Here is a 54,404-nt window from a genome sequence, read left to right as displayed (position 1 = left end):
CGCGCCAGCCGCGCCCCCGCCGCCGCCGCGCGCCGGACCAGCGCCGCCGCCCCGGCCAGCACGACGAAGGCCGCAAGGACGCCCCCCGCCATGCCAAGCGTCAGGCGCCACAGCCCCGAAAACAGTGCGGCAGCCCCCACCAGCGCGATCAGCGCCGCGACGATCATCACCAGATAGCGCCGTTCGGGCCAGCCGCCCCCGGATGCGTCCGCGTCGCGGAACAAGGTCGCCGCGCGGATGCGCCGCGTTCGCGCCAAGGGCCACAGCGCAAAGATGAACGCAGTCAGCACGCCATAGACCGCCGCCTGCGCCAGGGGGCCCGGATAGACGCCGAAGACCGCCGGCACCGGCAGGCGCGCCGTCAGCAGCGGCGCCAGCGCCAGCGGCACCAGCGCCCCCAGGATCAGCCCCGCCGTGACGCCGATCGCGGTCACCGCCCCGATCTGCAGCAGGTAGACCTGAAAGATCGTCCGCCCCGACGCACCGAAGGTCTTCAGCACGGCGATGGTCTCGGTCTTGCGGGCCAGATGCGCGCGCACCGCCGCCGACACGCCGACCCCGCCCACGGCCAGCCCGGTCAGCCCGACCAGCACCAGGAACGCGCCGATGCGGTCCACGAAACTGTCGATGCCCGGCGCGCCGCGGCGGCTGTCGCGCCAGCGCGCGCCGCTGTCGGGGAAGGCCGCGCGCCAGTCGGCCCGCAGCGCATCCAGATCGGTCCCCGGCGGCAGCGCCAGCCGATAGTTGCTGTCATACAGCGTGCCCGCGCCCAGCAGATCGCTGTCGGCCAGCGCCTCGCGCAGGACCAGGGTGCGGGGGCCAAAGCCGAAGCTGGCCGCCCCCGCATCGGGTTCGCTGACCAGCCGCGCGGTCAGCACGAAATCCTGCGTGCCAAGGCGGAACATGTCGCCAGGCGACAGCCCCAGCCTGTCGGCCAGCAGCGGCGCCATCACGCCCCCGGGCAGGCCCTGCGGGGTCGCCCCCAAGGCCTGCCCCAGCGGCATGGGCGGGTCCAGTACCGCCTGTCCCAGAAGGGGCCAAGCCGCGTCCACACCCTTGACCTGGGTCAGGGCGCGTTCTGACGCGTCCCCCTGCCCGACCACCGCCATGGACCGGAAATCGACGATTTCGGATACCGTGACGGCCCGATCCTCCAGCCAGTCACGCTCTGAGGGCGTGGCAAAGCGATAGGTCAGCTGCACCTCGGCATCGCCGCCCAGCAGGATCGCGCCCTGCGCGGTCAGCCCCGCCTGGATCGCCGCGCGCACCGAGCCCACGGCGGCGATGGCGGCCACGCCGAGCGCCAGGCAGGTCAGCAGCACCCAGAACCCGCGCAGGCCCCCGCGCAGGTCGCGCCGCGCCAGCCGGGCCGCCAGCGCCAGGCTCATGCCGCGGCCTCGGCGGCCAGACGGCCGTCGGCCAGGCGGATCACCCGGTCGCAGCGCCGCGCCAGGTCCGGGTCATGCGTGACCAGCACCAGCGTCGCGCCATGATCGGCGCGCAGCCCGAACAGCAGGTCCATGATCGCCTGCCCCGTCGCCCCGTCCAGATTGCCGGTGGGTTCGTCCGCCAGCAGGATCGCCGGGCGCGGCGCCGCGGCGCGGGCCAAGGCCACGCGCTGCTGCTCTCCGCCCGACAGTTGCGCGGGGTAATGGTCGCGGCGCGCGCCCAAGCCCACGCGGTCCAATTCCGCCGCCGCGCGGGCGAAGGCGTCGGGCGCACCGGCCAGCTCCAGCGGCGTCGCGACATTTTCAAGCGCCGTCATGGTGGGGATCAGGTGGAAGGACTGGAACACCACCCCCATATGGGACAGACGAAAGCGCGCCAGCGCATCCTCGTCCAGCGCGGTCAGGTCCTGACCCATCGCCTGGACAAGGCCGCCCGTGGCGCGTTCCAGACCGCCCATCAGCATGAGGAGCGACGACTTGCCCGATCCCGAAGGACCCACCAGCCCGACCGTCTCTCCGCGTTCGACCTGCAGCGACAGGCCACGCAGGATCGGGACCGGCCCGGCATTGCCCTGCAACGTCAGATGCGCATCGGACAGGCGGATCACGGGGTCGGCCATCGGGTCGCTCCTTCGTCGCGGTCTGGGTGTCGGGGCACGATATGGTCGGCCCGCCCGCGAAGGCAACCGCCTGACGGCCGCGCTGACCGCGCTGGCGGTCACCATCGCGGCATCATGGGCAGCCCCTGCTAACGCAGAGACGCTGCGCCTGACCGCGATGGGCGACAGTCTGACGCAGGGATACGGCCTGCCGCAGGATCAGGGGTTCGTGCCCGTGCTGGAGGCCTGGCTGCGGGGTCGCGGCCATGACGTCGCAGTGACCAATGCGGGCGTGTCGGGGGATACCACGGCGGGGGGTGCCGCGCGGATCGACTGGACGCTGGCGGACGGGCCCGACGCGATGATCGTGGCGCTTGGCGGCAACGATCTCTTGCGCGGGATCGACCCGGCCTCCAGCCGCGCGAACCTGGCGGCGATCCTGGACAAGACGCGGGCGGCGGGGGTGCCCGTCCTGCTGGCGGGCCTGCCCGCGCCGGGCAACTACGGCCCCGAGTTCAAGCGCGACTTCGAGGCGATGTATGCCGATCTGGCCACTGAATACGACGCGGTGCTGGTCCCCGACTTCCTGGGGCCGATCGGGGAAAAGGCCACGCAGGGCCTGTCCCTGTCGGACCTGATGCAGGACGACCGCATCCACCCCAACGCGCGCGGCGTCGAGCAGATCGTGGATGCGATCGGCCCCAAGGTCGAGGATCTGCTGGCCCGGGCGGATCAGTAGCGCGCGGCCATCTCCGGCAGGGACAGCGGGCGCAGCTTGTCGGCGTTCCCGGCGGTGCCGAAGGCTTCGAAGCGGTCGCGGCAGACCTGCGCCATCATCGCCATCGCGGGCTTCAGATAGGCCCGCGGGTCGAACTCGGCCGGGTGTTCGGCCATCACGCGGCGGATCGCGGCGGTCATGGCCAGGCGGTTGTCGGTGTCGATGTTCACCTTGCGCACGCCGTGGCGGATGCCGCGCTGGATCTCCTCGACCGGGACGCCCCAGGTCGGGCGGATGTCGCCGCCATGGGCGTTGATGATCGCCTGCAGATCCTCGGGGACGGAACTGGAGCCGTGCATCACCAGATGGGTGTTGGGCAGGCGGCGGTGGATCTCCTCGATCACGTGCATGGCCAGGATGTCGCCATCGGGCTTGCGCGTGAATTTATACGCGCCGTGGCTGGTGCCCATGGCGATGGCCAGGGCGTCCACGCCTGTCTCCTCAACGAAGCGCACGGCCTCGTCCGGGTCGGTCAGCAGCTGCTCCTCGGAGAGCTTGCCCTCGGCGCCGTGGCCGTCCTCGGCGTCGCCCATGCCCGACTCAAGGCTGCCCAGAACGCCCAGCTCTCCCTCGACCGACACGCCGCAGGCATGGGCCATCTCGGTCACGCGGCGGGTGATGTCGGCATTGTAGGCGTAATCGGCGGGCGTCTTGCCGTCCGATTTCAGCGACCCGTCCATCATCACCGACGTGAAGCCGTTCTGGATCGCGGTGGCGCAGGTCTCCAGCCCGTTGCCATGGTCCAGATGCATGCAGATCGGGATGTCGGGATAGGCCCGCGCCAGACCCGCGATCAGACCCGCCAGCACCGCGTCATTGGCATAGGCCCGCGCGCCGCGGCTGGCCTGCAGGATCACCGGGCTGCGGGTGGCCTGGGCCGCCTGCATGACCGACAGGCCCTGCTCCATGTTGTTGATGTTGAAGGCGGGCACGGCATAGTCATGCTCGGCCGCGTGGTCCAGAAGCTGGCGCAGGGTGATCATCGGCATGGGATGTTATCCTTGAAGGGCGGCCTGAAGCGCGTCGATTTCCTCGGACGCGCCGAAGAACAGGGGGGTGAAGTCATGCGGCCCGCGCGGCACGCGGTCCAGGATCGGGCCGTGCCCGTCGGTCGCGCGGCCCCCGGCCTGTTCGATCAGAAAGGCGATGGGCACGCATTCATAGATCAGCCGCAGCCGGCCGTCGCCGTATCCCGGCCGGGCATCGGCAGGATACAGGAACGCGCCGCCCTTCAGCAGGATGCGGTGCAACTCGCCCACGGCGGCGGCCAGCCAGCGCATGTTGAAGTCGCGCCCGCGCGGCCCGTCGCGGCCCGCGCGCAGATCGCGCGCCCAGGCCTGAAGGCCCGGCGCCCAGTGGCGTTCGTTCGACGCGTTATAGGCGATGGTCGAGGCCTGGGGCTTCAGGCGCAGGTTCTGGCGGCTGACGCGGAAGGCATGGGCCTCCGCATCCCAGGTGGCGACATGGACGCCCGCGCCGGTGGACCAGCCGAAATCGACCGAATGACCGAAGGAGGCATAGCCCGCCGCCACCACCGCCCGGCCCGTCCGCTGAAATCCCTGCGGATCGGCGGGCAGGATGCTGAACAGCATCCCCAAAGGCGCGCCGATGCCGATGCTGCCCGACCCGTCGATCGGGTCGATCGCCACGTCGAAGGCGCCGCCGTCGTTCAGCAGGATGATGTCCAGGGCCTCCTCGGACAGGACCTGCCGCACGCCCGCCGCGCGCAGGGCGGCGATCATGTGGTCGTGGGCCGCGACGTCCAGCGCCTTCTGCCGGTCGCCGCTGTCATTGGTGCCGACGATGGCCTCGGGGTCGCCGTGCAGGCGCCCCGCCGCCAGCCGCGCGGCCAGGGGCGGAAGCGCGCGCGCGATGGCCGCCACGATGGCCGCAGCGCCCTCGCGCGCCAGCACGTCGTCCAGCAGCGGCCCCGTCGCGGGCCCGTCCGTCGGCAGCCGCAGCATCACCGCCCTGCGTACTTGGCGCCGACCGCGTCGATGGCGTCGACATTGCCCGCCGACTTGCCGTTGCGGTCGAAGTTCCGGGTCTGCGCCAGCCATGCGTCGGCGATGGTCTTGGCGACCTCGGCCCCGATAACGCGGGCGCCCATGGTGATGATCTGCGCGTCGTTCGACAGCGCGGCGCGTTCGGCCGAATAGGTGTCATGCGTCAGGGCGGCGCGAATGCCCGGCACCTTGTTGGCTGCGATGCAGACGCCGATGCCTGTGCCGCAGACCAGGATGGCGCGGTCATAGGTGCCGTCCATGACCTGGCTGGCCACCCGGTCCGACAGGTTGGCATAGAAGGCGTCGGGGCCTTCGTCGGTGCGGCTGATCTCGGCCACGTCGAAGCGGTCCTTGAGGTGGTCGGCCAGAACCTTGGCCAGACCTTCGCCCGCGCTGTCCCCTGCGATTGCCAGTTTCATGCGTCATCTCCGATGGTTGCGGCGCAGCGCGCCAGGATGTCCTGATAGCCGTTCACGTCCCAGGCCGACCGCCCGATGAACAGCCCGTCGATATGCGGGCAGGCGATCAGTTCCGCGCAATTGCCCGGATTGACCGACCCGCCGTAAAGGCAGGGCACAGGGCGGCCCAGCACGTCCTGCGCGACCGCGATGATCTCGGCCTGCCGCGCGTCGGCATAATCCGAGGTCGCGGGGATGCCGTTCGCACCGATCGCCCAGACCGGCTCATAGGCCAGCAGGATCGTGGCGTCGGACCCGGCCACGGGTTCCAACGCGGCGCGGACCTGCGTCTCCAGCACCTGCGTGGCGCGGCCAGCCTCGCGCTCGGCCAAGGTCTCGCCGATGCAGATCAGCGGGATCAGGCCGTGGCGGACGGCGGCGGCGGTCTTCAGGCCCACGGTCCTGTCCGTCTCTCCGAAATGCTCGCGGCGTTCGCTGTGGCCCAGTTCCACGATGTCCAGCCCGCAATCGGTCAGCATCACGGGGCTGATCTCTCCGGTCCAGGCGCCTGCGTCGTCCCAGTGCATGTTCTGCGCGCCGACCTTGACGTCGGTCTCCGACAGCGCGTCGGCCACCTGGCGGCAGGCGGTGAAGGGCGGGATGACGAAACGCTGGATGCCCGCGGGCGCGGGCGTGCCGCGCAACCCTTGGGCAAAGGTCATCGCCTCGGCCAGAGTCTTGTTCATCTTCCAGCTGGTGCCGATCCAGAATGGGGTCATGCGGGGTCCTTTGCGATGGTCAGCGCGATGCCTGCCCGGTCGATCGCGGCGCGATCCTCGGGCGCGGGGGGCGCGTCGGTGATGATGGCGTCGAATTCGGTCAGGTCGGCCAACGCATGCAGCGCGCTGCGCCCGAAGCGCGCGTGATTGACCAGCAGCACGCTGCGCTCCGCCGCGTGCATCATCGCGCGTTTCGCGCGCACCGCGTTGTCGTCCATGTGAAAGGCCCGCAGCCCCGCCACAGCGGGGGTCGAGATGAAGGCCAGGTCCGCATGCAGCCCGGCCAGCGCGCTTTCCGTGACCATGCCGAAAAAGCCGTTGAACTTGGCGCTGTAGATGCCGCCAAGCGCGATCAGCGTGACGCGCGGCGCATCCTTCAGCCGCTCGATCACGGCGGCGTTGTTGGTGATCACCGACAGGGGCGCGCATTCCGTCAGGCTGGCGCCCAGCAGCGCCGCCATCGAGCCGTCATTGACCATCACGGTCATCCCCGGCTCAATCAGGGCGCGGGCGGCATGGGCCATGCGGATCTTGGCCTCGCCGTCCTGCAGGGCGCGGATGCGGAAATCGCTCTCGAACTGGGTGCCGGCCTCGATGGTGGCGCCGCCGCGAACCTTGCGCAGCAGGCCCGCCTGTTCCAGGTCGTCCAGGTCGCGATGGATGGTCATCTTGCTGACCGCGAAACGGGCCGCCAGATCGTCCAGGTCCACGGCGCGTGCCGCGACCAGCAGATCCATGATCGCCTGTCTGCGTTCTTCGCGTTTCACCCAAACCCTCCCTTGGTCGCCGGTTTCATAACATGATCCGCGCACATAACAACACCGACTTTGTGACTTTGTGATTTTTTGTTGTGATGATGACGGCGGCGGGTTATGGAGGGCGCGACAGGAGGACCGCCATGCCCTTAGACACCCCCAAAGACCCCGCCATCGCCGCCAAGGCCGATCTGGACCCGCAGAACTTCGCTTTGGCGAACTGCATCCGCGCGCTGACCATTGATGCCGTGAACGCCGCCAACAGCGGCCATCCCGGCGCCCCGATGGGCATGGCCGATGCCGCCACCGTGCTGTTCCGCAACCACCTGAAGTTCGATGCGGCCAATCCCGACTGGCCCGACCGTGACCGCTTCGTGCTGTCGAACGGGCACGCGTCCATGCTGCTCTACAGCCTGCTGCACCTGACCGGGTACCAGGACATGACGCTGGATCAGATTAGGAATTTCCGCCAATGGGGCGCGATCACCGCCGGCCATCCGGAATACGGCCATGCCAAGGGCGTCGAGACCACGACCGGCCCCCTGGGCCAGGGCCTGGCCACCGCCGTTGGCATGGCGCTGGCGGAACGCGCGCTGGCCGGAGAGTTCGGCGGTGATCTGGTCGATCACCGCACCTGGGTCATGCTGGGCGACGGCTGCCTGCAGGAGGGCATCGGCCAGGAGGCGATCAGCCTGGCGGGCCATCTGGGCCTGGGCAAGCTGATCGTTCTCTATGACGACAACAGCATCACCATCGACGGCCCGACCTCGGTCAGCTTCTCCGAGGACATCCCGGCACGGTTCAAGGCCTGCGGCTGGCATGTCCAGAGCTGCGACGGCCATGACGGGCGCGCCCTGGACGCCGCGATGGAGGCCGCCAAGGCGGAGACGGGCAAGCCCTCGCTGATCGCGATGAAGACGATCATCGGCTTCGGCTCTCCCAACCGCGCGGGCAGCTATTCCGTGCATGGATCGCCGTTGGGCAAGGATGAGGGCGCACTGACCCGCGAGGCCCTGGGCTGGAGCCACGAGGCCTTCGTGATCCCCGACGATCTTGCCGCCGAATGGCGCGAAATCGGCGCGCGTGGCGCCGCCGACCGCGAGGCCTGGGAGGCCCGTCTGGCGGCATCCCCCAAGGGTGCGGCCCTGACGCAGCGTCTGTCGGGCGATCTGCCCGAGGGCTATGACGCCGCCGTCTCCGCCGCCCGCGACGCCCTGTTCGCCGCGCCCAAGAAGGCCGCGACCCGCAAGGCCAGCCAGATGGCGCTGGAGGCGCTGACCCCGGCCGTGCCCGCGATGATCGGCGGATCGGCCGACCTGACCGGATCGAACCTGACCCGCGTCAAGGCCGTCGACACGCAGTACACGCGCGAGACGCCCGGCCGCTACATCGGCTATGGCGTGCGCGAGTTCGGCATGGCCGCCGCGATGAACGGGCTGAACCTGCATGGCGGCGTGATCGCCTATGGCGGCACGTTTTTGGTGTTTTCCGACTATGCCCGCAACGCGATCCGCCTGTCGGCGCTGATGGGGGTCGGCACGATCTATGTCATGACCCATGACAGCATCGGCCTGGGCGAAGACGGCCCGACCCACCAGCCGGTGGAACATCTGGCATCCCTGCGCGCCATCCCCGGCCTGACCGTCCTGCGCCCTGCCGACACGGTCGAGACGTTGGAGGCCTGGGACATCGCGATCCGCAACCGGACCGTGCCGTCGCTGCTGGCCCTGTCCCGCCAGGACGTCCCGCAGCTGCGCACGGAGGCCGGGTCCGAGAACCTGACTGCCAAGGGCGCCTATGTGATCCGCCAGTTCGGCGAGGGCCGCGACGTGACCCTGATCGCCACAGGAACCGAAGTCGCCATCGCCGTGGAGGCCGCCGAGGCGCTGGCCGCCGAAGGCATGGCCGTGGCCGTGGTGTCGATGCCCAGCTGGGAGCTGTTCGAGGCGCAGGACGCGGATTACCGCGCCCTGACCTTGGGCACCGCGCCCCGGATCGCCGTCGAGGCCGCAGGCAAGTTCGGCTGGACCCGCTATGTCGCGACCGAGGACGACGTGATCGGCATGACCGGCTTCGGCGCATCGGCCCCGATCGACCGGCTGTACCAGGAGTTCGGCATCACCCCCGAGGCCATCATCGCCCGCGCCCGCCTGGTGACAGGCCACTAATCCAAAGGCCAAGGCCGCACGCGGCCTTGCCACGATGCTCCCCACGCGCGCAAAGCGCGCGCGCGGGGCCCAGCGGCAGCGACCGGGTCGGGGTTTCCCCGACCCGTCCCCGTTTGGGTCACCCCGCCATCAGCGCGCGCGCCGTCGCCTCGTCGGTGATCAGCCCGGACAGGCGCCCGCTGTTCAGCACCGCGCGGATGGCCGCGACCTTTTCCGCGCCTCCGGCGATGACCACGATACGCTGATCCTGCCCCCGGTTCAGGTCCACCGACAGCGTCCGCGCGCTCAGCGTCGTGTCCAGCACACGGCCCGTGGCATCGAAGAAATAACCCATCATCTCTCCGACGCCCCCCGCGGCGTTGATCTCGGCGATCTCGCGCGCCTCGATCATGCCGGATGCGACCAGCTGCGCGCCCGCATCCGCCGTGCCCATGCCCACGAAGGTCAGCGTGGCGCTGTTCGACAGATCAAAGATGTCGCGCACGCCGGGCTGGGACAGCAGCACGGCCCGGTCGCCTTCGGAATTGGCAAAGAACGGCACCGGCATCACGAAGGCCTGCGCCCCGGTCTTCTCCGCCAGCGTATGCATCACGTCATGCGGGTTCGCCGCATAATTGCGCGTCAGCCCGCCCAGGACCGCGACGAACCTTACCGCGCGTGCGTCAAAGCGCGGCAGCTGCCGAACCGCCGCCGCTAGCGTCCGGCCATGGCCCAGCCCGATGACCCTGTGTTCGCCCCGCTCGATCTCGCGGCGAAGAAAGCCCGCGCCCGCCAGGCCCAGGGCGCGCAGGGGCATGCCGTCCTCGCCCAGGTCGGGGGCAACCTCGCACTGGTCCAGCCCATAGCGCGCGCACAGCTGATCCTCCAGCATGGCGCATTCGACGATCTCTCCGTCGATGGTGACCTTGACCACGCCCTCGGCCACGGCGCGGGCGATCAGGCGGTGCGCCTTGACGCCGGGCAGGCCCAGCCGCTTGGCGACGGCGGCCTGCGTCAGCCCGCCCGCATAATGCAGCCAGGCCGCCCGGATCGCCAGGCTCTGCTCCGGATCGACCGGTCCTCGCCGGGCCATCAGGCGGCGGCCCGCATCAGCGCGTCCAGATTGTCGGCCGACAGGGGCGCCGGGTTGGCCCTCATCGACGACGACGCGGCCGCCGCCTGCGCCGCGGCCTGACATGCCGCCGCGTCGATCCCCAGGGCGTCCAGCCCCGGCAGGCCCGCCGCACGGGACCAGTCGGCCAGCAGCGCTGCGGCCTCGGCGACCGAGGCATCGGGCCGCCCGAACGCCGCCCCGATCCAGGCGCCCACCTGGTCCAGCCGGGCCGCCAGCGCGCGGTCCGTGACCGCCCGGCGGTTCGCAACCAGCACATGCGGCAGCAGCGTGCCGCAGATTGCGCCATGCGCTGCCCCGGTCAGCCCGCCCAAGGGGCCGGCCAGCCCATGCACCGCGCCCAGCCCCGCATTGGCCAGCGCCATGCCGCCGCACAGGCTGACCCAGGCCATCTCGTCGCGCGCCTGCGGGTCTTCGGCCTGCATCAGGCGGATCAGCGCCGCCAGCCCACGCGGGATCGCATTGCGGCACAGCGCGTCGGTCAGCGGATTGGCGCGGGTGCAGACATAGGGCTCGATCACCTGCGTGACGGCATCCAGCCCCGAGGCCAGCGTCACCCCGCGCGAACAGCCGTCCGTCAGGGCCGGGTCCACGATGGCCAGCGCCGGCAGCATCCGCGCATCGCGCAGGCTGACCTTGCGGCGCGCCTCGGGGACGCCGATCACGGCGTTGCGCGTCACCTCGGCCCCGGTGCCGGCGGTGGTGGGGATGGCCACGAAGGGCAGCGGCGGATGGTCCAGCGGCAGGCCCTGCCCCACCACCTCCAGATGATCCAGCATCGGCCGCGTGGCGGGGATCAGCGCCGCGATGGCTTTGCCCGCATCGATCACCGCACCGCCGCCCATCGCGACAACCGCCTGCATGCCCGCCCCCGCCACAACGCCCGCCTCTATCAGCGCCATGTCCGGCTCATGCGGCACCGCGAAAGTCGCCACCGAACAGCCTGCCGCCGACAGATCGTGCGCCAAGGCGGCGCTGCGGCTCGGATCGCGGCCATGGACCAACAGGACCCGCCGCCCCAGGGCCGCGACCCGCCCGGCGGCCATCGCCGCCTGCCCCCGGCCGAACAGGATCTCGGTGGCGGTGGCAAAGGCAAAGGGCTGGGGCATGGGGCGTCCTGTCGATGATGGGTCAGATATTCAGCTTATCCGCCCCGGTGTCGATATGCGGTGCCCAGAATGCGACACTTTCGGCGATCTGGGCGATGACCTGCCGGTCGTTCGGGTCGCGTTCCTTGAAGGACAGCTCCAGGCAGATCTCGTTGTCGACCGCGCCGCCCTGGGCCAGCGCCTCCAGCAGGGGTTCCGGCTGGACGCGGCCCTTGGCGTTGAATTCGGCGGTGAAGGGGCGGTGGCCGCCCTTGTCCATCAGCGACTGCTTGATGTGGATGATCGGGCTGACGCGCGGCACGGCGCGGGCCCAGGCATAGGGGTCCAGATCGTCCGGATCGGGGCTGGTGACATCGCCGTGGTCGATATCGGCCATCATCCACATCGGCACCGCCATGTCGGCCGCGCTCAGCCGGTCCTGCAGCGCCAGGGCGGCCGGGATTGTTTCTCCGAATTCGCGGCCCACGCTCATGGGCTCCCAGAAAACATAGTCCAGCCCGGCGACCTTCGCGTGATCCGCGACCTCGGCCCAGCAGTCGATGGCGATGCGGATCAGCGCCTCGCGCCGGGCCGGACCGTCGTAATCGCGATAGGTGAAGATCGCGAACTGCGTGCCCACCGACCGCCCGCCCAGATCGGCGGTGATGTCCGCGAAGGTCTTGAACCAGTCGACATAGTATCGCCGCACATCCGCATCGGGATGGCCGAAATGGTTCAGCCGACCATAGGGGCCCGTCATGCCGCTGGTGACGCGCACCCCGGTCCGGTCCAGCGCCGCGCGCATCTGCCGGGTCAGGCGGCGGATCACCGGCGCGGGCCAGGAGGGATTGATGAACTCATGCGTCAGCTGCAGGTCGCGGATGCGCAGATCCCGCGCGACCGTGTCGATCAGGTCGTCCGGATCGGCAAAGCGGTTGACCAGCGGGTTGGTGTTCAGCGACAGGGTCAGCATCACGCGATCTCCGGCGCCAGGGTGTCGTCGAACCAGGCGGCAAAGGCCGCCTGCTGGTCCCGGGTCAGGTGCAGATAATGCTTGGTGCGCCGGGTCAGGATGTCCTCGGGGCGGCGCGCCCATTCCTTGGCGACCAGGTACCGCGCCTCGGCCTCGTAAAGCTGTCCACCGAAATGGCGTCCCAGGCCCGACAGGGTCATGGCGCCCGCCACGACATCCTTGGTCCGCGCGCCGTACAGGCGACCGTAATGCTGGACCAGCGCGCGCGGCATCCAGGGGTGCAGTTCGCGCTGCAGGTTGGCAAAGCTTTCGTAATCGGCATTGGCGATCTCGCCGCCCGGCAGGGTCGCGGTCTCGGTCCAGTCGGAGCCCATCTGCGGGAACACCTCGGTCAGGCGGTGCATGCCGCGTTCGGCCAGTTCGCGGAAGGTGGTGATCTTGCCGCCGAAGACGTTCAGCAGCGGCGCGCCTCCGGTCTGGTCCAGGTCGAACACATAGTCCCGCGTGACCGCCGACGGGTTGCCCTGCCCGTCGTCGAACAGCGGGCGCACGCCCGAAAAGCTGTGGATCACGTCGGACCGGCGCAGCTTCTCCTTGAAATAGCGGTTCACGGCGGCCAGCAGATAGTCGATCTCGGATTCGTCGGCGGTGACGTCCTCGGCCCGGCCGTCATAGGCGATGTCGGTCGTGCCGATCAGCGCCATGTCGCCCTCGTAGGGGTTGATGAAGATCACGCGCTTGTCGTGGTTCTGCACCAGATAGGCGTTGGTCCCCGCCCACCATTTCGGCACGATGATATGGCTGCCCTTGACCAGCCGCACGTTGCGGGCCGAATTCGACCCCGCAACGCGGGTGATGAAGTCGCTGACCCAGGGACCGGCGCAGTTGACCAGGCAGCGGGCCCGGAACTGCCGTTCCTCTCCGGTGACGGTGTCGCGGGTGGTCACGGACCAGGCGTCGCCCTCGCGGCGTGCCGACACACAGGCGGTGCGGGTCAGGACGGTCGCGCCGCGCTCCGCCGCATCGACCGCGTTCAGCACCACCAGCCGCGCGTCGTCGACCCAACAGTCGCTGTATTCGAACCCCTTGTGGTACTTGTCCAGCAGCGGCGCGCCCTCGGGATCGCGGCGCAGGTCCAGCGTGCGCGTGCCCGGCAGCTTCTTGCGCCCGCCCAGGTTGTCATAGAGGAACAGCCCCAGCCGGACCAACCAGGCGGGCCGGTCGTCGGGGCTGTGCGGCAGCACGAAGCGCATCGGCCAGATGATGTGCGGGGCCGCGGCCAGCAGCACCTCTCGTTCGATCAGCGCCTCGCGGACCAGGCGGAACTCGTAATATTCCAGATAGCGCAGCCCACCATGGACCAGCTTGCCCGACCGCGACGAGGTGCCCTGCGCCAGATCGTCCTTTTCGCACAGCACGACCGACAGGCCCCGCCCCGCGGCATCGCGCGCGACGCCCGCGCCGTTGATGCCGCCGCCGATCACGAACAGATCGATCATCTCGTGGCCTTGGGTCATCCTACTCTCCTGTCGTGGTGCGGGCCCGCGCCATGGCTGCCCAGACGGGCGGCAGGGCAGCGCGGGTCGCGGCAAAGGCGGGGAACAGCCGCGCATAGGTCGCGGCCAGATGGGGATCGGGGGCCTCGGGGGCGCGCAGCAGGGGCGTGACCCATTCGGCGATGCAGGCGTCCATGTCGCGATAGGCGCCGATGGCCACGGCGGCCATCATCGCGGCCCCCGCGGCCCCGGCCTCGTCGCGGTCGGACACGCGGACGGGCGCGTCCAGCGCGGCCGACAGGATGCGCCGCAGGGCGGGCGACCGCGCCGCCCCACCGGTCAGGCGCAGTTCGGACGGAAGCGGCCCCATCGCGGCGTAACAGTCGCGCATGGCCAGGCCCAGACCTTCGGCCACGGCGCGCACCAGATCGGGATAGCGATGGCCCGCCGACAGGCCGGTGAACCCGGCCCGCGCCGCCGCATCGACGAAGGGCCCGCGTTCCCCGGCATCCGAGATATAGGGGTGGTACAGGATCTGCCCCGGCGCGGCTTGGCCCAGCCAGCCGTCCAGCCGCGCGACAAGGTCGCGATGCGTCACTGGCTGGCCCATGTCCGACAGGATGCCCGCCGCCAGGCCCAGTACCCAATCCAGGTTCAGCGTCGCCGCCATGTTGGTCTGGACCTGCGTGACCACGCCCGGCACCGGCAGGCAGATGACATAGCCCGTGCCCTGATCGTTCAGATGCACCCGGTCGGCGGTCACGGCGCGCAGATGCACCCCGGTCGAGCCGACCGTCGAACAGGCCACGTCGCCCGCCCCACCCAGCACGCCCGCGCCCAGCGCGGTCATCACCATGTCGACATAGCCCAGGCTGACCGGCGTGCCTGCCAGCAGGCCCGTCGCCGCAGCGGCATCCGCGGTCAGCGGATGGGTCACCTGCGTACCGTCGATAATCGGCGGCAGCAGGCCGCGCCGATGCGTCAGGCCCAGTGCGTCGATGACCGTGTCATCATAGGCTCGGGTGCGGAAGTTGCCGAAGGTGAAGCTGGCCTCGGACGGGTCTGTCGCCCGCACGCCGGTCAGGTTCAGATACAGCCAGTCCTTGCAGTGCAGTGCGACCCGCGCCCGGTCCAGCAGGTCCGGGTGATGGGCGTCCATATGGGCCATCTGCGCGCCCTGCTGGCAGGTGTTCAGGCCGGTGCCCGTCGCCTCGAACCGGGCGCGGTCCTGGCCCAGGTGGCCGACGGTCGGTGCGGCACGCGCGTCCAGCCACAGCCAGGCATCGCCCACCGGGCCGTCGTCTCCGACCAGCCAGGTGCCGTCGCCCTGCCCCGTCACGGACAGCGCCGCGGTCCGCCCCGCCAGGCCCGGGATATGATCAGCCAGTCCGCGCAGCGCCGCGGCGCAATCATCCCAGGTCCGGGCCATGTCCTGCGTCGCGGCGCCCTGCGCTCCGGTCGCATAGCGATTCGGCACCGCCGCCGCGCCCAGCTGACGCCCGGAAAGATCGAACCCCACGGCCTTGATGACCGAGGTCCCGGCATCGATTCCGATCAGCACGTCGCGCTGCTTGTCCGTCATGATGCCTCCATCCCTTGGCCCCGGTTTATATCACGATGATCGCACAGGGAACGTATTTTTTTACGGACACGGCAATTTATTTCATCTAAGCTGGTCCTGTTCGCGTCCGACAGGATGCGCGGAATCGCCGCAATCACAGGCCCGCGCCACGCGAATCGACCGGAGGGGAGGCCGGACCGCATGACGACTTTCGCCAGCACAGGCTTGCGCCCCGCATGCCCTCGCGCCCTGGATGCGGCCCGTGCGGCGACCGCCGCAGAGCAGGCCCCGATGCGCATCCTCTCCGCGAGGTCGATCACGTGAAGTTATCATCAACCATGAGATGTGCGCCCGCCCGCCCCGTGTTCCAGCCAGAGGCAGACCGATGACCGACAGCACCACCGCCCCCCGGGCCCCCGCCGCCAGCCGTCGCGGCCTGATCCTGTCCGTGGCCCTGGGCCTGGCCGTCCTGGCCGCCATCGCGCTGGATACCACCGTGGTGAAGGTCGGCTCCGAGGCCGATGCCCGCCAGCAGGCGTTTTCGCCTGACACCTATGGCACGCAGGAATTCCCGCGCATCCGCGACGCGGTGATCGAACGCGCGGTGCCCGCGACGGACCTGGCCGCGGCCATCGCCGCCGATCAGGACGCGGCCATCGCCGAATACGGCACTCCCGCATCGACCGGCGCCATTATGATGGTCACCGTGACCGGCACCGCCGGAGAGCCGCGGGCCGGGGTCTATCCGCTGACCGTCGAGGGCCTGCCCGAGGATCTGCGCATCCGCGTGCAGACCGGCCCCGCGATCAACGGCACCGACCTGCGCGACGCGCCGGGCGACATCGCCTTCGGCGCCTTCAAGAACCAGATCGAATACCAGGACGCGGGATCGGGCATCAACCGCGCCATGGCGGCCGAGGTGCTGGCCCCCATCGACACCACCGCCCTGGCGGGCAAGCAGGTGACGGTGACCGGGGCGTTCCGGCTGATCAACCCGTCGAACTGGCTGATCACCCCCGTCGCGCTGGAGGTCCAATGAGCGCCCAGGTCGTCCTTGCCGCCCGCAACGTGGCCAAGTCCTATGGCCAGGTCCACGCGCTGAAGGGCGTGAACTTCGACATCCATCGCGGCCAGGTCACCACCCTGTTCGGAGAGAACGGCGCGGGCAAATCCACGCTGATGAAGATTCTGTCGGGCGTGATCCAGCCCACATCGGGCCAGATCGTGCTGGACGGCAGGCCTGTGGCCTTCGCCAATGCCAATGACGCGCGCGACCGGGGGATTTCCATCATCCACCAGGAGCTGTCGCTGGCCCCGAACCTGTCGGTGCGCGACAACATCTTCATGGGCCGCGAGATCATGGGCCCCTTGGGCGTCGACTACGCCGAGGAGGACCGCCAGACCCGCGCCCTCATGGAGGAGCTGGAGGAGCAGATCGACCCCGCGACCCTGGTCGAGGACCTGCGCCTGGGCCAGCAGCAGATCGTCGAGATCGCCCGCGCCCTGTCGGTGGACAGCCGCATCCTGATCATGGACGAACCGACCAGCGCGCTGTCGGCATCCGAGGTCGAGGTTCTGTTCAAGGTCATCCGCGACCTGACCGCGCGCGGCGTCAGCATCGTCTATATCTCGCACCACCTGGAGGAGGCGCTGACCATCACCGACCATGCGGTGGTGCTGCGCGACGGGGTGATGACCGCCTATGCGCCACGCGCCCAGATCGATCTGGAATGGATCGTGCGCAACATGGTCGGCGAGAATTACGACCTGGGATCGCCCCCGGACAGCACCATGGGCAAGGTCGCCCTGTCGATCCGCGACCTGTCGGTCCCGGACGCCACCGGCCAGGACCTGGTGCGCGGGCTGAACCTGGACGTGCGCGCCGGAGAGATCGTCTGCATCTATGGCCTGATGGGCGCGGGCCGCACCGAACTCTTGGAGACGGTCGCGGGGCGGCTGCGCGCCACCGGCGGCCAGATCGTGCTGGAGGGGCACGAGATCAGCCACCTGTCCATCGGCGACCGCATCGCCCGCGGCCTGGCCCTGGTCCCCGAGGACCGCCAGCGCGACGGCCTGGTCCAGACCATGAGCGTCGGCCAGAACCTGTCGCTGGCCTCGATCGCGCGGTTCACACGGGGGCTGTTCACCAGCACCCGCGCCGAACGCGACCTGATCGACGACAGCATCCGCCGCGTGACGGTCAAGACATCGGGCGGCGGCGCCCCCATCGGTTCGCTGTCGGGCGGCAACCAGCAGAAGGTCGTGATCGGCAAGATGCTGGCCACCCGGCCCCGCGCGATCCTGCTGGACGAGCCGTCGCGCGGCATCGACATCGGCGCCAAGGCCGAGGTGTTCCGCCTGCTGGCGGAAGGCGCGCGGGCCGGGCTGGCGGTGGTCTATTCGACCTCCGAGGTCAGCGAATGCCTGTCCATCGCCCACCGGATCATCGTCATGCACAAGGGCCGCATCACGGCCGAATTCGACAGCACCGTGTCCAAGGACCGGATCATGGCCGCCTCGGGCGAGTCCGTGGCCGCCTGACGCGCCCGAGGGAGGGAACACATGTCCGCAACCACCACGACCGCCCCCGCGAAAGGCCGCCAGTTCCATCTGGGCCGCCTGCTGCTGGAAGGGCGCGCCTTCTTCGCGCTGATCGCCATCATCGCGGTCTTCTCGTTTCTGTCGCCGAACTACTTCACGCTGTCGAACCTGCTGATCATGTCCAGCCAGGTGGCGATCTTTGGCATCCTGTCCATCGGCATGCTGCTGGTCATCCTGAACGGCGGGATCGACCTGTCCGTGGGCTCCATCCTGGCGCTGTCGGGCGTGGTCGCCGGCGCGATGATGCAGGGGGTCGAACTGGATGCGCTTGGCGTGATCCTGTATCCCCCGGTCTGGGCGGTCGTGGTGCTGACGCTGTGCGTGGGCGCGGCCGTGGGCGCGGTCAACGGCGTGCTGGTCGCGATCTTCAAGGTGCCGCCCTTCGTGGCGACGCTTGGGGTCATGTACGTGGCGCGCGGCATCGCGCTGCTGATGACCAACGGGCTAACCTACAACAACCTGCGCGGGTCCGAGGCCCTGGGCAACACCGGCTTCAACTGGCTGGGCTTCTACCGCATCGGCGGCGTGCCCATCAGCGTGATCGTGCTGGCGGTCGTGGCGATCGCCGCGGGGCTGATGCTGGGCCGGTCGGCCTTCGGGCGCTGGCTTTACGCATCGGGCGGCAACGAACGTGCGGCGGAGCTGTCCGGCGTGCCGGTCAAGCGGGTCAAGATCACCGTCTACATGGTGTCGGGCGCACTGGCCGCCGCCGCGGGGCTGGTCCTGGCCTCGCAGCTGACCTCGGCCGGACCCACAGCGGGCAACGCGTATGAACTGACCGCCATCGCCGCAGTCGTGATCGGCGGCGCGGCCCTGACCGGCGGGCGCGGCAACGTGCGCGGCACGATGCTGGGCGCCTTCGTCATCGGCTTCCTGTCTGCGGGCCTGGTGATCATCGGGGTCAGCTCCTACTGGCAGACGGTGTTCACGGGCGCGGTCATCGTGCTGGCCGTGCTGATGAACTCGCTTCAATACGGCAGCGGTACGCGCAAGACGTGAGGCCCTGCCCCCGACCTTCCCCGCGCGCCACAGGGATGGCGCGCGGAAAGACTGCCCCGCACCGGGCAGGACCACCACACCAAGGGAGAGAGACCAAATGATGAAGATGACGCGCCGGATGCTGATGGCCGCCGTGGCCACCGTGCCGCTGATGGCCGGATCGGCCTGGGCCGAGGGGCTGATCACCGTGATCGTGAACGATCCGGCCAACCCCTACTGGTTCACCGAGGGCGAGGTCGCCAAGGCCACCGCCGAGGAGCTGGGCTATACCGCCAACGTGGCCGCCCATCGCGGCGACACCAACACCGAAAGCACGCTGATCGACACCGCGATCACCAACCAGTCGGTCGCGATCATCCTGGACCCGGCCAACGCCGACGGTTCGGTCGGTGCCGTCCAGAAGGCCGTCGATGCGGGCATCCCGGTGTTCCTGGTCAACGCCGAGATCAACCAGGAGGGCCTGGCCAAGGCGCAGCTGGTGTCGAACAACGCGCAGGGCGCGGCCTTGGGCGCGCAGGCCTGGGTCGAGGCCATGGGCGAAGAAGGCGGTCAGTTCGTCGAGCTGTTCGGCAACCCCTCGGACAACAATGCCCAGACCCGCTCGAACGGCTACGAGACCGTGCTGAGCCAGTATCCCGAGTTCGAGAAGGTCGGCCAGGAAGTCGCCAACTGGGACCGCACCCAGGGCTATCAGCGCATGCAGTCGCTGCTGCAGGCGAACCCCGACATCACCGGCGTCATCTCGGGCAATGACGAGATGGCGCTCGGCGCCATCGCCGCGTTGAAGGAGGCCGGCAAGCTGGACGCCGTGACCGTGGGCGGCTTTGACGGCAGCCCCGACGCCGTCGAGGCGGTGAAGGCCGGAGAGATGGCCTATACCGTCCTGCAGCCCGTCGCGGTCTTCGCCGAGGAGGCTGTCCGTCAGGCCGACACCTTCATCAAGACCGGAGAGACCGGCGTCGAGACCGAAAAGCAGCTGTTCGACTGCCTGCTGATCACGCCGGAGAACGTGGACAGCTACAGCGCCGCCTTCGTTCTGGACCAGTGACGCCACCGGGGCGCGCGCCGTCACGCGCGCGCCCCACCCACGCAAGGGCCGCATCCCCATGGACATGATCCCCTCGGACAGCCGACAGGCCCGCCTGCAGGCGCGTTGCCAGCTGATCGCGCAGGCCGTCATGGCCGAGGGCAGCCTGCGGATCGAGGATCTGACCGACCGCTTCGGCATCAGCCTGATGACCGCGCATCGCGACCTGGACGAACTGGCCGCCAAGGGCCTGCTGCGCAAGTCGCGCGGCATCGTGTCCGCCGCCCCCACCAGCCTGATCGAGGCCAGCGACCTGTATCGCGACACCCGCCAGGGTCCGCAGAAATCCGCCATCGCGCAGCTGGCGGCCCAGCAGGTCGAACCGGGCCAGGCGGTGTTTCTGGACGACAGCACCACCGTGCTGCGCATGGTGCCGCATCTGGCCGCACGGGTGCCGCTGACGGTCATCACCAATTCGCTGACGCTGATGAGCGCCATCAAGGAGATCGGCGACATGACGCTGCTGGGCCTGGGCGGCCAGTTCCACCATTGGTGCAACGCCTTCATGGGACCGCAGACCACCGCCCAGATCCGCCGCCTGCGCGCGGACGTGGCGATCCTGTCGATGGCCGCCGTCACCGACGACCAGGTCTTTCACCAGTCCCCCGAGATGGCCGAGACGAAGCGCGCCATGCTGGACGCCGCCAGCCGCCGCATCCTGCTGGCCGATCACACCAAATTCACCCGCCGCGCCCTGCATTCCATGGGCGGCATCGAGGATTTCGACCTGATCATCACCGACGACCGCACGCCCCCCGACCAGATCACCGCCCTGCGCCGCCGCGGCGTCGAGGTGCAGATCGCCGTGACGGGGGACTGACGCCATGCTGATCCTGGGCATCGACAACGGGCTGACCGTCACCAAGGCGGTGATCTTCGACGCCACAGGCCGGGTTCTGGCCACCGCGCGCCGCCGCGTGGCGCAGGTCATGCCCCAGCCCCGCCATGTCGAACGCGACATGGAGGACCTGTGGCGCCAGACAGCCGCCGCCGTGGCCGAGGCCATCGCCGCCTGCGGCCGCCCGGCCCGCGACATCGGCGCCGTCGCCGCGACCGCGCATGGCGACGGGCTGTATCTGCTGGACCGGGCGGGCGCGCCTTTGGGGCCGGGCATCCTGTCGCTGGACAGCCGCGCGGGTGGCATTGCCGATGCCTGGGCCGCCGACGGCACCGCCCCGCGCGCGCTGGCGCGGACGGGGCAGATGCCCCATGCTTCGGCACCGTCGGCGATCCTGGCGTGGCTGCGCGACCACGACCCCGCGCGCTTTGCCGCGATCGGCCATGTGCTGGCCTGCAAGGACTGGCTGACCTATCGGCTGACCGGCCGCATCGGCACCGACCTGACCGAGGCCAGCACCGCCTTCACCGATGTCGCAACCCAAGGCTTCGCCCCCGACATCCCCGGCATCTTCGGCCTGCCGGGCCTGCCCTTGCCTGACATCGCCCTGCCCGATCAGGTCGTGGGCCATGTCACGGCGGATGCGGCCGCCCTGACCGGCCTGGCCGTGGGTACGCCGGTTGTGGCCGGACTGCATGACGTGACCGCATCGGCCCTGGGGTCAGGCGGCTACGGGCAGGGCTGCGTCGCCATCGTCGCCGGCACCTATTCCATCAACGAGACCGTCACCGACCGCCCCCTGTCCGATCCGCGCTGGTTCTGCCGCAACGGCATCGCGCGGGGCGAATGGAACGCCATGTCGATCTCTCCGGCATCGGCCGCGAATTACGATTGGTTCCTGGACAGTCTGTGCCGCGAAGGGAGCGACCAGCCCGCCCATCTGCGCGTCATCCCGGAAATCGAGGCCGCCCTGGCCCGCCCCTCCAGCGCGCTGTTCCACCCCTACCTGTTCGGATCGCCCCATGGGGCGCAGGCCAGCGCGGGCTTCTTCGGCCTGCGCGGCTGGCAGGATCGCGGCGACATGCTGCGCGCCGTGATCGAGGGCATCGCCTTCAACCACCGCCACCATGTCGACGCCCTGTGCGACGGGTTCGCCCCCAGGGCGGCGCGGCTGACCGGCGGCATTTCCCGCGCGCCGGTCTTTGCGCAGCTCTTTGCCGATGTGCTGGACATGCCCGTGACCGTCAGCGCGACCGAGGAGGCCGCGGCCTGGGGCGCGGCGCTCTGTGCGGGTGCGGGGGTCGGCCTCTTCGCCTCGCCGCGCCACGACCCGCGCGACATGGGCGCGATCAGCACCACCCATCACCCCGACCCCGTCCGCGCCGCCGAGATGGCGCGCCGCTACGCGGTCTTCACCGACATCGCCGCCGCCATGGCCCCGCTCTGGCCGCGCATCGAGGCCCTGCAGGACATCCCATGACCCAAGATATCGACGTGCTGATCCTGGGCGCGGGCATCAACGGCGCGGGCCTGTTCCGCGACCTGTGCGAACAGGGCGTCAACGCGGTGATCGTGGACAAGGCCGATTACGGCGGCGGCACCTCGGCCGCACCCTCGCGCCTGATCCATGGCGGCATCAAGTACCTGGAGACCGGAGAGCTGCGCCTAGTCGCGCAATCCACGCTGGAACGGAACCTGCTGCTGAAAAATGCGCCGCATCTGGTCAAGCCGCTGCCGACGGTCATCCCGATCTTCTCCTGGCTGCGCGGCATCGGGCCGGCGCTGCGCACGCTGATGGGGTCGACCACCGCACCCCGCAGCCGCGGCGCGGTGCTGATGAAGGCGGGGCTGGCGATGTACGACTTCTATGGCCGCCGCCACCGGGTCATGCCGCGCCATCAGCTGTGGTCCCGCGCGCGTGCCTTGCGCGAGATCCCGCCCCTGACCCCGCGCATCAAGGCGGCGGGACAGTATTACGACGCCGCCGTCACCCTGCCCGAACGGCTGGTCTGGGAGCTGGTCGCGGACGGCCTGCGTGCCAATCCCGCCGCCCGCGCACTGAACCACACCGCGCTGACCGGCACCGACGGCGACGTCATCCACCTGACCGGCCCGCAGGGCACGCTGTCCCTGCGCCCGCGCATCGTGGTGAACGCCGCCGGTCCCTGGATCGACCGGGTGAACGCGGCTCTGGGTGCGTCCACGCGGATGATCGGCGGCACCAAGGGTTCTCACATCCTGCTGGACCACCCCGAGCTGCTGGCCGCACTGAACGGCCGCATGATCTATTTCGAGGCCGATGACGGGCGCATCTGCCTGGTCTTCCCCTATCTGGACCGCGCGCTGGTCGGCTCCACCGACATCCGCGCGGACGATCCCGACGACGTGGCCTGCGACGATGCCGAGATCGCCTATTTCCTCGACGCGTTGCGCGGCCTGCTGCCGGGGCTCCATTTCGACGACAGCCAGATCGTCTATGCCTATTCCGGCATCCGCCCCCTGCCCGCCTCGGACGCGGCCAATCCCGGCCTGATCAGCCGCGACCATTCCGCGCCAGAGATCGCCGCCGACGCCAACCGCCGCTGGCCGATCATCGCGCTGGTGGGCGGCAAATGGACCACCTTCCGCGGCTTCGCCGAGGAGGTCGCCGACGATCTTCTGACGCGCCTGAACGCGTCCCGCCGCATCGCCACCGACAGGCTGCCCATCGGCGGTGGCCGCGATTACCCGGCCGATGCGGGCGCGTGGAGCGACGATGCGGCCCGGCGCACCTTGGCCGCGCCCGCCCGCGCGCGCCATCTTCTGGCGCGCTACGGCACGACGGCGGCGGCGATCCTTGCGGCCGAAGGCGCGGCGCCCATCATGCTGGCCGACAGCGATCACAGCGAACAGGAGCTGGACTGGATCATCCGCAACGAACAGGTCGGCACCCTGGCCGATCTGGTCATGCGCCGCACCGCGCTGGCCGTCACCGGCCATCTGTCGGCCCGCGACCTGGCGCGCATCGCCGACATCTGCGCGGCGGCGCTGGATTGGGACGCCGCGCGGCGCGACCGCGAACTCAGGGAAACACAGGCAATGCTGCTGACGCGGCACCGCCTGCGGATGGATCAGGCCGCGTCGGCCTGATCCAGACGGGCCAGACGCCCCTCCACGGCCAGCATCTGCGCGACCGCATGGGCGGCCTCGGCGCCCTTCTTCACGAAATGCTCGCGATAGAAACCGGTCAAGAGCTCGGTCTCCTGGTAATTGTGCGGCGTCAGCGAGACCGAGAACACCGGCACGCCCGTGTCCATGCCCGCCTGCATCAGGCCGCTGACCACCGCGCCCGCGACGAAATCATGGCGATAGATGCCGCCATCGACCACCAGGGCCGCGGCCACCACGGCATCATACTTGCCGGTCAGGGCCAGCTTCTTGGCCAGCTGCGGCATCTCGAAGGCGCCGGGCACGTCCCAGGCCTCGATCTGCGCACCGGGCATCAGGCTGGCGGCCTGGGTCAGGAAACCTTCATGCGCGCGGTCCACGACATCGGCGTGCCAGCGCGCCTTGATGAAGGCGATACGGGGGGATTTGGTCATCTTTCAGGAACCTTACGTAAGTTGCGTCAGGCCCCCAAGGCATACCACCACGCGCGCCGGGGTGGCACACGAGGCGGTTCTCTTCCATCCGGACTATACCGTCGGCCCCGGAATTTCACCGGATCTGCTGACCCCCCTGCCGTGGCAAGGGGCGCTCGCGGGCTGTCACCGCCGGTGGGGAATTGCACCCCGCCCTGAGAACACCATCAAGATAACGCCCCCGCCTGCCCGCGCCAAGGCCCGGACGGGGAAAAACCTTCCAAGGTCGCGGCGTCACACGGGTTCGATATCGCCTTCCGCGCGGCGCGCGTGGAATTCTGCCACGAAGGCGTCCAGCCGCCCCGCCGCGATCGCGTCGCGGAGCCCCGCCATCAGTTGCTGATAGTAATGCAGGTTGTGCCAGGTCAGCAGCATGCCGCTGATCATCTCCTTGGCACGGAAGACATGGTGCAGATAGGCCCGCGAATAGCCCCGGCAGCAGGGGCAGGTGCAATCCTCGTCCAAGGGACGCGGGTCGTCCTGATGGCGGGCGTTCTTGATGTTGACCTGACCGCGCGGGGTCCAGGCCTGACCCGTCCGCCCCGACCGCGAGGGCAGGACGCAATCCATCATGTCGATGCCGCGCTGCACCGCGCCCACGATGTCGTCCGGCTTGCCCACGCCCATCAGATAGCGCGGTCTGTCCACCGGTAGGAAACCGGGGGCATAGTCCAGCACGCCGAACATCGCCTCCTGCCCCTCGCCCACGGCCAGGCCGCCGACCGCATAGCCGTCAAAGCCGATCGCCTGCAGGGCCTCGGCACTCTCCTCGCGCAGCTCGCGGGTGACGCCGCCCTGCATGATGCCGAACAGCGCGTGCCCCGGACGGTCGCCGAACGCGTCGCGCGACCGCTGTGCCCACCGCATCGACAGGCGCATGGAGGCCGCCACCGCCTCCTCTGTCGCAGGCAGCGCGGGGCATTCGTCAAAACACATCACGATGTCGCTGCCCAGCAGCTTCTGGATCTGCATGCTGGTTTCGGGCGACAGGAAATGCTTGGACCCGTCCACATGGCTGGAGAAGGTCACCCCCTCCTCGGTCAGCTTGCGCAGGCCCGCCAGCGACATCACCTGGAACCCGCCGCTGTCGGTCAGGATGGGCTTCTGCCAGTTCATGAACCTGTGCAGCCCGCCCATGCGCGCCACGCGTTCCGCACCGGGGCGCAGCATCAGGTGATAGGTGTTGCCCAGCAGGATGTCCGCGCCAGTGGCCGCCACGCTGTCGGGCAGCATCGCCTTGACCGTCGCAGCCGTCCCCACCGGCATGAAGGCCGGGGTGCGGATCTGGCCGCGCGGCGTGTCGATGATGCCGGTGCGCGCGGCGCCGTCGGTCGCCTGGAGGGTGAAGTCGAAACGCGTGGTCATGGGTCAGCCCGAGCCTTTTGGAACCGGCCGCTTGTAGCGCCGCCCCCCGCCCGGCGCAATGCGGGCCGCCCACTGGACCGCGGGGCGGGCCTGCCCTATATAATCGGTCGGAATTGAAGGATGCTCCGATGACCGAACCCCTGATGGAAGGCGCGCCGCTGATCGCGCCGTCTTCGACCGACCATCCCCTCTACGAGCCCATCGTCGAGGCGTGCAAGACCGTCTATGACCCCGAAATCCCGGTCAACATCCACGACCTGGGCCTGATCTACACGATCGACATCAACGACGCCTCCGAGGTGCGGGTGATCATGACCTTGACCGCGCCCGGCTGCCCCGTCGCCGGAGAGATGCCGGGATGGGTCGCCGACGCGGTCGAAGCCGTGCCAGGCGTCAAGCAGGTCGATGTCGAGATGACCTTCCAGCCGCAATGGGGCATGGACATGATGTCCGACGAGGCGCGCCTGGAACTGGGCTTCATGTGATCGCCGGCCGGGGGGCGGTCTTGAACCGATGCCCCCCGGATGACTATCTTGAGGCCAAGCCCGAAAGGATATCGCCATGTTCGCCATGCCCGGCACCCCTCCCGTGACCATCACCCCCGCCGCCGCCGCCCAGATCGCGCGGTTGATGGCGGGCAAGAACGCCTATGGTCTGCGCATCGGGCTGAAGAAGGGCGGTTGCGCGGGCATGGAATACACCATGGAGCTGGCCCAGACCCCCACCCCGAACGAAGAGGTGGTCGAACTGGACGGCGCGCGCGTCATCATCGCGCCCATGGCGCAGATGTTCCTGTTCGGCACCCAGATCGACTATGAGACCGGCCTGCTGGAACAGGGCTTCCGGTTCCGCAACCCCAACGTCACCGACAGCTGCGGCTGCGGAGAGTCGGTGAACTTTGCCCCGATCGAGGGCAGCCGCGCGCAGAGCTGAGCCTTGCGCGGGGGCGGGACGCTGGCTAAGCCTGTCCCGAACCCACGGAGGACCCCCATGGCACCGCGCAAACTTGCCGCTGGAAACTGGAAGATGAACGGCGATCTGGCCGCGCTGGATCAGCTGGACGACATGGCCGCCGCCGCCGAAGGCGCAACCTGCGACGTCCTGATCTGCCCGCCAGCCCTGCTGATCCACCCGATGATGGCGCGCATCGGCGCCAGCGACCTGCTGGTCGGCGGGCAGGATTGCCACCATGCCGACAAGGGCGCCCATACCGGTGACATCGCCGCCCTGCAGCTGCGCGACGCGGGCGCGACGCACGTCATCCTTGGCCATTCCGAACGCCGCGCCGATCACGGCGAGACCGACGCCATGGTGCGCGCCAAGGCGCAGGCCGCCCATGCCGCAGGCCTGACCGCCATCATCTGCGTCGGCGAGACCGAGGCCGAACGCGACGCCGACCGCACCCTGGACGTGATCGCCACGCAACTGGCCGGGTCCGTCCCGGACGGCGCCAATGCCCGCAACACCGTTCTGGCCTATGAGCCGGTCTGGGCGATCGGCACCGGACGCACGCCGACGCTGGATCAGATCGCCCAGGTGCACGCGCTGATGCGCGACCACCTGTCCGCGCGCCTGTCCGACGGAGCCGATGTGGCGCTGCTCTACGGTGGCAGCGTCAAGCCCGCGAATGCGGCCGAGATCTTTGCCATCGCGCATGTGAACGGCGCGCTGGTGGGGGGCGCCAGCCTGAAGGCCGCCGACTTTGTCCCGATCATCACGGCCCTGGACGCCGCCTGATCGATTTTCACCATTGCGTCGCCTGACCCCGCCGGGTAATCAGGCGGCGCGTGCACCCGTAGCTCAGCTGGATAGAGCGCTGCCCTCCGAAGGCAGAGGCCAGGGGTTCGAATCCCTTCGGGTGCACCAAGATCCCCTAACCGATCCGATGCCGCCGCCAGACCTCGATCATCCATGCCAGCATGGTCGCGTTCAGGATGTGCCACATGAAATGCGTGCCGATGGGCAGCACGGCGCAGCTGGTCTGGTCCAGCGTGCGAAAGATCAGCGATAGCGTCAGCAGCCCCGCCCCGATCGCCAGGCCCCGCGCCACGCGCGGCAGGCGGTTCCGCAGCAGGACCGCATAGGCCAGGATCAGCACCGGCACCGGCGCATAGCTGGCCGACGATCCCAGCCCCGGCACCTGCGCGAACAGCGGCACCGTGACCGCCGCATAGGGGACGAACCCCGCCGCCACCAGCGCCGCGACCCAAGGCCGGGCGCCCAGATAGTCGCGTGTGGCGACAAACACGTAGATCAGGATGAACGTCAGGATCGGCAGGACGTCCATCAGCCCGGTCAGTCCGTTGGCATGGGTGTGAAACAGCCAGGACCCCAGCCCGATGACGAACAACACCCCGGCCAGCACGCGCCCCGTCGCCATGCCCGGTCCCCGCAGGCGCCGCGCCATGACCAGAGCCGCCAGCAGAAAGGCCAGGTTGGTCAGCGCATTGACGGGTTCGGACCAGTATTCCGGCCCCGTGCGTTCGCAATAGGCGTCGACGGGGGCCAGCCAGTCCATCTCAGCCGTCGGCGCGGCTGGTGCGGCGTTCCATGAATAACCACGGGCGCAGGGCCACGCCCAGCATGTTGCCCGCGAATGCCGCCACCGCCCACAGATAGCCGTGCAGGCTGCCCGACGCGATCCCCGAGAAATACGCCCCGATGTTGCAGCCATAGGCGATGCGCGCGCCGTAACCCAGCATCAGCCCGCCCACGACCGCGGCGATCACCGACCGCAGCGGGATCCGCAGCGACGGCGCGAACCGACCGGCCAGCGACGCGGCAAGCATGGCCCCCGCGATGATGCCGAAATCCATGACCGAGGTGACGTCCGAGAAGACGCTTGACTGCAGCGCCTCGGCATTGGCGGGGCGCTGCCAGTAGCCCCAGGCGGTGGGATCGATGCCGATGGACTGCGCGATCTTGGCGCCCCACAGCGCAAAGGCCGAGGTGATGCCCCAAGGCCGCCCCGAAATCGCCAGCGTCAGGAAGTTTAGAACCACCAGCGCCACCGCGCCACCGACCAGCGGCCAGGGCCCGCGCAGCCAGCGCGCCATGCCGTGACGCTCACTTTCGGGGGGCTGCTCCAGCGTGCCGTGGCGGTTGCGTTCGACCCGCATCGTGATCAGCGCGATCGTCCCGAAGATGGCCAGAGACAGCGCGATCCCGCCCCAGGGACCAAGCGGCTGCCACAATGCCACAGGCTCCAGCGCGGGCAGGCTGGCCCACCAGTCGAAATGGACGGTGCCCAGCACCGACCCCACGATGAAGAAGACCAGCGTGATCAGCATCCGCGCATTGCCGCCCCCGGCGGTGAACAGCGTGCCGGAGGCGCAGCCGCCGCCAAGCTGCATGCCGATGCCGAAGATGAACGCCCCCGCGATCACCCCCAGCCCGGCCGGAGAGACCAGGCCCCGCACCTCGTTCCCGAACAGCGTTCCCGATGCCAGGGCCGGAAAGAACAGCACCACCGCCATGGCCAGCAGCAGCATCTGCACCCGAAGGCCCCTGCCCCGGCGGTCGAGGATGAACACCCGCCACGCGGAGGTGAACCCGAACGCCGCATGGTACAGCGACATGCCCAAGGCGCCGCCCACCAGGAACAACGCGCCCTGCGCCGCCCCCTGGGTCAGCGCCAGCGCGATGGTGCCAAGCCCCAGGACAACCAGTGCCCCGGTTCCGGGAAGGCCCAATCCGGGGCGGGGGGTTAGGGTCTGTGCGTATGCCATGGCCGGTCCTTGTCATCGGTATTGGCAGGCAGATGGACCCGGTCGCGGGGAATTTGCAAGCCCCGCGCGGGTCGCCTCACAGCAGGAAGCTGTCGGCGTCCAGCTGCAGCCTGCCGCTCAGGCGGATCAGCATGTCAGGCAGGCGGTCGCCATCCACGTCGACCAGCACGCGGGTCATCCCGTTCGCGTGGTCCCACCGCACTGCGGCATCCCCCGCCAGCGGCCCGCGTCCGACATAGTCGACATCCAGCGCCCGCAGGTCGATCACATCCCGATCGGGGTCGAAATCGACGATCAGGTCCGGCGCGGCAAGGCTGCTGTCGGCGGCAGAGAAGAACCGGAACGTGTCCGCGCCCAGTCCGCCCGCCATCGAATCGGCCCCCAGCCCGCCGACCATCGTGTCGTTGCCCTGCTGGCCGAACAGGCGGTCGTTGCCCCAGCCGCCATCGACGATGTCGTTGCCCAGGCCTCCCTCGGCCCGATCATGGCCGGCACCGGCGCGGATCGTGTCGAACCCCGCCCCGCCGCGGATCAGATCATCGCCCGCCCCCGCCAGGATGATGTCCGCGCCATCGTCGCCATAAAGGCTGTCGCGTCCGGCCCCCGCGGTCAGGCGATCGTCCCCTGTCCCGCCGGCCATCGCATTGTCGCCCTGCAGGTCGGTCAGCACGTCGTTCCCGGCATCGCCGAACAGCCGGTCCGCACCGACATCCCCCAGCAGGGTGTCGTTCCCCGCGCCGCCATGCAGGATGTCGTTGCCCCATCCGCCCGACAGCCGATCATGGCCGCCCATGCCGCGCAGGACGTTGCCTGCGGCGTTGCCATGGACCGCGTCATTGCCCGATCCCGCGACATAGCCCTCGATCACGGTGTTCTGGGCGATCTGCAGATTGCCGCGCAGGCCATAGATGTCGGACATGGCCCCGGGACGCAGATCGATCCGCTGCGCCTGACCGTCGTTGGAGAAGTTCAGAACGTCATGGCCGCCTGCGTCATAGATGGTCATCGCCACGCCGCGCGCGTTCTGGACGGTCTGGTGAGAGCCCCCGTCCTGGGCCGAGAACACGCGCCCCAGCCAGCTGCTGCCCAGCGTATGGCCCACGCCATAGACCGTGTTGCCCGCGGTCAGCGACCCCGCACCCGCGGCGCCGTAAAGGCGCTGGATGGCGATGATGTCGGCGGGCATCAGCGACGCCAGATAGGCGCCGCTGGCGGCGATGTTGGGGTTTTCGTCCTGGCCGAAATAGGACATCACAGAGGCCTGCCAGCTGTCGTTCACGAACCACGCGTCATCGGCGAAATTGCCGCTGCCGTTATAGGGTCCTTGGTGCCCCAGGCCCAGCGCGTGGCCGATCTCATGCACGTAGGTCTGATAGGAATAGGTGCCGATGCGCGCGCCATCCTGCGAGATCCAGTCCGTGGAGACGTTGATCGACGACCGCAGGATGCGCCCGTCCATGATCGTCGACTGGGCAAAGGCCCCGTCCTGGTTGTCGTCGAAGGTGATGTCGGCATCGCCGCGCTGTTCGACGAAGCGCAGGTTGGCGACCGCTGACCAGGCCTGCATCGCGTCGCGCGCCAGCGCCCGGCCCTGCGGCGTCAGGCCGCTGAAGTCATAGGTGATGATGTTGTCGCGCGACATGTCGAAGGACCGCGCGGACTGTCCGGTATCGGCCCAAAAGCCGTCGATCAGATAGGTGGCCAGCTCGGCCATCGGGGCAGGCCGGGGCACGGGCGCCTCGGTCACGACCAGCTGATAGCTGCCGGTGCCCGAGGAATAGGCGCCCGCGTTTACGTAATAGGTCCCGGTCTGCGTGGGCGCGATGGTGATCAGGCTGTCCAGCCCCGGCCCCCCGTCGTCGTTCACGGCGACCACGCGGCCATCGGGGCCGCGCAGTTCCAGCAGGGGGTCCGACAGGCTGATGCCGTTCAGGGCGATTCGATAGGTCGTGCCAGCCTCCAGACGGACGGCCACCCAGTCGTTGTCGCCCGAAAATCCGACCGTGCCGTTGAACACGTCCCCCGGCGCCATGCGATAGGGGGTTCCCCGCCCCCCCGGCGCGTCGCCCTGTTCGCGCAGCGTCGCGCTGAGCAGATCGACGGTGGAACCCGCGAACTCCGACCCGGCGCAGGATTTGTCATAGGGACGAAGGTTGGCGCAGATCTGGCACATGCGTGCGGCTCTTTCCTAATCGGGCAACCCGAATCGCAGCAGGTCGCGGGCAAAGCTGGTGAAATCGTCGGGCTGCAGGTCCCGGTCCGTGACGCTGAAATCCATCCGCTGGCCGGGCCGGTCGCCCTGGTCGGTCACGCGGTCCAGCTGTGCGGACAACGCCGTGGGCCCCGTGGCCAGGACGCGCAGGCGCATCCCGCCCTTCGGGTCCTGGGCGCGCAGCGCGTCGCACAGGGCATCGGCCTGGACCATGTCCACACCTTGGGCCGGGGCGCATTGGACGGTCGGTGCCTCACCGCCTCCGCCGGCATCGACGCGGCAGGCGGCCAGCATCAGCGGCGCGAAAGCAAGACCGAGGGTCACGATTCGCGCGGACGGACGCATGATGAATTCCTGAAAAAAACGGGCGGCAGTCGCCGCAGACCAATGCATCCTATTATGTCGCGCAGGCCGCGCCGGTAAAGGGGGATGTGCGTCCGTCAGACGCCCAGATGCCGTTCTGCCACAGCGGAATCGTTCAAAAGCTGCGCATTGTCGCCGGACCAGACAGTGCGGCCCTTCTCGATCACCACATGGCGGTCGGCAAAGCGGGTCAGGGCCGACAGGTTCTTGTCCACGATCAGGATCGCCTCGCCCTGGTCCTTCAGGCGGGTCAGGCAAGACCAGATCTCGTCCCGGATCAGGGGGGCCAGGCCCTCGGTCGCCTCGTCCAGCACGATCAGGCGGGGGTTGGTCATCAGCGCCCGGCCGATGGCCAGCATCTGCTGCTCGCCGCCCGACAGCTCGCTGCCCTTGTGGCCCATGCGTTCGGACAGGCGCGGGAACAGCTCAAGGACGCGCGACAGGGTCCAGTGGCCGGGGCGCGCGGTGGCGATCAGGTTCTCGCGCACGTCCAGCGTCGGAAAGACCTGCCGCCCCTCGGGGACCAGGCCCAGGCCCGCGCGCGCGATGCGGTGCGGCGCGGCGCGGGTCACGTCGCGCCCGTCGATGCTGACGCGCCCGCCCCGCGCCGCCAGCAGGCCAAAGATCGTGCTGATCGTCGTGGTCTTGCCCATGCCGTTGCGGCCCAGCAGGGTCACCACCTGCCCCTGCCCGACCGACAGGTGGATGTCGTGGAGGACCTGCGCCTCTCCGTAACCGGCCCGCAGCCCCTCGACGACCAGCATCACGCATCCCCCAGATAGGCGGCGCGCACCGCCGGATCGGCGCGGACCTGATCGGGCGTGCCGGTCGCGATGATCCGGCCATAGACCAGCACGCTGACCCGGTCGGCCAGCGCAAAGACCGCATCCATGTCATGTTCGATCAGCACCAGCGTCACCTGCCCCTTCAGGCCCGCCATGACCTGGACCAGGCGCTCGGCCTCGGCCCCGCTGGTCCCGGCCAGGGGCTCGTCCAGCAGCAACAGGCGCGGCCGCGTGGCCAGCGCGATGGCCAGCTCCAGCGCGCGTTTCTCTCCATGCGACAGGCTGCCCGCGCGGGTATCGGCGCGGTCGGCCAGACCGACGCGGGACAGCGCGTCCCGCGCCTGCGCGTTCAGCTCCGCATCCCTTGCGACCGGGGCGAAGAAGCGGAAGCTGCTGCCCGCATGGGCCTGCACGGCGGTGGCCACGTTCTCCAGCACGGTGAAGCCCGGCAGGATCGAGGTGATCTGAAAGCTGCGCGACATGCCCGCCCTGACCCGCGCGGGCATGGGGCGGCCCATCATCTCGGCCCCCGCAAAGCGGACCGAGCCCGCATCCGACCCCGCCTGCCCCGAGAGCTGCGCGATCAGCGTGGATTTCCCCGCGCCGTTCGGGCCGATGATGGCGTGAAGTTCCCCTTCGGTGACCTCCAGGTTCAGATCGTCGGTGACCTTCAGCGCGCCATAGGATTTGCGCAACCCGCGCACGGAGAGGAGGCTCATTTCCCGCGCCCCCTGAACAGCCCCGTCAGCCCGTCGCGCGAGAACAGCACGACCAGGATCAGCAGCGTGCCGAAGATCAGCCGCCAATGTTCGGTGAAGAGCGCCAGCCATTCCTCCAGCAGCAGCGCCAGCGTGGCCCCGGCGATGGCGCCCAGCAGGTTGCCGATGCCGCCCAGGACGACCATCACCACCAGCTCGCCCGAGCGGTGCCAATTCATGTAAGAGGGCGAGACGAAGCTGGCCTGATTGGCCAGGATCACCCCGGCGATGGCCGTCATCGCGCCCGAGATGACGAAGGCCGTCAGCTGGAATCGGAAGGGGGTGAAGCCCACCGCCTGCATCCGCAGCGGGTTTTCCCGCGCCCCGGTCAGAACCCGGCCGAACCGCGACCCGGTGATCGCGACACACAGCAGATAGAGGCCCAGCAGCATCGCCAGCGCCGCGTAATAGAGCACCCGGTCGTCGGCCAGCCAGTCCTGCCCCAGCACGGTCGACCGCGCCGTCAGCGTCACCCCGTCATCACCGCCATAGGCCGAGAGCGAGACGAAGAAGAAATAGGCCATCTGCGCGAAGGCCAGCGTGATCATGATGAAATAGATGCCCCGGGTGCGTAGGCTGATCGCCCCGGTGACCAGCGCGAAGGCCGCCCCCGCGACCACCGCCATGCCCAGATGCGCGCCCAGGTCGGTGATGCCCGCGCGCGACAGGATCGCCACCGCATAGGCGCCGATGCCTAGATAGGCCGCATGGCCAAAGCTGACCATGCCGCCATAGCCCAGGATCAGGTCCAGCGCCAAGGCGGCCATGGCAAAGGCCAGAATGCGCGTTGCCACCACCACCAGATAGGGGTCCCCCGTCAGCGCCGCGACCAGCGGCAAGAGGGCGAAACCGCCGAAGATCGCCCAGGCCGCCACCCGGCGGCGCATCAGCCAGCGGGTCATGGGCGCGCTCCAAACAGGCCCTGCGGCCGGGCGGCCAGGATCGCGGCCATCAGCACATAGACCAGCATCGGCGCCAGCACGCGCCCGGTCTGGGCGGCGGCGGATGGCTCCATAACCGCGCGCAGGATGATCGGGCCGAAGCTGCGGCCCAACGTGTCGACGATCCCCACCAGCAGCGCCCCCGCGAACGCCCCCTTGACCGAGCCGATGCCGCCGATGACGATCACCACGAAGGCCAGGATCAGCACGCTTTCCCCCATCCCCGGATCGACCGACAGGATGGGTGCCACCATCGCCCCCGCGAACCCCGCCAGCATCGCCCCGAAGGCGAAGATCACCGTGAACAGCCGCCCGATATCGACGCCAAGCGCGCCCACCATCGCGCGGTTGGTGGCGCCCGCCCGCAGGCGCATGCCGATGCGGGTGCGCGTGATGACCAGCCACAGCCCCACCGCGACCGCCAGCCCCGCCGCGATCACCACCAGCCGGAACACCGGATAGCGCAGGGCACCCACCAGCGGAACCGACCCCGACAGCGCATCGGGCGGCAGGATCGACAGCGGCAACTGGCCCCAGATGATCTTGACCAGTTCCGTCACCACCATGACCAGCCCGAAGGTCGCCAGCACCTGATCCAGATGCGGGCGGTCATAGAGCCTGCGAAAGATCAGCGCCTCCAGCACCAGCCCGATGACCAGCGTCGCGGGAAGGGTCAGCAGAAGGCCCAGCCCGTAACTGCCGGTCATGGACGCGAACATCACCACCAGATAGGCGCCGACCATGTAGATCACGCCATGGGCCAGGTTCACGAAATCCATGATCCCGAACACCAGGGTCAACCCCGCGGCGATCAGGAACAAGAGGACCCCCAGCTGCACCCCGTTCAGCAGCTGCAGCAGGAACAGGCTGGTCATCGGCTCAGTTCATCTGACAGTTGGCGGCGTAATTGTCCTGATAGTCGTCGAAGATCTTCTCGACGACCGAGGTGGCGAACTTGCCGTCCTCGCGCTGCACGACCGTGGTCAGGTAGAAGTCCTGGATCGGGAAGTGGTTGGGACCAAAGCTGAAATCGCCGCGGACCGAGGTGAAGGGCGCCCCCTCCAGCGCCGCGATCAGCGCGTCGCGGTCGGTTCCGCCCGCCTCGCGCAGCGCGCCGTCGATCAGGCGGGCCGCGTCATAGCCCTGCATGGCATAGACGCCGGGCACATGGCCGTATTTCGCCTCGTAGGCCGCGACGAAGGCGGCGTTTTCCGGCGTGTCCAGATCGGGCGCCCAGTTCGACCCGGCGAAGAAGCCCAGGGCCGCCTCGGCCTGCGCGGGCAGCGTCGCCTCATCCACGGTGAAGGCCGACAGGAAGGGGATGCCCTCCAGCCCGGCCTGGCGATACTGGCGCACCAGGTTCACGCCCATGCCGCCCGGCATGAAGGCAAAGACCGCATCGGGCTGCATCGCGGCGATCTGGGCCAGTTCGGCGGAATAGTCCAGCTGGCCCATCTGGGTGAAGATCTCTCCGGCGACGCCGCCGGTATAGCTCTTCTTGAAACCCGCCAGCGCATCCTGCCCGGCCTGATAGTTCGGGGCCAGCAGGAAGACGTTCTGGAACCCCTGCGCCTGCGCATGGGCGCCCATCACCTCGTGCATCTGGTCGTTCTGATAGGAGGTCGCGAAGAAGGCCTTGTTGCATTCCGCTCCGGCCAGGTTCGACGGACCTGCATTCGGGCTGATCAGGATGCCGCCGCCCTGGGTCACCGGCTGCACGATGGCGCCCGCGACGTTCGAGAAGATCGGCCCGACCACGATGTCCGCGCCGTTCCGTTCGACCAGTTCGCGGGCCTTGTTGGCGGCGACGTCGGGTTTCTGTTCGTCATCGACCACGATGATCTCGGTCGGGATGCCGCCCAGATCGCCGATCTCCTCTGCTGCCAGCAGGAAGCCGTCGCGCGCCATCTCTCCCAGAACGGCGCCGGGGCCGGAAAGCGTCAGCAGCACGCCCACGGTCAGCGTGTCGTCCTGCGCCATGGCCGGGGCGGCCAGGGCGGTCGTTGCGGCAAGCGCCGCGATCAGCGAACGGGTCTGGGTCATGGTGCGGTCTTTCCCTGTTGGCGGGGACCGCGTTGGTCGCGGCCCGGTTCGGATGCCTTGACACCAGAACGCAACAGGCGGGCGCGACCTGTCAAGAAATTATTTCAGGCTTAAAACATTTCGCCAAAAAAAGGGGCCGCGCCCCGCGCGACCCCGATCCGATGGCCCTGCGGCGATCAGAAACCGAAGGAGAAGCGGCGCGTCACGCCGAGGCGCAGCGAGGGTTGGTATTCGTCCTGGACCACCGGCGAATCGGCAGCGTCGCCGATCAGCTTGCCATAGCGCACCTCGCCCAGCAGGGCGGTCGTGTCGTTGATGGCATAGCGCGCCTCGAAGGTGATCGCGGCCTCGTTCAGACCGCCGCCGGGGGCGCTGGCGGGCAGGCCGCTGGTCACGCTTTCGGCGGGCGTCACGCCGAAATAAGTGTTGTTGAAGTCGTCATTGCCATAGACGACCTCGGCCCCGGACCACAGGGTCACGCGGTCGCTCAGCTCGGTGCGGTACTTCGCGCCGACCTCTCCGGTGATGCCCTCATGGCCCTCGAACCCGCGGCGCACGCTGCCATAGGCCGTCACCGGCCCCGCGCCATAGCTGACCCGCAGGCCCAGCTCATAGGCGCGGTCGATGTCGTCCAGCCCCGTCAGAGCCGCGTCGTCGCTGCTTTCACGCTTGCCCACGGTGCCAAAGGACGGCGCGATCGAGAATCCCTGCGCAGGGGCCGTACCGACCGGACCGAAGCCCGCGTCGCGCCAGATGATCCACGGCGCGACTTCGGCATCGTCGGCACCGGGATAGGCCGGGCGCAGGGCCGCACCGACGCCCAGATCGACCGAGAACGTGCGCCCCCCGGTTGCCCCGAAATCCTGCGCATGGGCGGGAACGGCGAACAGGACGGCAAGGGCCAAGGCATATTTCATGGGGGCGATTCCGCGCAAAAAGGGCTTTCCGGGTATCTATGGCCGTCCCCCGCAAGGCACAACCTGTCCGCTTCTCATCCTGGGCCATGCGCCGCATTTTCGCAACAGCGCGATGATCACCCCGCCGTCAGCCCTTTTCGGCCGCGTCCAGCTTTTCCAGCGCGGCCATCCACAGCTCCTCGGCGAAGGCCAGGGCGCGCACGGCCTCGGCCCGCTTCTTGCCCCATTTCTCGGCGTCGTAGGGATCGTTGTAGAGGCCCGGATCGGCCAGCTTGACGTCCAGCTTGCCCATCATCTCGGTCAGCTTCTGGACCCGCTCCTCGGACTTGCGCACGTCCGACCGCAGGGCCAGCACCGCATCGCGGTTCGGCTTTTTCGGGGCGGCGGGCTTTGGCGCCTCGGGGGTCTTCTCGCCGGACTTCTCGGCGGGCGCGTCGCCAGACAGCAGGAACTTGCGGTAATCATCCAGATCGCCCTCGTAGGGGGCGACAGCGCCGTCCTTGACCAGCCACAGCCGGTCCGCGACCAGTCCCAGCAGGTGCATGTCGTGGCTGACCAGCACGACCGCGCCGGTGTAATCGTTCAGCGCCTCGGACAGGGCCTCGCGGCTTTCGATGTCCAGGTGGTTGGTCGGTTCGTCCAGGATCAGCAGATGCGGCGCGTCGATCGTGGCCAGCAGCAGCGACAGGCGCGCCTTCTGGCCGCCGGACAGGGCGCGGACCTTGGTCTCGACCTGCGCCTCCATCAGGCCGAAACCGGCAAGGCGGGCGCGCTGGCGCGCCTGCGCCTCGTTCGGGCGCACGGCGCGGATGTGGTCCAGCGGCGTGTCGTCCAGCGACAGCTCGTCGACCTGGTGCTGGGCGAAATAGCCGACGCGCAGCTTGTTCGACTGCACCACCTTGCCGGCCATCGGCGTCAGGCGCCCGGCCAGCAGCTTGGACAGCGTCGACTTGCCCTGGCCGTTGCGGCCCAGCAGCGCGATGCGGTCGTCCTGATCGATGCGCAGCCCCAGGCGCGACAGCACGGTGCGGTCGCCATAGCCGACATTGACCCCCTCCATCGCGACGATGGGGGGCGACAGCTCCTCGGGCTGAGGAAAGCTGAAACGGAAGAACTTGGCCTCTTCGGGCGCGGTGATCGGCTCCATCTTGGCCAGTGCCTTGACGCGGGCCTGGGCCTGGCGGGCCTTGCTGGCCTTGGCACCAAAGCGGTCGACGAAGCTTTGCAGATGGGCGCGGCGTTCGGTCTGCTTCTTGGCCTCGGCGGCCTGCAATGCACGCTTTTCGGCGCGGATGCGGGTGAAGCTGTCATAGCCGCCGGTATACAGCGTCAGCTTCTTGTCCTCGACATGCAGGATATGGCCGACGGCGCGGTTCAGCAGGCCGCGGTCGTGGCTGATGATGATGACCGTGTGCGGATAGCGGGCCAGATAGGTTTCCAGCCACAGCGCGCCTTCCAGGTCCAGATAGTTGGTCGGTTCGTCCAGAAGCAGCAGGTCGGGCTGCGCGAACAGCACCCCCGCCAGCGCCACGCGCATCCGCCAGCCGCCGCTGAAGTCGCTGGTCGGTCGCTGCTGGTCTGTGGTGTCGAAGCCCAGCCCGTCCAGGATCGTCGCGGCGCGAGCCTCGGCCGACCAAGCGTCGATGTCGGTCAGGCGGGTCTGGATGTCCGCGATGCGGTGCGCGTCCGTCGCGGTCAGCGATTCCGCCATCAGGGCGGTGCGTTCCTGGTCTGCCTCCAGGACGGTCTCCAGCACGGACAACGCGGTCGCGGCCGATTCCTGGGCCACGCCGCCGATGCGGGCGCGCGTCGGCAGGCTGATGGCGCCGCCGTCCAGGCCCAGTTCGCCGCGGATCAGCTTGAACAGCGTCGTCTTGCCCGCGCCGTTCGGACCCACAAGGCCGACCTTGTGCCCTTCGGGCACGGATGCCGAGGCGCCGGCGAACAGCGGGCGGCCCTGGATGGAATAGGAGATGTCATCGATGTGCAGCATCCGCGCGGCATGGCCCATCGGGGGCGGGTCGTCAATGGGGCGGGCAAGGCAGGCTGCAGGATTGTCATCAGTAATGTTATACTATAACTAATTTGACCAGCCACAGCACCGAGGACCTGCCATGACCCACGATCCCCGCCTGCCCGTCACCGTCCTGTCCGGCTTTCTGGGCGCCGGCAAGACGACCCTGCTGAACGCCGTCCTGAACAATCGCGACGGGCTGCGCGTCGCCGTCATCGTCAACGACATGTCCGAGGTGAACATCGACGCCGACCTGGTCCGCGCCGAGGGCGGCATGTCGCAGACCCAGGAGACCCTGGTCGAGATGTCGAACGGCTGCATCTGCTGCACCCTGCGCGAGGACCTGCTGCTGGAGGTGCGCCGCCTGGCCCAAGCGGGGCGGTTCGACTATCTACTGATCGAATCGACCGGGATCAGCGAGCCGCTGCCCGTCGCCACCACCTTCGAGTTCGCGGATGACAGCGGCGCCAGCCTGTCCGACGTGGCGCGGCTGGACACGATGGTGACGGTGGTCGATGCGGTGAACCTGACGGCCGACTTCTCCAGCCACGATTTCCTGTCAGACCGTGGAGAGGTGATGGGCGACGCCGATGCGCGCACGCTGGTCGATCTGCTGACCGACCAGATGGAATTCGCCGACGTGATCGTGCTGAACAAATGCAGCGATGCCGGTCCCGCCCGCGTGGACGCCGCGCGCAAGATCATCCGCGCGCTGAACGCCGACGCGCGCATCATCGAGACGGATCACAGCCGCGTCGCGCCCCGCGACATCCTGAACACCGGCCTGTTTGATTTCGACCGCGCCCATACCCATCCGATGTGGGCCAAGGAGCTGTATGGCCATGCCGACCACACCCCCGAGACCGAGGAATACGGCGTCGCCAGCTTCGTCTATCGCGCCCGCCAGCCGTTCGAGCCGCGCAAGATCCACGAGCTGCTGAACGGCCCCCTGCCCGGCGTGATCCGCGCCAAGGGGCATTTCTGGGTCGCCACGCGGCCCGACTGGGTGGCCGAGTTCTCTCTGGCGGGGGCGCTGTCCTCGGTCCGGCCCCTGGGGCAGTGGTGGGCCTCGGTCCCGCGCGACCGCTGGCCGACCCACCCCGAGGGGCGCGCCTATCTGGACGCGCATTGGTCCGACCCCTTCGGCGACCGGCGGCAGGAGCTGGTCTTCATCGGCACCGGCATGGACGAGGATCGCATCCGCGCCCGCCTGGACGCCTGCCTTCTGGGCGAGGAATGGGGCGACAACCCGGCCGGCTGGACCGCCCTGCCCGACCCCTTCCCCGCCTGGCGCCGCGCGACGGAGGTCGCGGCATGAACCAGCGCGTCGCCCTGCGCCCGACCCCCGCCCCCGCGACGGCGATGAACAGCGGCCACGATCCACGCGTGCTGGGGACGATCGCGCTGCCCGGCGTCGCGGTCGCGCTGTGGCAGCGGACCACCGATCCTGCATGGCAGGCCTGGCTGGACGCGCTGCCGCCGGACCGGTTGCCGCGTCTGCGCCAGGCCCTGCGCCCGCAGGACGCCGCGACGGCCCTGCGCCATGCCTGCGACGCGGCCGCGCTGGCGGATTGCGATCACCGCAGGGCGCTGATCGACCAGATCGCCGAGCTGGCGCAGCACGCGGCGCTTTCCCTGGGCGCGTTGATGGTTACCCTGCGGGTCGAGGTCACCGATGGCCAGTCCTGTCCGAAATGGCATCTGGATGCAGTGCGCGCACGGCTGCTTTGCACCCTGCGCGGAGCGGGCACGCAGTTCGGTCCCGTCAGTGGTCCGGCCCAGGTCGACCGCATCCAGCAGATGCCCATGGGCACCGCCGCCCTGTTCCGCGGCCGCAGCTGGGGGGCCCAGCCGACGGGCATCCTGCACCGGTCGCCGCCCGCCATCCCCGGCCAGACGCGGCTGCTGGTGGTGGTTGATCCGGTGGAGGAGGCCGCATCGTGCTGATGCGCCGCTGTGCCAATCTGGGCCGGACCGCGCAGCGCCAGCGGCGGCGCACGCGCGACCCCATGGCGGCCTTCGACGCGCTGCCTGCGCCGCTGCGCGCCTGGCTGAGCCGCGCCGCCCTCCCTTGGTCGCCCGCCTCCTGCCTGCGCATCTGGCAGCGACAACGGGCACGGGGGGCCACGATCGACCAGATCCTGGCCACCCTGGATCGGGCCGAAGCGCGGGCGCTGGCCCGCGAGGTTCCCGCCGAACGGGCCGCTTGACGCGGAGTCATCCTGTCGCCGCCCGCGCGCCGGCACTGGCAACGGCGGGGGGCAATGCCTAGGTCAGCTGCAACGAACAGGACCGAAAGGATATCTTATGCGCAGCGTCACCCATGACCGCTTCGGCGAACCCGCCGATGTGCTGCAGTCGACCGACACCGACCGTCCCGCCCCGCAGGACGGCGAGCTGCTGGTCCGCGTGCTTCTGTCGCCCATCCACAATCACGACCTGTGGACCATCCGCGGCAATTACGGCGTGCGTCCCGACCTGCCCGCCACCGCCGGCAGCGAGGCCGTGGGCATCGTCGAGGAGACCGGCCCCGGCGTCGACCCCGCCCTGAAGGGCCGCCGCGTCGCCGTCGCGGGCCTCAAGGGGTCCTGGGCCGAATACGCCGTGGCCCAGGCCGCCGGCGCCATCCCCGTCCCCGACGAGATGCCAGACGCGGCCGCGGCCCAGCTGATCGCCATGCCCTTCAGCGCCATCACGCTGCTGGAATTCCTGCACGTGTCGCGCGGTGACTGGGTGATCCAGACCGCCGCCAACGGCGCGGTGGGCAAGATCATGGCCGTGCTGGCGCAGTCGCGCGGCGTGCGCCTGCTGAACCTGGTCCGCCGCCCCGAAGCGGTCGAGGAGCTGACCGCGATGGGCATGACCGACGTCATCTCGACCAGCGACCCGGACTGGGTGGCCAAGGCGCGCGCGATCGTGGGCAAGGACGGCGCCCGCGCGGCGGTCGATTCCGTGGGCGGCGCGGTCGCGGCCGGGCTGGTCGACCTGCTGGGGACCGAGGGGCTGCTGGTCACCTTCGGTTCGACCACCGGAGAGGACCTGCAGCTGCCTGCCGGGCCGATCATCTTCAAGCACCTGTCCGTCAAGGGCTTCTGGGGTGCCAAGGTGATGCCCGCCACCCCGGCAGAGGATCGCCAGCGCATGTTCGGCGAACTGATCGGGCTGGTCATGGACGGCAAGCTGGACTTGACCGCGGGCGGCATCTTCGGGCTGGACGAACCGACCCAGGCCGTGACCGCCGCCCTGACGCCGGGCCGCACCGGCAAGGTGATGTTCCGGCCCTGACCAAGGGGGTGACCCGTTGCCGGGTCAGCCCGCCCCCGTCTCTCGCAGGTAATGGCGCACCGCATCGGCGACATGCCGGAACCGGTCCCCGCCCAGATGCTTGCCGCCGTACCAGCGCGTGACGATGACCACATGATCCTGCAGGCCGGCGCGCTCCAGCATCTGCAGGATCAGCTGCCCCGCGCCGCTTTCCCCATCATCATCCTTGACGCCCTCGTCGCCCAGGATGGCGGCCCAGCTGTGATGGGTGGCCTTTTGGAACCGCTTGACCCGCGTCAGCTCGGCCAGCATCGCGGCGACCGCCGCCCGGTCGGCGGCCGGCCCGCCCGACACCGCATAGCGCGACCCTCGATCGCTGATGATCTTGTCGAATACCTGCATCAGCGCCGCCGCACATACAGCTCCAGCCGGTGATGGACGATGTCATATCCCATCTCGGCGGCGATCTCGGCCTGCAGCCGCTCGATCCGTTCGTTGGTGAACTCCATGACCTCGCCGCTGTCCACGTCGATCATGTGGTCGTGGTGGCGCTGATCGGCGGCCTCCCAGCGGGCGGGCTCTCCTTGGAATTCCAGCTTCTCGATCACGCCCTGCGCCTGCAGCGTCGTCAGCGTGCGATAGACCGTGGCCAGCGACACCCCCGCCCCGGCGGTGACCGCCCGGGCATGCAGCTCGGCCGCGTCCGGATGATCGTCGGCCGCGGCGATCACCTGCAGCAGCGCCGCGCGCTGACGCGTGACGCGGACCCCCGCATCCCGCAACGCCTGCTCCAACCTGTCCGCACGTCGTCTGGTCATGCGCGCATTCTGCCGCAGCCGGGGTCCAGTTGCAACTGGTTCTCAACTGTTGACAGTTGCGAACCGTTCGCAGATAACAGGGGCATTGGAGGATGCGATGTATCGATTCCTAACGCCGTTCCTGTTCCTGATCCCGACCCATGCGACCGCCGACCAGCTGCAGGTCGCCACCAGTTTCACCATCATCGCCGACATGGCCCGCAACGTTGGCGGCCACTTGGCCGAGGTCCGCTCGATCACCCCGCCGGGGGCCGAGATCCACGACTATCAACCCAGCCCGCGCGACATCATCGGCATCGCCGATGCGGACCTGGTGCTGGTCAACGGGCTGAATCTGGACGGATGGGCGCAGCAATACCTGGACCGTGCGGGCGACGTGCCCATCGTCACGGTGACGCAGGGCATCGACCCCCTGCCGATCCGCAGCGGAGATTACGAAGGCAAGCCCAACCCCCATGCCTGGATGGCGCTGGATTCGGCACAGATCTATGTCGACAACATCGCCGCCGCGATGGCCCAGGCCGACCCCGACAACGCCGCCGCCTATGCCGCGAATGCGGACGACTACAAGCAGCAGATCGCCGATGTCGTGGGCCCGCTGCGCGACGCCGCCCGCGCCCTGCCCCAGGATCGTCGCTATCTGGTCACCTCCGAAGGCGCCTTCAGCTATCTGGCCCGCGATTTCGGCCTGACCGAGATGTATCTCTGGCCCATCAACGCCGAAGGCCAGGGCACGCCCCAGCAGGTCCGCGCCCTGATCGACCGAATGCGCGAAACGGGCGCCCCGGTGATCTTCTCCGAAAGCACCATCTCGGACCGTCCCGCCCGCAGCATCGCGGCCGAGACCGGGGCCGACTATGGCGGCGTCCTCTATGTGGACAGCCTGTCGGAGACGGACGGGCCGGTGCCGACCTATCTGGACCTCCTGCGCGTCACGTCGCAGACCATCGTGGACGCGCTGGCCGATGGCTGATCCCCTGGGCATCGAGGTGGCCGACCTGACCGTCGCCTATCGCAACGGCCACCGCGCCCTGGCGCAGGCCAGCTTCACCGTGCCGCAGGGCTCGGTCACCGCGCTGGTGGGCGTGAACGGCGCGGGAAAATCGACGCTGTTCAAGGCGCTGATGGACCTGCTGCCCCACGCCACGGGTCAGGTGCGCATCCTGGGCCTGACCGTGCGCCAGGCCCTGTCGCGCAACCTGGTCGCCTATGTCCCACAGGCGGAGGAGGTCGACTGGACCTTCCCCGTGCTGGTGCGCGACGTGGTGATGATGGGCCGCTACGGCCATATGGGCTTCCTGCGCCGCGCCCGCCCTGCCGACCGACAGGCGGTGACCGACGCACTGGCCCGCGTCGGACTGACCGATTACGCCACCCGCCAGATCGGCGAACTGTCCGGCGGCCAGAAGAAGCGCGTCTTCCTGGCACGCGCGCTGGCGCAGGAGGCGCGGGTGATCCTGCTGGACGAACCCTTCACCGGCGTCGACGTGCAGACCGAACAGACGATCATCACGCTTCTGCGCCAGATGCGCGACGAAGGCAGGGTGATGCTGGTCTCGACCCATGACCTGGGCTCGGTCCCCGAATATTGCGACCGCGTTGTGCTGGTCAAAGGCACGGTGCTGGCCTTCGGCCCGACCGAGACGACCTTCACACCCGCCAACCTGCGCCAGGCCTTTGGCGGCACGCTGCGCCACTTCATGCTGGGCGGCACCGACCTGCATGACGACGCCGACGCGCGCAACGTGGACGTCTTCACCGACGACGAACGCCCGCTGATCTTCTACGACGACCGTCACCGGACAGGGGGCGGCGCATGAGCGTTTCTCCTTTGCCCCAATACCCTGCGGGGGTGCGGGGGTGCAAAACCCCCGCGCGCGACGCCCGATGATCGAGCTGGCCCTGACCCCCTTCACCTATGGCTACATGACGACCGCGATCTGGGTCTCGGCCCTGATCGGCGGCGTCTGCGCGTTCCTGTCAGCCTATCTGATGCTCAAGGGCTGGAGCCTGATCGGCGACGCGCTGTCCCATTCCATCGTGCCGGGCGTGGCGGGGGCCTATATGCTGGGCCTGCCCTTCGCGCTTGGCGCGTTCCTGTCGGGAGGGCTTGCAGCGCTGACCATGCTGTTCCTGAACACCCGCACGGGGCTGAAACAGGACGCGATCATCGGGCTGATCTTCACGGGCTTCTTCGGCATCGGGCTGTTCATGGTGTCTCTGAACCCGGTCGCGGTGGACCTTCAGGCGATCACCATGGGCAACATCCTGGCCATCGCGCCGGGCGACGTGATCCAACTGGTGCTGATCTCGGGCGTCTCGCTGGCGATCCTTTTGATGAAGTGGCGCGACCTGATGGTGGTCTTCTTCGATGAGGTCCACGCCCGCACCATCGGCCTGCATCCGAACCGCATGAAGGCGCTGTTCTTCACCCTGCTGGCGGCCTCGACCGTGGCGGCGATGCAGACCGTCGGCGCCTTCCTGGTCATCGCCCTGGTGGTGACGCCGGGGGCCACGGCCTATCTGCTGACCGACCGCTTTCCGCGGCTGATCGTAATCTCGGTCGTGATCGGCACGACGACCTCGGCAATCGGCGCCTATGCCAGCTTCTTCCTGGATGGGGCCACGGGCGGTATCATCGTGACGCTGCAGACGCTGATCTTCCTGGCGGCCTTCGTCTTCGCCCCCACACACGGGCTGTGCGCCACGCGCCGCCGCGCCCGCGATGCCGTCAGGGCGCAGCCGTGAACGCGCTGATCCTGCCCTTCACCTTTCCCGTCATGGCGGACGCGGCGCTGATCGCGGTGATCGTCGCGGTCCCCGCCGCGCTGCTGTCCTGCTTCCTGGTCCTCAAGAGCTGGGCGCTGATGGGCGACGGGATCAGCCACGCGGTCCTGCCAGGCATCGTGCTGGCCTATGCCCTGGGCCTGCCCCTGCTGGTCGGGGCCTTCGCGGCGGGCATGGTCTGCGCGCTGTCCTCGGGCTGGCTGGACGCCAACAGCCGCATCAAGTCCGACACCGCGCTTGGCGTCGTCATGGCGGGCATGTTCGCGGTCGGGCTGATCCTCTTCACGGTCTTTCCGCCCGGCGTGCATCTGGACCATATCCTGTTCGGCAACATCCTGGGCATCGGGCCGGGCGATTTCGCCCAGGCCCTGCCCATCGCCGCCGCCGTGACGCTGGCGCTCCTGCTGAAATGGCGGGACTTCGCGCTGCTGGCCTTCGATCCGGTGCAGGCGCGGGTGTCGGGGCTGCGGGTGGGCTGGCTGCATTACGGGATGCTGGCGATGATCGCGGCCTCGGTCGTGGCGATGCTGTCGGCGGTTGGGATCATCCTGGCCGTGGGGCTGCTGATCGCGCCCGGCGCCATCGCCTTCCTGCTGACCCGCCGGCTGGCCGTGATGATGGCGCTGGCCACAGTCATCGCGGTCGCGGCCAGCCTGGCAGGCATCTGGGCCAGCTTCTGGCTGGACAGCGCGCCCGCCCCCACGATCATCGTGATCCTGACCGCGGTCTTCGTTCTGGCCTTTGCCTGGCGGCAGATGGCGCCGCGCGCGTGAACGGCGGCGCCTGACCCCTTTCCCGCCCCGCGCGGACATGCCAGCATGGTTGCGCCATCAGGAGGATCCCCCATGCTGCCGCCCCGCACCGACTTTCCCGCAGGTTTCACCTTCGGCGCCGCCACCTCGGCCTATCAGATCGAGGGCACGGCCGGCGCGGGCCCGTCGCATTGGGACACCTTTGCCGCCACGCCCGGCAACATCATGGATGACAGCGACGGCAGTCGCGCCTGCGATCACCTGCGGCTGTGGCCGCAGGACCTGGACCTGATCCGCGACGCAGGATTTGACGGCTACCGCTTTTCGACCTCCTGGGCGCGGGTGATGCCGGACGGGGTGACGGTGAACCCCGATGGTCTGGATTTCTACGACAAGCTGGTCGACGGCATGCTGGAACGCGGCCTGAAACCCTTCCTGACCTATCACCACTGGGACCTGCCCGCGGCGCTGTCGTCGCAGGGCGGCTGGCAGAACCGCGACATCGCGCAGCGTTTCGCGGACCTGTGCACCACTATCAACGCCCGCATCGGGGACCGCGTGGCATCGGCCGCCACCCTGAACGAGCCGTGGTGCATCGCCTGGCTGTCGCATTTCCTCGGCCACCACGCCCCCGGCCTGCGTGACATCCGTGCCGCCAGCCGCGCCATGCACCATGTCCTGCTGGCACATGGCACCGCGATGCAGGCGCTGCGCGCCGATGGCGCCACGAACCTGGGCATCGTGCTGAACTTCGAGACCAGCCACCCCGCCGACAACTCCGCCGAGGCGGAACAGGCGGAACAGGCGGCAGAGACGCAGGACGCAATCTATAACCAGTGGTTCATCCGCGCGCTGATGGGCCAGGGATACCCGGACGCCGCGCTGGCCGGGATCGGGCCGCATCTGCCAGACCGCTGGCAGGATGACATGGACCTGATCGCGCAGCCGCTGGACTGGCTGGGGGTCAACTACTACACCCGGCGCCTGTACACCCGGAACGACGGGCTGTGGCCCCACGCCTCCGAGGTGCCCGGCCCCCTGCCCAAGACCCAGATGGACTGGGAGATCCGCCCCGAGGGCCTGACCGAATTCCTGACCCGCCTGGCGCGCGACCACACCGGCAACCTGCCGCTGTATGTCACCGAGAACGGCATGGCCTCCGAGGTGCCGACCGACGATCAGGCCCGCATCCGGTTCATCGGCGATCACCTGCGCGCAACCAAGGCGGCGATGGATCAGGGCGTGGACGTGCGCGGGTTCTTCTACTGGTCGCTGCTGGACAATTACGAATGGGGCTGGGGATACGGCCCGCGCTTCGGCCTGGTCCATGTGGACTATGACACGATGGTGCGGACCCCCAAGGCCAGCTGGCACGCGTTCCGCGCCATGCTGACCTAACGCGCCAGGATCATCCCCGCCGCCTTGTCCGCGATCATCGTGACCGGTGCATGGGTGTTGCCCGACACAATCGCGGGCATCACCCCGGCATCGGCGATGCGCAGGCCCGACAGCCCGTGCACGCGCAGCTGCGCATCGACCACGGCCATCGGGTCCGACCCCATGCGCGTCGTGCCGACCGGGTGGAAGATGGTCGTGCCGACCTCTCCCGCCGCCTGCGCCAGATCGGCATCGCTTTGCAGATGCGCGCCCGGCTTGTGCTCCTCGGGCGCGAACTCGGCCATGCGGGCGGTCGCCATCAGGCGGCGCGCATGGCGCAGGCTGTCGATGGCCACCTGTCGGTCGCCCTCGGTCGTCAGATAGCGCGGCGCGATGGCGGGGGCCGTCAGGGGATCGGGCGCGGTGATGTGCACGGACCCCGTGCTTTCGGGCCGCAGGTTGCAGACCGACACCGTCAGCCCCGAAAAATCGTCCAGCGGGTCGCCGAACTTGCCCAGGGACAACGGCTGCACGTGATATTCGATGTTGGGCGTGTCGAACGCATCGGACGATTTCGCGAATATCCCCAGCTGGCTGGGCGCCATCGCCATCGGCCCCGTCCGGCGCAGCGCGTATTCCAGCGCGATGCCGGCCTTGCCCCAGATCGTCCGCGCCCGGTCGTTCAGCGTCCGCGCGCCGCGGATGCGGAACACGGTGCGCAGCTGCAGGTGATCCTGCAGGTTCTCGCCCACCCCCGGCAGGGCATGGACGGGCGCGATGCCCAGGGCCGCCAGGCGGTCCGGCTGACCGATGCCCGACAGTTCCAGCAACGCGGGCGAATTGACTGCGCCCGCGGCCAGGATCACCTCGCCCCGCGCGCGCGCCAGCCGGCGCTGGCCGTGCTGGTCGAACAGGACGCCCGTGACGCGGCGGCCGTCCATCTGCAGGCGCATTACTTGGGCATCCGTCTCGATCCGCAGGTTGGGGCGGCCGCGGGCGGGGTTCAGGAAGGCCTTCCTTGCGTTCCAGCGGATGCCCTTGCGCTGCGTGACCGGAAAATAGCCGACGCCCAGGTTGTCGCCCCGGTTGAAGTCCGGGTTGGCGGGCAGGCCCAGCTCCTGCGCGGCCTGGGCCACCGCGTCCAGGATCGGCCAGCGCAGCCGCTGCTGTTCGACCCGCAATTCGCCCTGGTCGCCGTGGATGTCGCAGGCCGGTTCGTAATGGCGCTCCGTCGCGCGGAAATGCGGCAGCACGTCGGACCAGGACCAGCCCGCGTTGCCCATCTGCCGCCAGCGGTCGTAATCGGCCGCCTGCCCGCGCATGTAGATCATGCCGTTGATCGACGAACACCCGCCCAGGACGCGCCCGCGCGGATAGTTCAGGCGGCGGCCGTTCAGACCGGGTTCCGGTTCTGTCTGATAGCACCAGTCCAGCGTCGGGTTGCCCATCGCATAGAGATAGCCCACCGGCACATGCACCCAGAAGCGGTTGTCATGGCCACCCGCCTCCAGCAGCAGGACCCGGTTCGCAGGATCGGCCGACAGCCGGTTCGCCAGCACGCACCCGCCCGAGCCCGCGCCCACGATGATATAGTCGTAATCCCCGAAATCCTGCATGCCGATCCTCCGTCCCGGTGGCGACGCTAGTGGCACGGCCGCGCGGGGACAAGCGGTCGCGGTTGCGGGCGGGGGCCGGGCGCGGTATCTGCTGGGGGCCTTGGGTGCCACGGGAAGGACCGTCATGATCGTCATCGCAGCCGTCATCATCGGTGCCATCCTGGGCTGGCGCCGCGCCGGCCAGCTGGGCGGCACGCGCGCCGACCGCATCCAGTATGCGGTGGCCTTTGCGCTTGGCCTGGCCATGATCGGCGTTGTCGCCACGATCATCGTTCATCGGATGAGCTGATGTTCCTGCCCTTTCTGGACAATCTGCGCAGGCACGGGGTTCCCGTCTCGCTGCGGGAATGGCTGGATCTGATGGAGGGCATGGGCGCTGGCCTGGACGGCATGACGGTCGAGGGGTTCCACGGCCTGGCCCGGCTGGTGCTGGTCAAGGACGAACGCCATATCGACCGCTTCGACCGCGCGTTCTCGGACACGTTCTCGGGGCTTGAGCAGGTCGATGTCGGCGACCTGCTGGACCCCCGCGCCCTGCCCGAAGGGTGGCTTGAGAAGCTGGCCGAAAAGCTGCTGTCGGACGACGAAAAGGCGCAGGTCCAAGGCCTGGGCAGCCTGCAGGCGCTGATGGATACGCTGCGCAAGCGGCTGGCCGAACAGCAGGGGCGCCATCAGGGCGGCAACAAGTGGGTCGGTACCGCGGGCACCTCGCCCTTCGGCGCCTATGGCTACAACCCCGAAGGCGTGCGCATCGGCCAGGACGGCAGCCGCCACCGCCGCGCCGTCAAGGTCTGGGACAAGCGCGAGTTCCGCGATTTCGACGACACCGCCGAACTGGGCACCCGCAACATCAAGGTCGCGCTGAAGCGCCTGCGCCAATGGGCCCGCCACGGCGCCGCGGACGAGCTGGACCTGCCCGGCACGATCCGCGCCACCGCCGATCACGGCTATATCGACGTGCAGACGCGGCCCGAACGGCGCAACGCGGTCAAGGTGCTGCTGTTCCTGGACGTGGGCGGCAGCATGGACAACCATATCCGCGTCGTGGACGAGCTGTTCAGTGCCGCCCGCGCCGAATTCAAGCACATGCAGCATTTCTACTTCCACAACTGCCTGTACGAAGGCGTCTGGACCGACAACCGCCGCCGGTGGGACGCGCAGACGCCCACCTGGGACGTGCTGCACCGCTATGGCCGCGACTACAAATGCATCGTGGTGGGCGACGCATCGATGTCGCCCTACGAGATCGCGGTGCCGGGCGGGGCCAACGAACACTGGAATCCCGAATCCGGGCAGGTCTGGCTGCAGCGCCTTGCCGGGGCCTGGCCCGACCATGTCTGGCTGAACCCCGTCCCCGAGGCGCATTGGGGATACACCCAGTCCATCGGCATGGTGCAGCAGGTCTTTCCCGACCGGATGCTGCCCCTGACGCTGGACGGGCTGACGCGCGCCATGCGGGTGCTGGGATGATCGCCCAGCTGACGGCCCTGCTGCCGGTCTGGGGGCCGTGGCTGGTGGGGGCGATGGCGTTCCTGTCCTGCATGATGGTCCCGGTGCCGACCTCGGCGGTGCTGGTGGCGGCGGGGGCGCTGACGGGGACCGGGCACCTGGACCTGGGGCTGATCGGCGCGGGCGCGGTGCTGGGGGCCAGCGCGGGCGACGCGGCGGCGTTCCTGCTGGCGCGCCGGATGCGGCCGTGGCTGATGCGCGGCAGGCGGGGGGCGATCCTGGCGCGGGCGCAGGCGCTGATCGCCCGGCGCGGCGCGGGAGCGGTGTTCCTGTCGCGCTGGCTGGTCACGCCGCTTGGTCCGGCCACGAACTATGTCGCGGGGGCCGCGGGGCTGTCGCTGGCGCGGTTCATGGCCGCCTCCATCCCCGGAGAGATGCTCTGGGCCGCGCTGCATCTGGGCGCGGGGCATCTGGCCGGGCGCGGCTTTCGCGGGGACGAGGCCGCGGCGCTCAAGGCGCTGGCGGCGGCCGCGGTGCTGGCTGCGGCAATCTGGGCGGGGCGCAGGCTCTGGCATCGGCGGTCCGGCGCCGCCATATACGGGGCATGATGCGTTACCTGCCCTTCATCCTGCTGGCGCTGTACCTGGTCGCGATGTGGTTCTTTTCCGCATGGCGCCTGCGGCAGGAGTTGAACCAGAAGGCTACGCCCCTGACCCATCCGCGCCTGACGCCCATGCTGGACCGGCTTGGCCGCGCGATGGACCTGCCCCCGATCCGCGCCCATGTCTATGAGATCGAGCCGGTGAACGGCCTTGCCGCCCCCGACGGGCGCATCTTCCTGACCCGCGGCTTCCTGCGCAAGCTGGACGCCGAAGAGGTCACGCCCGAGGAACTGGCCAGCGTCATCGCGCACGAACTGGGCCATGTCAGCCTGGGCCATTCGCGCCGCCGCATGATCGATTTCGCGGGCCAGAACGCGATCCGCATGGCGCTGGCGGGGGTGTTGGGGCGCATCCTGCCGGGCATCGGCGCCTGGATCGCCAACCTGATCGCGACCGCCGTCGCCGCCCGCCTGTCGCGCCAGGACGAGTTCGAGGCCGACCGTTTCGCCAGCGCCCTGATGATCAAGGCGGGCCTTGGCACCGCCCCGCAGAAATCGCTGTTCCGCAAGCTGGACCGCCTGACCGGCAGCGGCGGCGCAGGCGCCCCCGCATGGTTCCTGTCCCACCCCCCCGCCGCCCGCCGCATCGCCGCGATCGAGGCGCACGAGGCACGCTGGCGCGGCTGACCGGGTCTTGCCGCGGCGGCATTTCCACCTAAGGTGGTGCCGGACAGTCAAGGGCCCCCATGACCGCACCGTTCCGCCGCCACGTCCTGTACCTGCCGGGTTTCGACCCCATCCCGCCGCGCCGCTATCGCGAGCTGTATCGGCGCGAGGCCGCGGATCAGGCGCGGATTTCGGGCCACCGGCTGCGCATCACCAAGGCGCAGGCGCAGGGCTTTGCCTGGGCCGTCCACGGCCGGGTCGAGGGTCGCGACACCACCACCGTGATCGAGGTCGCGCTGTGGTCCGACATCGTTCAGGCCTCGATGCGGCAGGGCATCGCTGGGACGTTCGCACAGCTGGCGCGGACGTCCTGGACCTACATCGCGACGGGCACCCTGTCGCGGCTGATGCGGTTGCGGCGCGGGCCGGTCATCGCGGCGCTTTATCCCATCGCGGTGCTGCTAGCACAGCTGGCGCTGGCTTTGCTGGCTGGGGGGCTGGCGGCGTCGGCCGTCGGCGGCTGGCCGGGCCTGCCCGTCGGGGTGACGGTGGTCTGGGGCGTGCTGGTCCTGGGGCGGCGGCTGGATCACCGGCTGTTTGCCTATTACCTGATGCACGATTACGCCTTCACCGCGCGCCATCGCGGCGCCTATCCCCCCGCGCTGGAGGACCGGCTGGCCCAGTTCCGCGCCCGCCTGACGGCGATCCTGGACGACGGAACGGACGAGGTGCTGGTGGTCGGCCATTCCTCGGGCGCCTATCTGGCGGTGTCGCTGATGGCCGATCTGCTGCGCGAACGTGCCGACCCCGGCCCGGCCCTGTCGCTGCTGACGCTTGGGCATGTGGTGCCGATGGCGGCGTTCCTGCCCGATGCCGGGCGGCTGCGCGACGATCTGGGCTGGCTTGCGCGCAGCGACCGGCTGTTCTGGCTGGACGTGACGGCACCGGGCGATGCCTGCTGTTTCGCGCTGTGCGATCCGGTGGCGGTCTGCGGACAGGCCGGCCCGGACCAGCGCTGGCCGCTGGTGATTTCGGCAGCGTTCACGCACACGCTGTCGCCCGACCGGCAGGCCGCGTTGAAGAACCGATGGTTCAAGCTGCATTTCCAGTATCTGTGCGCCTTTGATCGGCCGGGCGATTACGACTATTTCGCGATCACCGCCGGGCCGCGGACGCTGGCGCAGCGGTTCGCCGGGCGCAAGCCGTCGCCGGGGCGGATCACCCGGCCCGTGGGCGCGCGGTGACGCCCCGCCCCCAAGGCGCACAGGGGCGCGGGACGCTGGGCGGGCTGATCCGCGGGTTCAGGCGCGACCTGCTGGGCGCGCTGCCGGAACGCCTGTATGGCGCGTGGATGGCGGAATTCCGCAGTCCGGTCATCCACAGCTTCTTCTGCAACGACCCGGCGCTGATCCGGCTGATCCTGCAGGATCGGCCGGGCGATTTTCCGAAATCGAACCGCATGCGCGAGGGTCTGGCGCCGCTGTTGGGCAACGGCGTCTTCATCGCGAACGGCGCGGACTGGGCGCGCCAGCGGCGCATCATCGACCCGGCCTTTGACGGCGGTCGCCTTCGCGACAGCTTTCCCGCCGTGCTGGCCGCCGCACGCGCGGCCAGCCAGCGGCTGGCGCCGGGGGTGCAGGACA

At 69.3% G+C, this 54,404-nt stretch carries 55 protein-coding genes, 1 tRNA gene and 1 riboswitch (1 of these 57 only partly in view); of the genes, 28 read left to right on the top strand and 28 right to left on the bottom strand.

What is annotated here, in order from left to right; translation table 11 throughout:
• Both FHD67_RS12895 and FHD67_RS12890 read right to left on the bottom strand, forming a co-directional pair.
• Positions 1-1,388 (bottom strand): ABC transporter permease (locus tag FHD67_RS12895; RefSeq protein ID WP_139598904.1); only part of this gene is annotated, 1,388 nt, incomplete at its 3' end.
• Positions 1,385-2,068 (bottom strand): ABC transporter ATP-binding protein, encoded by a 684-nt coding sequence (locus FHD67_RS12890; protein ID WP_245008357.1) that lies wholly within the window; start codon positions 2,066-2,068, stop codon positions 1,385-1,387. The genes FHD67_RS12895 and FHD67_RS12890, both read right to left, overlap by 4 nt.
• Before the next feature lie 157 nt (positions 2,069-2,225).
• Here FHD67_RS12890 and FHD67_RS20915 point away from each other — a divergent pair, with 157 nt between their 5' ends.
• Entirely contained in the window at positions 2,226-2,786 is a 561-nt protein-coding gene (locus FHD67_RS20915; protein WP_246071289.1) for an arylesterase, read from the top strand.
• On the opposite strand, the gene fba is transcribed toward FHD67_RS20915, so the two are convergent.
• From fba to FHD67_RS12860, 5 genes are read right to left on the bottom strand one after another with little or no spacing between them, the layout of a single operon-like run.
• Positions 2,780-3,814, bottom strand: coding sequence for a class II fructose-bisphosphate aldolase (fba, locus tag FHD67_RS12880; RefSeq protein WP_139598901.1), 1,035 nt, complete (start codon positions 3,812-3,814; stop codon positions 2,780-2,782). The genes FHD67_RS20915 and fba overlap by 7 nt on opposite strands.
• Before the next feature lie 6 nt (positions 3,815-3,820).
• A complete protein-coding gene (locus FHD67_RS12875) occupies positions 3,821-4,789 on the bottom strand; it encodes a class 1 fructose-bisphosphatase (RefSeq protein ID WP_139598900.1) in 969 nt (322 codons plus the stop codon).
• Entirely contained in the window at positions 4,789-5,250 is a 462-nt protein-coding gene (derI, locus tag FHD67_RS12870; RefSeq protein ID WP_139598899.1) for a D-erythrulose-4-phosphate isomerase, read from the bottom strand. Before derI ends, FHD67_RS12875 begins: the two co-directional genes overlap by 1 nt.
• Positions 5,247-6,008, bottom strand: a complete 762-nt coding sequence (locus FHD67_RS12865; RefSeq protein WP_139598898.1) for a triose-phosphate isomerase — start codon at positions 6,006-6,008, stop codon at positions 5,247-5,249. The genes derI and FHD67_RS12865 overlap by 4 nt, the downstream gene beginning before the upstream one ends.
• Entirely contained in the window at positions 6,005-6,775 is a 771-nt protein-coding gene (locus tag FHD67_RS12860; RefSeq protein WP_045982702.1) for a DeoR/GlpR family DNA-binding transcription regulator, read from the bottom strand. Before FHD67_RS12860 ends, FHD67_RS12865 begins: the two co-directional genes overlap by 4 nt.
• A 131-nt stretch (positions 6,776-6,906) precedes the next feature.
• Between FHD67_RS12860 and tkt the strand changes: the two genes are divergently transcribed.
• On the top strand, positions 6,907-8,931 hold the full coding sequence (gene tkt / locus FHD67_RS12855; RefSeq protein ID WP_139598897.1) for a transketolase: 2,025 nt from the start codon (positions 6,907-6,909) through the stop codon (positions 8,929-8,931).
• Between the two features lie 118 nt (positions 8,932-9,049).
• Here tkt and FHD67_RS12850 read toward each other — a convergent pair whose 3' ends face one another.
• From FHD67_RS12850 to FHD67_RS12830, 5 genes are read right to left on the bottom strand one after another with little or no spacing between them, the layout of a single operon-like run.
• The gene (locus FHD67_RS12850; protein WP_046000191.1) at positions 9,050-10,003 is read right to left on the bottom strand and encodes a sugar-binding transcriptional regulator; all 954 of its coding nucleotides are present in this window, start codon (positions 10,001-10,003) and stop codon (positions 9,050-9,052) included.
• Positions 10,003-11,151 carry an iron-containing alcohol dehydrogenase gene (locus tag FHD67_RS12845; protein ID WP_046000190.1) on the bottom strand — a complete coding sequence of 383 codons (1,149 nt, stop codon included), beginning with the start codon at positions 11,149-11,151 and terminating at the stop codon, positions 10,003-10,005. The genes FHD67_RS12850 and FHD67_RS12845 overlap by 1 nt, the downstream gene beginning before the upstream one ends.
• A gap of 22 nt (positions 11,152-11,173) precedes the next feature.
• A complete protein-coding gene (locus FHD67_RS12840; protein WP_139598896.1) occupies positions 11,174-12,106 on the bottom strand; it encodes a sugar phosphate isomerase/epimerase family protein in 933 nt (310 codons plus the stop codon).
• Positions 12,103-13,620 carry a glycerol-3-phosphate dehydrogenase gene (locus tag FHD67_RS12835; protein WP_139598895.1) on the bottom strand — a complete coding sequence of 506 codons (1,518 nt, stop codon included), beginning with the start codon at positions 13,618-13,620 and terminating at the stop codon, positions 12,103-12,105. Before FHD67_RS12835 ends, FHD67_RS12840 begins: the two co-directional genes overlap by 4 nt.
• A gap of 1 nt (position 13,621) precedes the next feature.
• Positions 13,622-15,181 (bottom strand): FGGY-family carbohydrate kinase, encoded by a 1,560-nt coding sequence (locus FHD67_RS12830; RefSeq protein WP_046000187.1) that lies wholly within the window; start codon positions 15,179-15,181, stop codon positions 13,622-13,624.
• 364 nt (positions 15,182-15,545) lie between these two features.
• On the opposite strand from FHD67_RS12830, the gene FHD67_RS12825 reads away from it, so the two are divergent.
• From FHD67_RS12825 to FHD67_RS12795, 7 genes are all read left to right on the top strand, one after another.
• Complete coding sequence (locus FHD67_RS12825) at positions 15,546-16,199, top strand: DUF2291 family protein (protein WP_139598894.1); 654 nt, start codon at positions 15,546-15,548, stop codon at positions 16,197-16,199.
• On the top strand, positions 16,196-17,701 hold the full coding sequence (locus FHD67_RS12820) for a sugar ABC transporter ATP-binding protein (RefSeq protein WP_139598893.1): 1,506 nt from the start codon (positions 16,196-16,198) through the stop codon (positions 17,699-17,701). The genes FHD67_RS12825 and FHD67_RS12820 overlap by 4 nt, the downstream gene beginning before the upstream one ends.
• Positions 17,702-17,722: 21 nt before the next feature.
• Positions 17,723-18,760, top strand: a complete 1,038-nt coding sequence (locus FHD67_RS12815; RefSeq protein ID WP_042245462.1) for an ABC transporter permease — start codon at positions 17,723-17,725, stop codon at positions 18,758-18,760.
• 97 nt (positions 18,761-18,857) lie between these two features.
• The gene (locus tag FHD67_RS12810) at positions 18,858-19,808 is read left to right on the top strand and encodes a D-ribose ABC transporter substrate-binding protein (RefSeq protein ID WP_045982694.1); all 951 of its coding nucleotides are present in this window, start codon (positions 18,858-18,860) and stop codon (positions 19,806-19,808) included.
• 58 nt (positions 19,809-19,866) lie between these two features.
• The gene (locus FHD67_RS12805) at positions 19,867-20,667 is read left to right on the top strand and encodes a DeoR/GlpR family DNA-binding transcription regulator (RefSeq protein ID WP_139598892.1); all 801 of its coding nucleotides are present in this window, start codon (positions 19,867-19,869) and stop codon (positions 20,665-20,667) included.
• Between the two features lie 4 nt (positions 20,668-20,671).
• Positions 20,672-22,165, top strand: coding sequence for an FGGY-family carbohydrate kinase (locus FHD67_RS12800; protein ID WP_139598891.1), 1,494 nt, complete (start codon positions 20,672-20,674; stop codon positions 22,163-22,165).
• Positions 22,162-23,814 (top strand): glycerol-3-phosphate dehydrogenase/oxidase, encoded by a 1,653-nt coding sequence (locus FHD67_RS12795; protein WP_139598890.1) that lies wholly within the window; start codon positions 22,162-22,164, stop codon positions 23,812-23,814. The genes FHD67_RS12800 and FHD67_RS12795 overlap by 4 nt, the downstream gene beginning before the upstream one ends.
• On the opposite strand, the gene FHD67_RS12790 is transcribed toward FHD67_RS12795, so the two are convergent.
• The gene (locus FHD67_RS12790) at positions 23,796-24,266 is read right to left on the bottom strand and encodes a 6,7-dimethyl-8-ribityllumazine synthase (RefSeq protein ID WP_045981537.1); all 471 of its coding nucleotides are present in this window, start codon (positions 24,264-24,266) and stop codon (positions 23,796-23,798) included. The genes FHD67_RS12795 and FHD67_RS12790 overlap by 19 nt on opposite strands.
• A gap of 72 nt (positions 24,267-24,338) precedes the next feature.
• A riboswitch (FMN riboswitch) is annotated at positions 24,339-24,472 on the bottom strand.
• A 67-nt stretch (positions 24,473-24,539) separates the two neighbouring features.
• A complete protein-coding gene (gene tgt, locus FHD67_RS12785; protein ID WP_046000179.1) occupies positions 24,540-25,670 on the bottom strand; it encodes a tRNA guanosine(34) transglycosylase Tgt in 1,131 nt (376 codons plus the stop codon).
• A gap of 128 nt (positions 25,671-25,798) precedes the next feature.
• Here tgt and FHD67_RS12780 point away from each other — a divergent pair, with 128 nt between their 5' ends.
• The 4 genes from FHD67_RS12780 to FHD67_RS12765 all read left to right on the top strand — a co-directional run bounded on the left by FHD67_RS12780 (position 25,799) and on the right by FHD67_RS12765 (position 27,536).
• A complete protein-coding gene (locus FHD67_RS12780; protein ID WP_045981535.1) occupies positions 25,799-26,155 on the top strand; it encodes an SUF system Fe-S cluster assembly protein in 357 nt (118 codons plus the stop codon).
• A gap of 76 nt (positions 26,156-26,231) precedes the next feature.
• Positions 26,232-26,603, top strand: a complete 372-nt coding sequence (locus tag FHD67_RS12775) for a HesB/IscA family protein (RefSeq protein ID WP_046000178.1) — start codon at positions 26,232-26,234, stop codon at positions 26,601-26,603.
• A gap of 57 nt (positions 26,604-26,660) precedes the next feature.
• Positions 26,661-27,407, top strand: coding sequence for a triose-phosphate isomerase (tpiA, locus tag FHD67_RS12770; RefSeq protein WP_139598889.1), 747 nt, complete (start codon positions 26,661-26,663; stop codon positions 27,405-27,407).
• Between the two features lie 52 nt (positions 27,408-27,459).
• A tRNA-Arg gene (locus FHD67_RS12765) sits at positions 27,460-27,536 on the top strand.
• A 7-nt stretch (positions 27,537-27,543) separates the two neighbouring features.
• On the opposite strand, the gene FHD67_RS12760 is transcribed toward FHD67_RS12765, so the two are convergent.
• The 11 genes from FHD67_RS12760 to FHD67_RS12710 all read right to left on the bottom strand — a co-directional run bounded on the left by FHD67_RS12760 (position 27,544) and on the right by FHD67_RS12710 (position 39,410).
• Complete coding sequence (locus tag FHD67_RS12760; RefSeq protein WP_046000176.1) at positions 27,544-28,188, bottom strand: ceramidase domain-containing protein; 645 nt, start codon at positions 28,186-28,188, stop codon at positions 27,544-27,546.
• A 1-nt stretch (position 28,189) separates the two neighbouring features.
• A complete protein-coding gene (locus FHD67_RS12755) occupies positions 28,190-29,398 on the bottom strand; it encodes a YeeE/YedE family protein (protein ID WP_139598888.1) in 1,209 nt (402 codons plus the stop codon).
• A gap of 76 nt (positions 29,399-29,474) precedes the next feature.
• Positions 29,475-31,571: a M10 family metallopeptidase C-terminal domain-containing protein gene (locus tag FHD67_RS12750; protein WP_139598887.1), complete on the bottom strand. Its 2,097-nt coding sequence runs from the start codon at positions 31,569-31,571 to the stop codon at positions 29,475-29,477.
• 15 nt (positions 31,572-31,586) lie between these two features.
• Entirely contained in the window at positions 31,587-31,955 is a 369-nt protein-coding gene (locus tag FHD67_RS12745; protein WP_139598886.1) for a hypothetical protein, read from the bottom strand.
• A gap of 95 nt (positions 31,956-32,050) precedes the next feature.
• Positions 32,051-32,737, bottom strand: coding sequence for an ABC transporter ATP-binding protein (locus FHD67_RS12740; protein ID WP_139598885.1), 687 nt, complete (start codon positions 32,735-32,737; stop codon positions 32,051-32,053).
• On the bottom strand, positions 32,737-33,477 hold the full coding sequence (locus FHD67_RS12735; protein ID WP_139598884.1) for an ABC transporter ATP-binding protein: 741 nt from the start codon (positions 33,475-33,477) through the stop codon (positions 32,737-32,739). The genes FHD67_RS12740 and FHD67_RS12735 overlap by 1 nt, the downstream gene beginning before the upstream one ends.
• Positions 33,474-34,418, bottom strand: a complete 945-nt coding sequence (locus FHD67_RS12730) for a branched-chain amino acid ABC transporter permease (protein WP_139598883.1) — start codon at positions 34,416-34,418, stop codon at positions 33,474-33,476. Before FHD67_RS12730 ends, FHD67_RS12735 begins: the two co-directional genes overlap by 4 nt.
• Positions 34,415-35,332, bottom strand: coding sequence for a branched-chain amino acid ABC transporter permease (locus FHD67_RS12725; RefSeq protein ID WP_139598882.1), 918 nt, complete (start codon positions 35,330-35,332; stop codon positions 34,415-34,417). The genes FHD67_RS12730 and FHD67_RS12725 overlap by 4 nt, the downstream gene beginning before the upstream one ends.
• A 4-nt stretch (positions 35,333-35,336) precedes the next feature.
• Positions 35,337-36,500 (bottom strand): ABC transporter substrate-binding protein, encoded by a 1,164-nt coding sequence (locus FHD67_RS12720; RefSeq protein WP_046000169.1) that lies wholly within the window; start codon positions 36,498-36,500, stop codon positions 35,337-35,339.
• 176 nt (positions 36,501-36,676) lie between these two features.
• Complete coding sequence (locus FHD67_RS12715) at positions 36,677-37,417, bottom strand: MipA/OmpV family protein (protein ID WP_046000168.1); 741 nt, start codon at positions 37,415-37,417, stop codon at positions 36,677-36,679.
• Positions 37,418-37,544: 127 nt separating this feature from the next.
• Positions 37,545-39,410 carry an ABC-F family ATP-binding cassette domain-containing protein gene (locus FHD67_RS12710; RefSeq protein ID WP_139598881.1) on the bottom strand — a complete coding sequence of 622 codons (1,866 nt, stop codon included), beginning with the start codon at positions 39,408-39,410 and terminating at the stop codon, positions 37,545-37,547.
• Positions 39,411-39,531: 121 nt separating this feature from the next.
• On the opposite strand from FHD67_RS12710, the gene FHD67_RS12705 reads away from it, so the two are divergent.
• From FHD67_RS12705 to FHD67_RS12690, 4 genes are all read left to right on the top strand, one after another.
• Complete coding sequence (locus tag FHD67_RS12705; protein ID WP_139598880.1) at positions 39,532-40,749, top strand: GTP-binding protein; 1,218 nt, start codon at positions 39,532-39,534, stop codon at positions 40,747-40,749.
• Complete coding sequence (locus FHD67_RS12700) at positions 40,746-41,378, top strand: DUF1826 domain-containing protein (protein WP_176695117.1); 633 nt, start codon at positions 40,746-40,748, stop codon at positions 41,376-41,378. Before FHD67_RS12705 ends, FHD67_RS12700 begins: the two co-directional genes overlap by 4 nt.
• Entirely contained in the window at positions 41,378-41,641 is a 264-nt protein-coding gene (locus FHD67_RS12695; protein ID WP_139598908.1) for a DUF6525 family protein, read from the top strand. The genes FHD67_RS12700 and FHD67_RS12695 overlap by 1 nt, the downstream gene beginning before the upstream one ends.
• 97 nt (positions 41,642-41,738) lie before the next feature.
• Entirely contained in the window at positions 41,739-42,716 is a 978-nt protein-coding gene (locus tag FHD67_RS12690; protein WP_139598878.1) for a zinc-binding dehydrogenase, read from the top strand.
• 24 nt (positions 42,717-42,740) lie between these two features.
• Here FHD67_RS12690 and FHD67_RS12685 read toward each other — a convergent pair whose 3' ends face one another.
• Both FHD67_RS12685 and FHD67_RS12680 read right to left on the bottom strand, forming a co-directional pair.
• Positions 42,741-43,097 carry a YigZ family protein gene (locus tag FHD67_RS12685; protein ID WP_046000165.1) on the bottom strand — a complete coding sequence of 119 codons (357 nt, stop codon included), beginning with the start codon at positions 43,095-43,097 and terminating at the stop codon, positions 42,741-42,743.
• Positions 43,097-43,513 (bottom strand): Fur family transcriptional regulator, encoded by a 417-nt coding sequence (locus FHD67_RS12680; RefSeq protein WP_046000164.1) that lies wholly within the window; start codon positions 43,511-43,513, stop codon positions 43,097-43,099. The genes FHD67_RS12685 and FHD67_RS12680 overlap by 1 nt, the downstream gene beginning before the upstream one ends.
• A gap of 97 nt (positions 43,514-43,610) precedes the next feature.
• On the opposite strand from FHD67_RS12680, the gene FHD67_RS12675 reads away from it, so the two are divergent.
• The 5 genes from FHD67_RS12675 (at position 43,611) to FHD67_RS12655 (ending at position 48,450) form a co-directional block, all read left to right on the top strand.
• Positions 43,611-44,486 carry a metal ABC transporter solute-binding protein, Zn/Mn family gene (locus FHD67_RS12675; protein WP_046000163.1) on the top strand — a complete coding sequence of 292 codons (876 nt, stop codon included), beginning with the start codon at positions 43,611-43,613 and terminating at the stop codon, positions 44,484-44,486.
• Positions 44,479-45,333, top strand: coding sequence for a manganese/iron ABC transporter ATP-binding protein (locus tag FHD67_RS12670; RefSeq protein ID WP_046000162.1), 855 nt, complete (start codon positions 44,479-44,481; stop codon positions 45,331-45,333). Before FHD67_RS12675 ends, FHD67_RS12670 begins: the two co-directional genes overlap by 8 nt.
• Positions 45,334-45,400: 67 nt before the next feature.
• Entirely contained in the window at positions 45,401-46,261 is an 861-nt protein-coding gene (locus FHD67_RS12665; protein WP_046000161.1) for a metal ABC transporter permease, read from the top strand.
• Positions 46,258-47,073, top strand: coding sequence for a metal ABC transporter permease (locus FHD67_RS12660; protein WP_369799418.1), 816 nt, complete (start codon positions 46,258-46,260; stop codon positions 47,071-47,073). The genes FHD67_RS12665 and FHD67_RS12660 overlap by 4 nt, the downstream gene beginning before the upstream one ends.
• Before the next feature lie 72 nt (positions 47,074-47,145).
• On the top strand, positions 47,146-48,450 hold the full coding sequence (locus tag FHD67_RS12655; protein WP_139598877.1) for a GH1 family beta-glucosidase: 1,305 nt from the start codon (positions 47,146-47,148) through the stop codon (positions 48,448-48,450).
• On the opposite strand, the gene FHD67_RS12650 is transcribed toward FHD67_RS12655, so the two are convergent.
• Positions 48,447-50,045, bottom strand: coding sequence for a GMC family oxidoreductase (locus FHD67_RS12650; protein WP_139598876.1), 1,599 nt, complete (start codon positions 50,043-50,045; stop codon positions 48,447-48,449). The two genes, FHD67_RS12655 and FHD67_RS12650, sit on opposite strands and share 4 nt — an antisense overlap.
• Positions 50,046-50,169: 124 nt before the next feature.
• Between FHD67_RS12650 and FHD67_RS20445 the strand changes: the two genes are divergently transcribed.
• The 6 genes in view from FHD67_RS20445 to FHD67_RS12625 are tightly spaced (at most 59 nt apart) and all read left to right on the top strand, a layout consistent with a single transcriptional unit that may run on beyond the window.
• Complete coding sequence (locus FHD67_RS20445; RefSeq protein WP_164871398.1) at positions 50,170-50,334, top strand: hypothetical protein; 165 nt, start codon at positions 50,170-50,172, stop codon at positions 50,332-50,334.
• Entirely contained in the window at positions 50,334-51,515 is a 1,182-nt protein-coding gene (locus FHD67_RS12645) for a vWA domain-containing protein (RefSeq protein WP_139598875.1), read from the top strand. The genes FHD67_RS20445 and FHD67_RS12645 overlap by 1 nt, the downstream gene beginning before the upstream one ends.
• Positions 51,512-52,102, top strand: coding sequence for a DedA family protein (locus tag FHD67_RS12640; protein WP_139598874.1), 591 nt, complete (start codon positions 51,512-51,514; stop codon positions 52,100-52,102). Before FHD67_RS12645 ends, FHD67_RS12640 begins: the two co-directional genes overlap by 4 nt.
• Positions 52,099-52,782 carry a M48 family metallopeptidase gene (locus FHD67_RS12635; protein ID WP_045981511.1) on the top strand — a complete coding sequence of 228 codons (684 nt, stop codon included), beginning with the start codon at positions 52,099-52,101 and terminating at the stop codon, positions 52,780-52,782. Before FHD67_RS12640 ends, FHD67_RS12635 begins: the two co-directional genes overlap by 4 nt.
• A 59-nt stretch (positions 52,783-52,841) precedes the next feature.
• Positions 52,842-54,005, top strand: coding sequence for a hypothetical protein (locus FHD67_RS12630; RefSeq protein ID WP_139598873.1), 1,164 nt, complete (start codon positions 52,842-52,844; stop codon positions 54,003-54,005).
• A protein-coding gene (locus FHD67_RS12625) for a cytochrome P450 (RefSeq protein WP_246071288.1) crosses the window boundary here: on the top strand, positions 54,002-54,404 show its start. Its footprint extends 926 nt past the window's final position; 403 of the gene's 1,329 nt are visible here — the first part of the coding sequence; its start codon is at positions 54,002-54,004; its stop codon lies off the right edge, out of view. Before FHD67_RS12630 ends, FHD67_RS12625 begins: the two co-directional genes overlap by 4 nt.

It is taken from the genome of Paracoccus haeundaensis, from assembly GCF_006239215.1.
Classification (GTDB): Bacteria; Pseudomonadota; Alphaproteobacteria; order Rhodobacterales; family Rhodobacteraceae; genus Paracoccus; species Paracoccus marcusii.
The sequence above is the reverse complement of the archived record's forward strand: the minus strand, read 5'-3'. Positions and strand labels throughout refer to the sequence as shown.

Coding starts and splice junctions, on each gene's coding strand:
- FHD67_RS12635 (WP_045981511.1), top strand. CDS start 52,099: ATGATGCGTTACCTGCCCTTCATCCTGCTGGCGCTGTACCTGGTCGCG.
- FHD67_RS12650 (WP_139598876.1), bottom strand. CDS start 50,045: ATGCAGGATTTCGGGGATTACGACTATATCATCGTGGGCGCGGGCTCG.
- FHD67_RS12790 (WP_045981537.1), bottom strand. CDS start 24,266: ATGACCAAATCCCCCCGTATCGCCTTCATCAAGGCGCGCTGGCACGCC.
- FHD67_RS12700 (WP_176695117.1), top strand. CDS start 40,746: ATGAACCAGCGCGTCGCCCTGCGCCCGACCCCCGCCCCCGCGACGGCG.
- FHD67_RS12725 (WP_139598882.1), bottom strand. CDS start 35,332: ATGACCAGCCTGTTCCTGCTGCAGCTGCTGAACGGGGTGCAGCTGGGG.
- tpiA (WP_139598889.1), top strand. CDS start 26,661: ATGGCACCGCGCAAACTTGCCGCTGGAAACTGGAAGATGAACGGCGAT.
- FHD67_RS12755 (WP_139598888.1), bottom strand. CDS start 29,398: ATGGCATACGCACAGACCCTAACCCCCCGCCCCGGATTGGGCCTTCCC.
- FHD67_RS12720 (WP_046000169.1), bottom strand. CDS start 36,500: ATGACCCAGACCCGTTCGCTGATCGCGGCGCTTGCCGCAACGACCGCC.
- FHD67_RS12710 (WP_139598881.1), bottom strand. CDS start 39,410: ATGCTGCACATCGATGACATCTCCTATTCCATCCAGGGCCGCCCGCTG.
- FHD67_RS12810 (WP_045982694.1), top strand. CDS start 18,858: ATGATGAAGATGACGCGCCGGATGCTGATGGCCGCCGTGGCCACCGTG.
- FHD67_RS12715 (WP_046000168.1), bottom strand. CDS start 37,417: ATGAAATATGCCTTGGCCCTTGCCGTCCTGTTCGCCGTTCCCGCCCAT.
- tgt (WP_046000179.1), bottom strand. CDS start 25,670: ATGACCACGCGTTTCGACTTCACCCTCCAGGCGACCGACGGCGCCGCG.
- FHD67_RS12655 (WP_139598877.1), top strand. CDS start 47,146: ATGCTGCCGCCCCGCACCGACTTTCCCGCAGGTTTCACCTTCGGCGCC.
- FHD67_RS12805 (WP_139598892.1), top strand. CDS start 19,867: ATGGACATGATCCCCTCGGACAGCCGACAGGCCCGCCTGCAGGCGCGT.
- FHD67_RS12815 (WP_042245462.1), top strand. CDS start 17,723: ATGTCCGCAACCACCACGACCGCCCCCGCGAAAGGCCGCCAGTTCCAT.
- FHD67_RS12750 (WP_139598887.1), bottom strand. CDS start 31,571: ATGTGCCAGATCTGCGCCAACCTTCGTCCCTATGACAAATCCTGCGCC.
- FHD67_RS12835 (WP_139598895.1), bottom strand. CDS start 13,620: ATGACCCAAGGCCACGAGATGATCGATCTGTTCGTGATCGGCGGCGGC.
- FHD67_RS12675 (WP_046000163.1), top strand. CDS start 43,611: ATGTATCGATTCCTAACGCCGTTCCTGTTCCTGATCCCGACCCATGCG.
- FHD67_RS12680 (WP_046000164.1), bottom strand. CDS start 43,513: ATGACCAGACGACGTGCGGACAGGTTGGAGCAGGCGTTGCGGGATGCG.
- FHD67_RS20445 (WP_164871398.1), top strand. CDS start 50,170: ATGATCGTCATCGCAGCCGTCATCATCGGTGCCATCCTGGGCTGGCGC.
- FHD67_RS12850 (WP_046000191.1), bottom strand. CDS start 10,003: ATGGCCCGGCGAGGACCGGTCGATCCGGAGCAGAGCCTGGCGATCCGG.
- FHD67_RS12865 (WP_139598898.1), bottom strand. CDS start 6,008: ATGACCCCATTCTGGATCGGCACCAGCTGGAAGATGAACAAGACTCTG.
- FHD67_RS12735 (WP_139598884.1), bottom strand. CDS start 33,477: ATGAGCCTCCTCTCCGTGCGCGGGTTGCGCAAATCCTATGGCGCGCTG.
- FHD67_RS12775 (WP_046000178.1), top strand. CDS start 26,232: ATGTTCGCCATGCCCGGCACCCCTCCCGTGACCATCACCCCCGCCGCC.
- FHD67_RS12845 (WP_046000190.1), bottom strand. CDS start 11,151: ATGCCCCAGCCCTTTGCCTTTGCCACCGCCACCGAGATCCTGTTCGGC.
- FHD67_RS12645 (WP_139598875.1), top strand. CDS start 50,334: ATGTTCCTGCCCTTTCTGGACAATCTGCGCAGGCACGGGGTTCCCGTC.
- FHD67_RS12820 (WP_139598893.1), top strand. CDS start 16,196: ATGAGCGCCCAGGTCGTCCTTGCCGCCCGCAACGTGGCCAAGTCCTAT.
- FHD67_RS12740 (WP_139598885.1), bottom strand. CDS start 32,737: ATGCTGGTCGTCGAGGGGCTGCGGGCCGGTTACGGAGAGGCGCAGGTC.
- FHD67_RS12695 (WP_139598908.1), top strand. CDS start 41,378: ATGCGCCGCTGTGCCAATCTGGGCCGGACCGCGCAGCGCCAGCGGCGG.
- derI (WP_139598899.1), bottom strand. CDS start 5,250: ATGAAACTGGCAATCGCAGGGGACAGCGCGGGCGAAGGTCTGGCCAAG.
- FHD67_RS12745 (WP_139598886.1), bottom strand. CDS start 31,955: ATGCGTCCGTCCGCGCGAATCGTGACCCTCGGTCTTGCTTTCGCGCCG.
- FHD67_RS12875 (WP_139598900.1), bottom strand. CDS start 4,789: ATGCTGCGGCTGCCGACGGACGGGCCCGCGACGGGGCCGCTGCTGGAC.
- FHD67_RS12800 (WP_139598891.1), top strand. CDS start 20,672: ATGCTGATCCTGGGCATCGACAACGGGCTGACCGTCACCAAGGCGGTG.
- FHD67_RS12640 (WP_139598874.1), top strand. CDS start 51,512: ATGATCGCCCAGCTGACGGCCCTGCTGCCGGTCTGGGGGCCGTGGCTG.
- FHD67_RS12730 (WP_139598883.1), bottom strand. CDS start 34,418: ATGACCCGCTGGCTGATGCGCCGCCGGGTGGCGGCCTGGGCGATCTTC.
- FHD67_RS20915 (WP_246071289.1), top strand. CDS start 2,226: ATGGGCGACAGTCTGACGCAGGGATACGGCCTGCCGCAGGATCAGGGG.
- FHD67_RS12690 (WP_139598878.1), top strand. CDS start 41,739: ATGCGCAGCGTCACCCATGACCGCTTCGGCGAACCCGCCGATGTGCTG.
- FHD67_RS12665 (WP_046000161.1), top strand. CDS start 45,401: ATGATCGAGCTGGCCCTGACCCCCTTCACCTATGGCTACATGACGACC.
- FHD67_RS12830 (WP_046000187.1), bottom strand. CDS start 15,181: ATGACGGACAAGCAGCGCGACGTGCTGATCGGAATCGATGCCGGGACC.
- FHD67_RS12760 (WP_046000176.1), bottom strand. CDS start 28,188: ATGGACTGGCTGGCCCCCGTCGACGCCTATTGCGAACGCACGGGGCCG.
- FHD67_RS12890 (WP_245008357.1), bottom strand. CDS start 2,068: ATGGCCGACCCCGTGATCCGCCTGTCCGATGCGCATCTGACGTTGCAG.
- tkt (WP_139598897.1), top strand. CDS start 6,907: ATGCCCTTAGACACCCCCAAAGACCCCGCCATCGCCGCCAAGGCCGAT.
- FHD67_RS12825 (WP_139598894.1), top strand. CDS start 15,546: ATGACCGACAGCACCACCGCCCCCCGGGCCCCCGCCGCCAGCCGTCGC.
- FHD67_RS12705 (WP_139598880.1), top strand. CDS start 39,532: ATGACCCACGATCCCCGCCTGCCCGTCACCGTCCTGTCCGGCTTTCTG.
- FHD67_RS12685 (WP_046000165.1), bottom strand. CDS start 43,097: ATGCAGGTATTCGACAAGATCATCAGCGATCGAGGGTCGCGCTATGCG.
- FHD67_RS12795 (WP_139598890.1), top strand. CDS start 22,162: ATGACCCAAGATATCGACGTGCTGATCCTGGGCGCGGGCATCAACGGC.
- FHD67_RS12630 (WP_139598873.1), top strand. CDS start 52,842: ATGACCGCACCGTTCCGCCGCCACGTCCTGTACCTGCCGGGTTTCGAC.
- fba (WP_139598901.1), bottom strand. CDS start 3,814: ATGCCGATGATCACCCTGCGCCAGCTTCTGGACCACGCGGCCGAGCAT.
- FHD67_RS12670 (WP_046000162.1), top strand. CDS start 44,479: ATGGCTGATCCCCTGGGCATCGAGGTGGCCGACCTGACCGTCGCCTAT.
- FHD67_RS12780 (WP_045981535.1), top strand. CDS start 25,799: ATGACCGAACCCCTGATGGAAGGCGCGCCGCTGATCGCGCCGTCTTCG.